Genomic DNA, 57671 nt, shown 5'->3' with positions numbered 1-57671 from the left:
CAAACATCAGCTTGAGTTTGGGGGATTCGGGCGTTAACCAAGTCGCCGCTTGGGTGCGCATAATCGCCACTTTTTGACCCTCGGCATTGGTGCCCGTTAGCACGCCACTCAAACCAAAGCGTCCGGCTTCGGCGATATCTAGCTCAAAGTTGACTTGATTTGGTACGCCTTTATCCCAAACGGTTAGCACTTCGGGTTTGATGCTGGCCGAGTTCACATAGGACTTAAACGCGGTTTTCACCGTGCGCTGTACTGGGCGGCCATCGACCTGAGTCTGGACTGTGACTTCGATTTCACTCAGCCCCGCATTGCTGCTGGCAAGCGGTAAGTCGGCGGGCACTAAAGCCTGCCATTCATCCCCCTGTTTCACCATGGCCAGCGCTTGCTCTGTGCCATCGGCTTGCTTGAGTTTGGCCTGAGGCGCAAATTGATTATCGCTTTGGCTTAAGGCGAGTTTTACCCCAACCGTTTGGGCATCGGCCGCAATCGCGCTCGGCGCCTTGATACTCAGTTGATAGGGCGAGCCTTTTTCCTTCACGTTGACCAGATAGTTGGCCTTAGCGACTAAGGGCTGGCTGACTTGCAGGCGATATTCTCCGGCCGTGGCCTTTTCAGACATTTGCAGGGCGCTGGAGTCATCGGCTAAGCCTACGCTCGCTAAGGCGTCGGCGCTCACCAGCGATTTAACTAAAGATTCCGTTGCTTGTGGGCTGGCGTTTTTCCCCTGCGGCGTTTGGCCTATCCGCTGAATTTGCACCCGCTCGGGGGCAACGGCATCGGCATGCATTAAGGCGCCTGTGCTGACATCGCCGCGTGGCGCAATCCGCACTAAGCTGCCCGCTTGGCTCAAATTGAGCTGCACACCAGCATTTAGCTCGGCGCCGGTGACATTGAGCCAATACTCATCACTCTGGCTTGCCTGCTCAAGCACGGGCTGACTGGCTTGGTATTCGCCGTAGAACGGGGTGATAAAGCTGACGTAATCGGTACTGGTATTAATCGGCGCGAGGGTTGGCGAGGCGATATTGGTATCGACAAGATCGCTCTGCGTCGGCGCGGCTAAGGTTAAGCCCTTGGCATACATTGGGCTGGCTTCTTTTTGTGGCTCTGGCGCGGGCGCCTCATCCTGACAGGCACCGAGCAGGCCACCTAAGATAACGAGGCTGACCATTTTGCTTAAGGTGCGGAGTGTAAAAGGTTGCATGTTAGGCTCCTTAAATATGGTTGCGGATCAGCGTGTCTAAGTTAAAGCAGGCACGGCGACTCTGCTGATGGCTTAACGGTTCTTGGCCTCGGGTCTTTTGTTTATCGGTAAACCAGACTGTGCCTGCGGCTTTTTGCGAGCTGCAATTTAAGAAGCCGTCGGAGCAGCTATCGAGCCAGTTTTGGGTGGTTTCGAGGGCGACCTGATATTGATAGCCAGCGCAGTAGCTGTCGCTGTCCCAAATGGCGGAATCCACATCCGAGCCGACAACCACCTCGAAGGGTTTACCTAAACTCGGCCGACCCGAGGTGCCATAGAGCCAAGTGTTGTTGTAGTTTGCCATCCAGCCGACTTGCTGTTGTTTGACCGCATTGCTGCCATAACCTAAGAGCCAACCTAGGCTGGTTTCGAACACATTGCCTTGATTGACCGCATCGGCCAGCGGCGTGCCGCCACTCGAGGGGGCGAGGGCGATGACTCTGGAAGTGGCTTTGATCACCGCAGGATAACGGCTGTCCCAGGTGGGGTTGGATAAAATCCAGCGCACCACATTGCCGCCATTGGAGTGGGTGAGCAGGATTAAATCATCAATATTCTTCGCTTGAATAAAGCTATTGAGCTGAGTGGCAAGGCAGCCAGCGGCCGTTTCTTCCCACATATATTGGTCGAAGTCACAGTTGATGACAGTGTAATTATTGGGAACGGGGATCCCTTGGCGCACCGAGTTAACAAACTCCGATGTCCAATAGTCGGCTAACGCATTGGTTTGGTGCCCCGTTCCGTGGACAAAGGCGATACCCGTTGCAGCAAATACCGCGGGGCTGACAGCTAACAGACCCAAGAGCATTAAGGTGTTTTTTATCTTCATGGGTGTTTCTCATCTCTTAGTGATTGAGCACGGCCTTGCAGTCCATTGCTAACGGCCATTGAGTGTCGGGTGAATGGCGTTAAGTCGCAGCGTTCGGCATGGCAAGCGTTTGTCAGGTTTTAATCAATACGGCGAAACCTTGGGAATGGAAGCCTAAAACACATCATTACTAGGCTTTAGCATCGGGGGTTAAACTGGCCCGACGTCCACTCTGGGTTATTAACCTAGTCGCAACATTTTCTGCTGGCAAGCAAAAATTCACCATACAATTTAATGACATAGCGACAATCTTTTGACTGTGTTTTAATAGGGTGGATGGACACGCTAATTACTTGATCAGTAAACGCTAATAAAACGCATGGCGTGTTAAGCTGTTTAAATTTGCCTAAAGCTGTGGGAAATTATTTTTATTAACACTGATAGGCTAATCAGTTTATTGTTCTGTATATCAAGATGTTTACACTTTCAGGAGGCACTTTTGGCTATTACACAACAGGAAATGAGCCGCTGTTTAACCGAGCTGAATTGTCGCAGCAATTTTTCGGTGAAGAGCATTACCGAATACATGTTGCCGGAAACCAAGGAAGCATTTTATCTGCATATGGAGGGCAAAACCGCGCAGCTGATTATTCGCCCAGCCTTTGAGGTGTTTTCAAGCGAACTAGCCACCTTAGCGGGCGTACATGCCAAGTATGACTATTACCACAATGCGGAAATGACGCGATTCCCCAAGAGGTTACATAAGAGCCTTAACGAAACCCACTACGGATTGGCGTTCAGTTTCGATACCCTTGAAGCTGTGCAGCAATTTATCGCACGTTTAAGCGCCATCGTTAAAGGGGCGTAAGCTGTAGCCTAAAATCTCAGCCTTGAACCCTGAGCCTTAAGCTCAACTCCTGCGTTTAAGCCGTTAAGTGAGAGGTAAAAGTGGCTTAAGCGGCTGAAAGCTCTACCTTAAGCCTTTTAGGTTAAATTCCTCAATTTGAATCAAAATGAGGAATTTAACTGCTGCCTTTTCCAGCAGCTTTTCAGTATATTCATCAATAGATGAATTCTGCTGGAGCTGGTTATGTCGCTTATTCCCAGCCGCCCCCGTGGGGTGGTGCCATTTGCTACTCATGCCGACACCTCCCAGGCGGCAGGCCGCCCTAAGGGCAACTCAGATGCACGCCAACGGCTGATCACCGCCGCCGTCAGCCTCTTTAGTGAACGCAGTTATCCCACAGTGTCGACCCGTGAAATTGCCCGAGTGGCCGAGGTGGATGCGGCGCTTATCCGTTATTACTTTGGTTCTAAGGCAGGGCTGTTTGAGCTGATGGTGCGCGAAACCCTCGAGCCTGTGATTACCCGTTTACGAGAAGTGTCCACGGCGCAAGCGCCTAATAATGTGGGCGATTTAATGCAAACCTATTATCGGGTGATGGCGCCCAACCCCGGATTACCGCGATTGATTGTCCGTGTGCTGCAGGAGAGCGATGGCACTGAAGCCTATCGGATCATGCTGTCTGTGTTTGAGCAAATGCTGTCCCTCTCGCGCCAATGGCTCGAAGCCTCATTTGTTAGCGCTGGCATTCTCAAGGAGGGGCTAGATCCGAATTTTGTGCGCCTCAGTTTTGTCAGTTTGATGGTGTTTCCGCTGATCGCGCCTCCGGTATTGATGCGTCAGTTTGGCCTATTTAGTACCAGTGGCACGGATTTACAACGGTTAGCGCTACACAATATGCAGGTATTTACGCAGGGGGTGATGCGTGAACCTAGGAGTGAATTATGATTTTAACCAATAGGTTAACAGTTAGGTCGGTTAAGGCGCGGCAACCTTCTCCCCGAGGATGGGGCAAGCTGGTGGCGAGTTTATTGGGCGCGGCGTTGTTGCTGCAATTGACGGCCTGCGGCGATGAATCGCCCCGCGTGCTGGGCACTGTCGAACGCGACAGGTTAACCCTCACCGCGCCCGTGGGGGAGCTGATCAAGCGGATTAATGTAGTTGAAGGCCAGCAAGTGCAGGCGGGGGAAGTGTTACTCGAGCTGGATAGTACAGCCGCTCAGGCGCGCTTTGGCCAGCGTCAGGCCGAGCTTAAACAGGCGCAGGCCAAACTAGAGGAAGCCGTGACGGGGGCTCGCTCGGAAGACATAGATAAAGCCCGCGCCGTCCTCGATGGCGCCAATGCCAGCGTGAAAGAGGCGCGGCAGAATTTTGAGCGTACGCAACAGTTATTTAAGACTAAGGTGCTCAGTCAAGCGGACTTAGATGCGGCGCGCGCGGCGCGTGATACCAGCCTTGCCAAGCAGGCCGAAGCCGAGCAGAGCCTTAGACTGCTGCAAAACGGCACCCGCAGCGAGCAACTCGAACAAGCCAGAGCCGCAGTCGAGGCGGCCATGGCTGGCGTGGCGCAGGAGCAAAAAGCCCTCAAGGATTTAAGCCTAGTGGCGGCAAGACCCGCAGTGGTGGATACCTTACCTTGGCGGGTGGGGGACAGGGTGGCCGCAGGTAGTCAACTCATTGGTTTATTGGCAATTGAACATCCCTATGTGCGGGTGTATCTGCCTGCAACTTGGCTCGATAGGGTTAAGGCGGGGAGCCAAGTGAAGATCCTTGTCGATGGTCGCACCCAGCCTATTGCAGGCACTGTGCGTAATATTCGCAGTCAACCGGCTTACACTCCTTTTTATGCGTTAAATGAGCGTGATAGGGCACGACTGATGTATCTCACCGATATCGATATTGCGCCAGAGGGAGAGGATTTACCCACGGGAATGGCCCTTGAGGTACTGCTGCCATGAGTGCTCAACAGGCTTCAGCAGGGATATCCGTCGCTGGGACATCAGCGGCAGAAACATCAAACGTGGCTTCTGAGTTTGCTATCGAAACCCGCGGCATGACCCGCGCCTTTGGCGGCATCAATGCGGTCGAAGATCTCGATTTAGCTATCCCTAAGGGCACGATTTATGGATTTTTAGGCCCCAATGGTTGCGGTAAATCGACCTCCATTCGGATGTTGACTGGGCTGCTGAGTCCGACCTCGGGGGATATTCGGGTGCTGGGCGAAACCTTGCCCGGCGCCGAGGAAAAACTGCGCCGCCGCATTGGCTATATGACGCAAAAATTCTCCCTCTACGACAATTTGTCGGTGCGGGAAAACCTTGAGTTTGTGGCACAAATTTATGGGCTGAATCGTCGCCAAACCAAGGCGCGTTTGGCCGAGTTATTAAGCCTTTACGATTTGGCGGGGCGCGAGAAGCAAATGGCGGGCTCCATGAGTGGTGGGCAAAAACAGCGTCTAGCCTTGGCCGCCGCGACCTTACATCACCCCGAACTGTTATTTCTCGATGAGCCGACGTCGGCGGTGGACCCTGAAAATCGCCGCGAGTTTTGGGAACGGCTGTTTGACCTCTGTGCCCAAGGCACCACGATTTTAGTCTCGACCCACTATATGGATGAGGCCGAGCGTTGCCATGGTTTAGCGATTTTAGAGCGCGGGATAAAACGCGCCGACGGCTCGCCGCAACAACTTATGGCGGCCATGGGCGCGCGGGTCATTGAAGTGTCGGGGGAGGATTTACGCAAGCTTAAACAGTCGCTTATCAGCGACGCCAACGTGTTATCTGCGGCGCAGATTGGCAGTCGTTTACGGGTATTGGTGCAAAGTTCGATTGCAGATCCGCTGGCTTGGTTAAGTCCAAGGGTTGCGGGGCGGGCGCTGACCGAGGTGCGTCCAAGCCTTGAGGATGTGTTTGTGACTTGCACGGGCGGACGTGTCCAGCTAATGCCGCCAAACGGCAGTCAGGCCACGACAGTGGAGGCTCAAGATGCTACGTAGAATTTGGGCCGTAGTGGTCAAAGAACTCAGGCAGTTATCGCGGGATCGCATGACCTTCGGCATGATAGTCATGATCCCCTTAGTGCAGTTGATGCTGTTTGGCTATGCCATCAATACCGATGCGCGCCATTTGCCCGCAGGTTTAGTGAATTTAAGCGACTCCGCCTATAGCCGCGCCTTAGTCAAGGCGGTAGAAGCGACCCAAGTGGTTGATTTTAAGCATCGCTATCTGAGCGCCGCCGAGGCGGATGCGGCCATCACTCGGGGCGAAGTGAAAGCCGTGCTGTATTTAGGCGCCGATCTCGACGAGCGTTTAGTGCGACATCCCGCCTTTGCGGGGCAGGCCTATTTTGCCGAGCCCGTGGGGCAATGGTTGGTGGATGGCTCGGATACTGTGGTTGCTTCTACCATTCGCAGTTTAAGGCAAATGCCACTCGATGAAATTGCGGGCAGGGCGGTCAAATCGAATCCCCCCAGTTTTGAGGTGGTGCAGTATTTTAACCCTGAGCAGCGTTCTGTGGTGAATATCGTCCCCGGCCTCTTAGGGGTCATTTTGACTATGACCATGGTGATGTTTACCTCGGCCGCGATTGTGCGCGAGCGAGAGCAGGGCAATATGGAGTTTTTAATCACTACGCCGGTGAGGCCGCTCGAGCTAATGCTCGGGAAAATAACCCCTTATGTATTAGTGGGCTTTGTGCAACTGGCCATTATTCTTACCGCTGGACATTTACTGTTTGCCGTGCCGATCCGCGGTGGTTTGGACTCGATTGCGCTGGCGGCCATGCTGTTTATCTGCGCCAGTTTGACCTTAGGCCTAGTGATTTCGACCATAGCGAAAACCCAGTTACAGTCGATGCAGATGACGGTGTTTATCCTGCTGCCGTCGATTTTGTTGTCGGGTTTTATGTTCCCCTACGAGGCCATGCCCGTGGCGGCGCAGTGGATTGCCGAGGCGTTACCCGCGACTCACTTTATGCGCATGTCCCGCGCGATTGTGCTGAGGGATGCCGAGGTGAGTGACTTGCAATTTGATGCGCTGTGGATGATTGGCTTTACCTGTCTAGGGCTGCTGGTGGCAAGCCTTCGATTCTCTAAACGTTTGGATTAAGGTACGGGTTCTCGCTTTGGTCGCGAGTTTTGACTTAACGCAAAGTATTGGTAAAGAATCGGACTAAGTCGTTGAAATGGATGTTAGTTACTTTAGAACTCGCTTACACTGCTGCTAATAAAATGTTCCTTTGCTGTATTGGCTTTGCGGATCCCTTGGGGGAGCGGAGATGCAAAGCGTGTGGCGCATCCTCGCCTCAAGATGCGCAAAGGGATGGGGATCAGTTTAGCGAAGGAATTCAGTATGCCTGCGATTGTGTGTCAAAGTGCCCTCGAAGCGGTATCGCTTATTCAAAGTGGCGAAACTCTGTGGACCCATTCCATGGGGGCGACCCCCAGAGTCTTATTGGATGCGCTGGCAAAACATGCGCTCACCCTTGAAAATCTCACCTTATTACAGCTACATACCGAAGGCGCTGAGTCCTTAAGTCATCCCGATTTGCGTGGTCATTTGCGCCATCGTTGTTTCTTTGGTGGAGTGCCGACTCGGCCGTTATTACAAAGCGGTGACGCCGACTATGTGCCGATTTTCCTCTCGGAAGTGCCTAAACTGTTCCGCAGCGGCGAGCAAAAAATCGATACCGCGATTATCCAAGTGTCGCCGCCCGACAAACACGGCATGTGTTCCTTAGGGATTTCGGTGGAGGCCACCTTAGCCGCCTGCCAAGTGGCGGGTAAAATCATCGCCCATATCAACCCGCAAATGCCCCGCACCCACGGCGATGGTTTTATTCATATCGACCGTTTCGCCGCCGTGTATGAACAGAGCGCCAGTTTGCCCATCCATGCCTTTGCCACCGGCGATGCCGTGAGTTTGGCGATAGGTAAAAATGTGGCCGAATTAGTGCGTGATGGCGATTGTTTGCAGATGGGTATTGGCGCGATTCCCGATGCTGTGTTGTCTTGCCTGACCGAACACAAAGACTTAGGTGTGCATACTGAGCTATTTTCGGACGGGATTTTGCAACTGGTCGAAAAGGGCGTGATTAACAACAGCAAAAAACGTTTTTACCCCGGAAAACTGGTCACAGGTTTCGCCTTAGGAAGCCAGAAGTTATACGACTATGTGGATGATAATCCTGCGGTCATTTTTATGGATATCGAGCAGGTGAACGATACTGCCATTATTCGTAAAAACCCCAATGTGATGGCTATTAACTCGGCATTGCAGGTCGACCTTTCGGGCCAAGTCTGCGCCGATTCGATAGGCACTAAGATTTATTCGGGTGTTGGCGGGCAGATGGACTTTATTCGCGGCGCAGGGCTGTCCGAAGGTGGCCGCTCAGTGATTGCCTTGCCAAGTACCGCCTCGGGCGGCAAGATTTCCCGCATTGCTCCTATGTTATCGCCCGGTGCTGGGGTAGTGACAACGCGTGCCCATGTGCATTACATAGTGACCGAGTATGGCGCGGCGAACCTGCGTGGCCGCTCCCTGCGCGAGCGGGCGCAGGCGCTGATCAATATCGCGCATCCGGATTTTCGTGAACAGCTTTGCCGCGATGCCTTCGAGGTGTGGGGATTAAGTCTGTAACCCTATCAATCAATTATTCCTGAGTGCCGAGTTTGCGACTGCGCAGGCTCGGTACAGTACTAAGTGCCTGCTTTGATGCCAATTGTGGGATGTTTTGCTCGATTCGACGCCCTCAATGTTTTACCATGCCCACGCGATTTAATCTGGTCAGTGTGAATCGAATGGCTAAAAATTATTTTTAACTCTTTGATAGTAAAGGACTGAACCGCTTAATAACAGGAAGTTTGCCAATGTTGTACACCCTAGAAGCGACAACCCCACTCGAACAAATTTTTGTGAAGGCCCTCCAAGATAATCTGTATGCGGCCGAGTTTTATCAACAACTTAGCCAATCAACCCTGTTTATCTTGAGTGAGAGTAGTACTGAAGCGCCCGAGGCGGGTGAAGGTGCGATGGCTATCGGTATCACCCAGTGGTATGTCCCCCTCGAGGATGGCAGTGATCATCCTTTTACGCCGATTTTCACATCTCAAACCGCCGTCGATAAGGCCATCGAATTGATGAAGAGCGAAGGCACTGCGCACCATGGGGTGATGACGCTCGATGCCGAGACGCTGCTCCAAGTGTTGCTACAATCGGGGAGCGATATGGCGCTGAATCCTAACAGCAATATGTCGAAATCCTTGGATGCACACGAAGTACGCTTGATGCTGTCATCACAGCTTGAGTTGGTGGAGCACAGGGGCGCGCTCTCGTTATTTGGCAATATCGAGCCCCATGAGTATCCGCATTTCGCCCAGCTCAAAGCGTTGCTCGCGAACTATAAAGCCGTCGAGAAGGCCTATCTGTTGGAATCGTCACGCTTGGATTTTATTCGAAGTACGTCGGACCATGCCTTAAGCCTAGTGATCCAATTACCCGCTGAAAACTCAGAGGATATTAATCGTATTCGTGGCGATGTGAAGTTGCTTGAGCGTCAACAGGGGCAGGACAGCTGGCCTATCAAGGTGCATCATTTACATGGCGACAGCGTCGAGCCAATCGCGACATTTTGCCAAGCTAAGAGCGCGCCTTTTTACAGCCGCTCACTGCTGAGCAGTATCAAAGGTTGGTTTAAGTAAACCCAGTCGATAATAAAAAACCAGCACAAGTGCTGGTTTTTTATTGGGATTACCTTGGCTGATTATCTTGGCTAAATACTATTTGCCAGAGCAGCCATAGGTGGTGAGGTAAGCATCGGCCGCTTTCGCGTTGACGATACCATAACCGAAGTAGTTATCCTTACCCACAGTGCCCGCATCCATTGCCGTTGCTTTGAGTGCATTACGGATTTGTGTACCAGTACATTGTGAATGGTTAGACCATACCAGTGCCGCCATACCCGATACTGCTGGTGTCGCCATTGAAGTACCGCTCATAAAGCCGTAGTCAACCGAATCGATTGAAACCGTTGCGTTTTGTGCAGCGATTAGGCTCGCTCTATCTTCAAATGCAGCGCCAACTGCAGGAATGGTGGTGGCGTTGGTATCACCCAAAGTGCCGTAGAGCATGCCCGCGACGTTGTTGATAACAATTGCACCGACACCGCCTGAGTTTTCACAGTTAAGTACTTTATCGTGGAAGGAAATCACGCCGCGATCGATAACACAAATCTTACCGTTTGCGCCAGAATCCACGGCTTGAGCTGTGCCCATAAAGTAGGTATTACCTGTGGCTGAACCTGGATTTTCCATTGCTGATGATGCGACTGTCGCGCCATCGGCGGTTAAGGTTGAGGCCGTTGCCATGCCTGCAGGGTAGGTTGATAGGGTATCGACACCACCTGCGGTAACTTCAACACAGATGCCATCATCGTTGACGGCTTTTTTACCACGACCGCTCACGCAGCTTGGGTATTGGGAGAAGTCGGCAATCTTATTGTTGGCATCGTTAGCACCGATCATCATCACAGATGGATAACCCGCTGGATAAGAGCGTACTGAGTTACCGTCGTTACCCGCTGCCGCGACCACTAAACCACCTGCCGCAGTAAAGGCGTCGAAGGCATTCTTTTCAGTATTGTTAGCTGCGCCGCCACCTAAGCTCATGCTGATGATCTTAGCGCCAGCATTGCTACATTTGTTGGCAGCATAGGCTAAGTCAGAGGAGTAACCCCAGCCCGATGCGTTGAATACTTTTACGATGTGCATAGGTACGCCAGGCGCCATACCGACTACACCGATATTGTTGTCTGCCGCACCAATAGTACCCGCCACGTGAGTGCCGTGTGGGCCACCATTTTGGAACCAGTTACCCGTGCCAGGGTCGTTGTCGCCAGTGATGTTGTTCCAGTTAAAGTCAGGGTTTGAGCTATCTAAACCAGAGTCAATAATACACACCTTCATGCCCGCATTTGGGTTAAAGGTCACTTCGTTGGCATGGGATTGATATACCGCATAGGGCGTGACTTGCTGGGTCATTGGATTGCCCGCATCGTCGTTATACAACGCCATAGGATGGCGGCGAACGTCTTCTTCAATCAGGGTGATATGTGGATTGTTCAGCAGGCCTTTTACTTGGGCGAGATCTTTACCGGTAAAAGTCGCTGCAATAAATTCATCCCCTTCAAGATTGATTTCAGCACCTAATTTTTTAGCCAGTGCCTTCACAATGCCTGCATGACCCGCTTCGACTTGGATGACATAACGATTATCGTCGGCATGGGCTTGGGCAATAACGCCCACAGATAAGGCAATAACGGCACTCGCGATTTTGGTTAATTTCATTGTGCTTGCTCCATTTGTTATCAAGGTTGTAAGACCTAAGCGACACGGAGCATCTACTTGCGCTCCTATGGACAGACGGGCGTCTGCTGACTTAGGCGATTTCAACCTAACACAGGAATTTGTTTTTAACAAATAAATAACAAAAGTAGCAATTTGTAAACATTTTGAGCTGTAAACAAAGAATGACAATCATGGTAGCGTTAACAGCCAAGCCATATTGGGGAGAATAGATTGGCCAACTCACTCTAAGTTAATGAATTATAACTAAGTTTTTATCTATGCTGGCAGAAATCAAAACCAACACTCACTTCGAAGATGAGTATCTGTTTATCGTCCTTAAAAAGGCCGATGAATGGCGTATCAATAGCTATTAGAATCGTCGCTATGGCAATGAGAAATGGAGCGCATAAATCCTGTGATTGGGTGTAAAGCGGTGCGACCTTTCCCAAAGCCTATGCTTAGACGTTGTTGAGTTTATGGCTTTGAAATAAAAGCTATTTCCCCATGCACTCTGCGAGTAATTTAATAAAAAACTCGCTGCCTTTACGCTCACAAAATTGAATATTGCGCTCGGGAATTGATTCGGGGTCGTTGTAGTTAGCAAGGGCTAACTCCATACTGGCCTCGCGAATAATATGCAGGGTTGGGTAGGGGGCGCGGTTGGTAAAATTGGCGGCCGAGTCCAGTGGTTCATCCTCGAAGCAGTAATCGGGATGAAAATGCGCGAGCTGATACACGCCTTCATAGTCGTTGTCGAATAAGGCGTCGTTCGCCATATCGACGAGATCGAGGTAAGTGTAAAAGCCCTCAAAACCCCGCGGCAGAATAAACAGCGTGGTTTCGGCTTCGGGATGCGCATCTAGATATTGGCACTCTTCAATCAAGGCTTTAAGCACTAGCTTGACTTTGGTTTGTTCAACAACGAGATAGCGAATACTGCCGCGCTCGACCTCACGTCTGGCGAAGGGGCAAATATTGTATTTCATGATCACTTTTTTCACCCAGTTATCGGTTTGTTCAATGATCAGATCTATCTCATTCATGCTAGTGCTTAACTCTTACGGCCAAAATTAGGGGGCGATCATAGGGATGATAGACGCCACAAGCAAGATGGCCATAGTGATATTAAAGATCTTCTGCTGGCGCTCGTTTTTCAAAATACGTTTAAGCGCCACACCAAACCCAAGCCACACCACGGCGCAGGGAAAGGCCACACATAAAAACACTGTGGCGATAGTAACTACTTGCGGTGTGAGATCCTGTTGCACCGAGGTAAAAGTAGCAATCGCGCCCACCGCCATAATCCAGCCTTTTGGGTTAACCCATTGAAATGCGGCGGCTTGCAGAAAGCTAAAGGGTTTAGCGATGCTCTTGCCCTCCATCTTGCTACTGCTGTTGGCAATTAGCCAAGACAGGTACAGGAGATACACAATCCCAATCACTTTAATCACTTGGTGGATTATCGGGTAGGCTTGAAATAGGGCGCTTAAGCCTAGGCCAATGGCGAGGATCATAGTGGGAAAGCCTAGGCTAATCCCCATCAGATGCGGAATACTGCGTTTAACGCCAAAGTTGACCCCAGAGGTCATCAGCATAATGTTGTTAGGCCCTGGGGTGATCCCCGATGAGAAGGCAAACAACGCGATAGCGAGTATTAACTCCATAGATCTATTTCACACCTTTTGTTGTCGTTTTTGGCATTGTGATTGTGACTGAATTTGTCGCCTAGTGGCATGAGTGGCACAGACGCTAGGCGAGGCATTCTAGCGGGTAAATTGGGCCGCGCCTATACGCCCTGAGGGCTTTATAAAGTAACAAATCATAACGCATTGGGTAGAGTTGAGTGCCTTGCTGCTATTTTGCCGCAATCCTTGTCGATGACCATGATTTAACACTATGATGCATATCGACTTTCAGTCTGAGAAATAGCAACTATCCTTAAGCTGTAAAAATCGCAATAAAGGAAAGAGCATGTATTTATCACAAACCATTGGGCGTTTATTGACGCTATTAACCATCAGTTTGGCCGCGTTGACGGCCTGTGTGAGTGTGGATGATTCGCAGGCGCTGCGAACCACTATTGTGACTTCGGGGGACTTGAGCCTATTACCGCCGAGCGCCATGACCTACAGTTGGCACCCAACACTCCAGAAAATCTTTGTCGACAGTCGACTCGATAAACAGCAAGTGCAGCAGCATATGCAAGATACGCTGAAAAAAGTGTTGCTGACCAAAGGGTATCGCTGGGTCGAAGATCCGCAGCTTGCTGATTTTCAAGTCGGCTTTGGCGTTGCCATGGGCACACAAATGTCGGACGAGCAGATACTCGCCGCCGCAGGCTTAGTGCCAGGGTTGTCAAACCAAGGTGTTGATCCTAAAAAATACGATAAAGGCTCAGTGCTGATTAGCTTTTTTAAGCCGACGGGAGTCGCAGGCCAACCCACAGAAATGGTCTGGCGAGTCCTTGCCCAAGGCTTTGCCAACATTAAAGATATGGATGAAGTTAAGGCCCGCTTCGATGGTTTAATCGATGAAATGCTGTTATCGCTGCCCGTCACCCATGCGGTGCAATAGTGCGGTTATCCCCGCTCGGTTGCAAACTGACTCATATAAACAGATAGCTAAAAACAGATGGTTATAAACAGATGGCTATAAAAAGAAGGTTATAAACTGACAGAATTAAGGCTGAAAGCTTAAGATCACTGTCATAAGGTATCCTCATAAGGCGAGTAAGATACTCGCCTTATGCTCTTGCGGGAATATAGGCTTAGGATGCCGCAATGATTGGCTAGACTGTTCTCTGAGCTATTTACAGTTACAGGTATTTTTACAGGACAGGATGTGACGTCCGCAGAGGATTTTTAAAGGGAGATTATGATGGCACAGAGTATCTTTGTTAATTTAGCGGTTGAAAGTGTTCAACAATCTCGGGCTTTTTACGCTGGCCTAGGATTTGGTATCAATGAGCAATACAGCAATGAGCAGGCTGCTTGCGTGGTGATTGCCGACAATATTTATGTGATGCTGCTGGCGAAGCCTTTTTTCGCTGGCTTTACCGATAAGGCGATTGCCGATGCCCGCACCACGACAGAAGTGCTCAATTGCCTAGACTGCGACAGTCGAGAGCGTGTCGATCACTTGGTCAAGCTTGCCGAGCAGCATGGCGGCAAAGCCTATCGTCAAGCGCAGGATCAAGGATTTATGTATGGCCATGCTTTTGAAGATCCCGATGGACATATCTGGGAACTTGTTTATATGGTTGCGCAACCAAGTTAGAGCAAAGCCTCTGCTCGATTGATTTAATCTCTTCAAAATCAGGCTTATCCAAGAATGGCGAGCGTTGCGTGGGGCTTATGCTTTACACAACGCCGCTATTCCTAATCAAGCTAGCTTAAGCTGGCTTATTTTCTTGCCTTATTCTCTTGGTTAGCTACATGAGTTTCGAGAAATTCCTTCAGAAAATCAAAATTATCCATATTTATTTCCCTATTCGTGAACGACACTTGGCCGGAAATCTGGACAAAGTTGATCGTCAAGCGGCGTGTGCCTCTATATTTAAAGTATTTTGTGCTGGCAATCTCATCCAATGGGACAAACTGTTGTTTCATATCAAAAAGATGAAACTCGGCATCGTAGAGATTAAATATAAGGCCTTCTTGATAGATATCGATGTAATAACCATCAGGTCCAGCTTCAGCTAATCTAAGCTGTTCATCTTTAGCGGCTTTGCTCAATCTTATCGTTTCAGAAATGATCATGAAGGCGAAGAAAAATGCCACCACAACGGCTAAAACGACAACAATTGTAAATCCTATATCCCATGGTTCTGTCGATAGCGATGCGGTCAGTTCCTTCCAAGGACCGCTTGCTATTATTAGCGGGATTATTAAGAGCAAAAATATTCCAGATTGCTTATTACGTAATTTTTGTTGGAATGCACAGCGACGGATAAAATTTTGAGGTCCTTGTTTCATAAAATATATTCCATATAAAGATTTTTACCTTGGAAAAGGTGAGCGCCATTTTATCCATGTGGGATGCTGGGAGTGGGTGCGGCTGAGTGATTGCAAGATAAGGGGGATCACAATGCTTTAGGTATGAGTATATCGAGGTTCAACCTAAGCGATTTAGACGCTTCACTACTGTCATCTAACGGTTTAGCAATAAGTGTGCTGACTGCCATAGCGGCGCTCAACACACTCATTTGACAGGAATTTTAACTTATATTAGTCAGCTAACGCTATGCTGACTTCATAGGCGGTGAATTTGCGAATATTAATTACGCCCGTATCGAAGATCAGATACTGACCTTTAATCCCCTGTAAAATCCCGCTTATCACCTCATTTTTATCGAAGTTGTGGGAAGTGATTTTCTTCGGAAAGGTGTCGATGGGATAGTGAATCGACTGAATCGTTTCATCTAAACGTTCGATACTGTAATCGCCTTTTTGCATACCGATTTCATGCAACTTAGCCTCAATTTGCGGGATCAGTTCCGCCGCCTTAGCATTTAAATCGATATCGTCGGCGTGGCCCTTAAGCATGGTTTGCCAGTGGGTTTTATCGTTAATGAGTTTGGCTAACTCCACTTCCACTAAACCCGAGATTTGTCGTGTCGACACTTTAAAAATTGGTAAACCTTGGGTCGCGCCCTGATCTATCCAGCGAGTAGGCAATTGTGTGTGGCGAGTGATGCCGACCTTGATGCCTGAAGTATTGGATAGATAAACATAATGCGGCACAAAACAATGGCTTTGCGCCCACTCTGGCTCGCGGCAAGTACCTTGGTCAAAGTGACAGGTTTCGGGTTTCATAATGCACATATCGCAACTGGCGAGCTTTTGCATACACACAAAGCAATGGCCTTGCGAATAGCTCTTTTTGGTCTTTTTGCCGCAGTTACAGCAGAAGATGTTACCCGTGTGGGTCAGGGTCAGCGGCTTGCCAATTAAGGGATTCAGTGGCAGTAACTCGTCGCCAACAACCAGTTGATACTGTACTTGTTGCGCCTCATCTAAGTGTGCGCGCAGCTTTTTTAGCGTTCCTAACATAGGTGTTCCTAGTTTTTTATGGTGTCACTGGGTTTGGTAAGGCATCCAGCGGACTTATGCATTCGTCATTGCGTGATGTGCAGTATACAAGATTATCCCGCCGAGTTTAGATAGGAATTCTCGATTGAGAGCCTGACTGCCATGTGTGGCTAATCTGGGCTTTCTGGTGGCGTAATTATGTTAATAAATTGATTGTCTTGATAAAAACCAGTAACTTAGCTGCCATTATTCAGGGAGGTTAACGATGCGGATGGTATTAGGGCTGATTTTTTTCCTGTCGATGCAGGTGGTGGCGCAGACGGACAAGATGCAGATCCATTCTGAAATATTGAATGATGATATTAACTTGCAAATCAAACTCCCCGATACCTATGGTCATTCCAGCGATTTTCGTTATCCCGTTTTAGTTGTCTTGGATGGCTCGACACAATTTGAGCATATTGCCGCGAATGTCGGCTTTTTAAGTAGCTATGCCATTATCCCTGAGCTGATTGTCGTGGGTGTCAGCTCGAATAATCGCTTAAAGTCGTTTACGCCGACCCAATTAGAACAGTTTAAAGACCGAAGTGGCGGAGCAGAGAATTACAGGCAGTTTTTAGAAACAGAACTACTCAGCTGCTTGGGCCAGAAATATCGCACCGCCGATTACCACGTACTGTCGGGACACTCTATGGCTGGGCTATTCAGCAGCTATGTGGCTCTGACGCCTGACACTCGGTTTAATGCGGCGATATCCATCAGCCCAAGCCTTTGGTGGGACAATAATTGGCTCGTGCGAGAGTCCGCTCAGTTAGCCGTCGCCAAACGGATAAAACCCATGCGCTGGTTTTTGAGTATCGCCAGTGAACCTAATGAGATGGCCAGCGCCTTTGCAACCCAAATAACCCAATTGCAAAATACCTTGGGTAATAGCCCGTCAGTGAAGCCTCCTTCAACCAAAATGTTGCAATGGTTTAATAAACGCTTCCCCGAAGAAACCCATGACAGCACCCCGCTTATTGGCAATGTTGAGGCATTAAAGATGCTGTTTGCGAATTGGAATGCGGTGCCCGAAATCGCGGTGATGCCGCTAAAGGACTTAAAGCAGTTCTATCACCAGCAAACGGCGGTCTTCGGCTATGAGTTTCCGCTCTCTGCCCAGCAGTACAATGTCTATGGTCTCAAGGCCAGCTATGAGCAAAAAACGGCGTGGGGTGTGGAGATTTTACAGGAGGGGACAAAGGTGTTTCCTATGTCTGAGGTGCTCTGGGATAGCTTAGCAACAGCCTATGATCTTGATGGTCAAACCGCACTCGCGATTGATGCTTCCAACAAAGCGGTGCAGTTGGCAAAGCAATCAGACTCTGTGTTTTTAAATGAAATCTTGAGTCAGGCCAAAAGTCTACAAGGCAAGACTCGCCAGTAGCGTGCGGTTTAAACGCTAACAGTATCGCAACATATTTGGACAAGCGCCCAGCATCTGGGTAATCTTGTCATCCTTTTAAATCATTGAGACCGTATCTTGCCTGCCAATTTTTTACTCTTGCTCGCCGCCGCCATTTGGGGCTTTGGTTTTGTCGCCCAAACCTTAGGGATGGAGCATTTATCGCCCTTTGCATTCAACGGGCTACGTTTCTTAATTGGTACAGTGTCACTCGTTCCTCTGGTGTGGTACTTGGCTCGGCAAGGCAAAATTCATCTCGGTACGCCCAAAGACTTTGCCATGGGTTGCGGTGTGGTGGGCGGACTATTATTCGCTGGCGCATCGCTACAACAGGTGGGGCTGCTTTACACTACGGCGGCCAATGCGGGCTTTATCACTGGGCTTTATATCGTGTTAGTACCGATATTGGGCTTAGCGCTGAAACATGCTACCGGCGCAAATACCTGGGTGGGCTGTGGTATCGCCGTGGTAGGGCTGTATTTTTTAAGCATTAAAGAAGGCTTTCACCTCGGCTATGGCGATATGCTGCAATTGATTGGCGCACTGTTTTGGGCGATGCATATTTTGGCGGTGGACCATTTTGCTAAGCGGATTTCGCCAGTGTTACTCGCCATGATGCAATTTTTAGTGTGCGGCGTATTAAGCCTGCTGGTGTCGGCGGCCATTGAGGTGACGACAGTCGATAAGGTGATTGCAGCCTGGGGCTCACTGGCCTACGCGGGGCTCATTTCAGTGGGTATTGCCTACACTTTACAGGTGCTGGCGCAAAAGCATGCACATCCTGCGCACGCGGCGATTATTTTAAGTCTTGAAACCGTGTTTGCGGCCATCGGCGGTATTATGTTCCTTGGAGAGAGCTTAGGGCTGCGGGCCTTGTTGGGTTGCGGTTTGATGCTGCTGGGGATGTTGATTTCCCAAGTGCCGCTGCGCTATTTAATTAAGTCTCGGCACCAGAAAGTCAGCTAGCTCACCATAAAAAACGCCGCAGGGTTTGCCCGCGGCGTTTTTTGTTGAAGGTGTTGAGGGTTAACGGCTGAGTTTATCCAGCACTAAGTCATCACCGAGGGCATAGAGGGATTGCACCAGTTGTTCCTCTTGGGCAAGGTCGGTTAAGCCTAAACCAATGGTGGCGCGAAACAGGGCGATGCCAGTATGGCCTGCGGTCTCAAACTGGCTGCTAAACTGTTCGATATTGATACCTAGTGCGGTGATCCGATTGGAAATATCCAGCACTAATCCGGGTCTATCGTAGGACACTAGGCTGTAGGTGAGCCGCTTAACGGGTTTGAGGGCGACCGAGGTTTTTGAATAGGTGAGGGTGAGGCCGTCGATGCATTCCAAGGCTTCAATTAGCTCGTCCATTTTCAGCGAAGGCACCTCGAGTAACAATATGGCGGCAAAAATCCCGTCGATATGGCGCAGCTCTGAGTCTAACCAGTTGCCGCCATGGCGACTCACGGCGTGGGCGATTTGCTCGACTAATCCTTTTCTATCAGGTGCTTGAAGCGTGATTAAATATCGTAGCATGGCGACTGACTCCTATTTTTTGTAAAAGGCACCTGTTTTAAAATCGGGTGTAACACAACTGTCATCTTTGCGTCATATAATTCAACGCACTTAGAATGAAGGGTGTTGTTATTGCTCAGTTTATGCTCAAACAGTGTAAGCATAGCATTTCGCAATTCCTAGCGAAAAAACTCACAGGCTTTAATAATAGAGGTTCTTAATGGAAAGTCAGGTCATTCAACCTGGTTCTGCGCCGCAAAGTATGCTGAAAGGCGGACGTTCAAGTCGCAGGGCATTTAAGGATAAAGCGGCTCAAATTGGGGTCACGATTGGCGGCACTATGGTGTTTGTTGCCTTATTGTTGATCTTCTTCTATTTGCTGTACGTGATTAAACCCATTTTCGACAGCGCGGATGTGACTCCCGTAAAAAGCGTGAGTTATCAACATGCTGAAGTCGCGACTCTGATGGTCGGTGCCGACGAGCAAAATGAGGTCATGTATCGCGTGGCCGCCGATGGCCAAGTGGATTTCTACACGGTTGCCGATGGCAGCTTACTCTCCAGTTTTACACCGCCATTACCCTCTGGGGTGAGCGTCACCAGCGCCGCGATTGCCGCGCCGAGTGAGCAACGCTTCGCACTGGGGTTAAGTAACGGTCAAGCCTTAATCGTGGGAATCGAATTTGGCTTAAGTTACCCTAACAACAAGCGCCTTATTACCCCAAAACTGCGTTACAGCGCGGGTGAAGCGCCGATCACTATCGATGAATCGGGCAGCGCTATCCATCATTTAGCCTTTAGTTACAGCAACGATAAAATCACGTTCGCCTACCAAGATGACAATGGCGCTTGGCGTTTAAGCCGTCTCGAAGGTCAAGAAAACATGATGACTGAAGAGGTGGAATGGACCACCACGGGCGCACTACTGCCCGATGCACCTAAAAAAGTTGCACACCAATTGATGACGCCGGATCAACGCCAATTGATGCTGCAAATGGGCAACAAGGTGTTTATCTACAATATCCGTGATGTTGAGAGCCTGGATTTAATGCAGGTGATTGATGCGGAAAAGGAAAAGTCTAAGGTTAACAACATTGCCTTACTTGCCGGTGCCAGCTCGATTCTGGTGAGCTACGACTCAGGTGTGGTGACTCAGTACTTCCAAGTGAATGGTCCAAAAGGCCGTTTATACAAAGAGATCCGTGAGTTTACCGACTTAGCGCCAGTGGCCTCGATTGCCTCTGAGTTCTACCGTAAAAGCTTTGCCGTGGTGAGCCCAGAGGGTGAGTTATCACTCCTGTACACCACCAGTGAGCGCGAACTGTTTGATGAAAAGTTTGACCTTAAAAACCCAGGCGTGATGGGCTTTAGCCCACGTTCTAACGGCCTAGTGGTTGAAGCGAACAAGCAACTGAATATCTTCCACGTGGAAAACTCGCACCCAGAAGTGTCTTGGAGCGCGCTGTGGAATAAGGTGTGGTACGAAGGTTATCCAGAGCCTAAGTTTGTGTGGCAATCCACCTCGGGTAGCGATGACTTTGAAGCCAAACTCAGCTTAATGCCATTGGCCTACGGCACCATGAAGGCGGCGTTCTACGCCATGCTGTTTGCCGTGCCATTAGCGATTGCGGGCGCCATCTATACCGCTTATTTTATGTCGCCAAAGGTGCGCGGCATCGTTAAGCCAACGATTGAAATCATGGAAGCCTTACCGACGGTTATCTTAGGTTTCCTCGCCGGACTTTGGTTAGCACCGCTGATTGAAGAGCACTTGCCGGGCATTTTAGTGCTGCTGGTACTGCTGCCGACGGCGATTCTGGTGTCGGCTTACTCTTGGAGCAAATTACCCGGCACTTGGAAACAACGTCTGCCTGAAGTCTATCAGGAGCTGATGCTCATTCCGGTTATCTGCTTTGTGGGTTGGTTCTCCTTTGCCATCAGCCCGATGATCGAAGTGGCGCTGTTTGATGGCAACACTCGTCAATTTATCACTAACGAATTAGGCATCACCTTCGACCAACGTAACGCGCTGGTAGTGGGTATCGCCATGGGCTTTGCGGTTATTCCAACGATTTTCTCGATTGCCGAAGACGCGATTTTCTCTGTGCCACGCCATTTATCCAACGGTAGTTTGGCGCTGGGCGCGACGCCTTGGCAAACCCTGACACGTGTTGTGCTGTTGACCGCAAGCCCAGGGATTTTCTCTGCGGTCATGATGGGTCTTGGCCGCGCTGTGGGTGAAACCATGATCGTACTGATGGCAACGGGTAACACCGCCATCATGGAATGGAGCGTGTTTGAAGGTATGCGTACGCTGGCGGCTAACATCGCGGTGGAAATGCCAGAGTCGGCGATTGGCAGCTCGCACTACCGTGTGCTGTTCCTCGCGGCCTTCGTTCTGTTCGTATTTACCTTCTTCTTTAACACGATTGCCGAAGTGGTAAGACAGCGTCTGCGTGACCGCTATAGCTCGCTGTAATGGAGATAAGATAATGATACTAAATACTATTTCGCCAATGACCTTGAGAGGTTTGTGCAATGGGTAAGTGGGTAAAATCAGGCTCGCCATGGATTTGGATGACAGGTGGCGCGGTGAGCATCAGTTTGATTGCAGTATTAGGCCTGTTACTGCTCATTGCATGGCGCGGATTAAGTTACTTTTGGCCTGCAACGATTTATCAATGGGAACTCGAAGATAACACTGGTGCGCGTTCAACCTTAATCGGTGAGATTTACGATAGGGAAGAAGTGCCAACCGAACGCTTAACCGCCGCGGGCCACGTGTTTAAACAGCCACCCGGTGAGTTTGTGACGCGTTACTTAGTGAAAACCGGTAACCGTGAGTTTGTGGGCTTAGATTTCCGTTGGATTTTAGCAACAGACATTATCAGCCGTAGCGAGCCTGCCGATGTGGCCATGCTCGAGCGTGCTAAAAACGGTAACTTTTATGGCTACCCAGTGGCCGTGATTGAAAACGGTAAACGCTTAGAGCTGAAAAACGATGCGCTTGAGTCCTCCTTAATGGAGCATATCGACCGTGCCGTAGCCCTGTCTGACAAAGCGTTATCACTGCAAAAACAAGATATTGGTGCGATTAACTACAACATCGAGAAACTGCGTTTAAAAGAGCGTCGTTACGAGTTAGATGGTGAGCTGACCGACAGCCGTAAGCTGGAGTTAGCGGCCGCGAAGGAAGCGCTCCAAAAAGAATACCATGTGCTTGAAAAAGAGCTGTTTGCCCTGCGTGATGAAGCGGCTCGTGACTCTGTTATCGTGCGCGATATGCGTGGTGTTGAGGTTGAACTTAAGCTGGATTCGGTTCTCGATGTCACCTACGTCAACCACTTAGGCTTGATGGGTAAAATCGGCCATTGGTTTGTCGGGCTTGGCCGCTTTGTCAGCGATGACCCACGCGAAGCCAACACCGAAGGCGGCGTGTTCCCAGCAATTTTCGGTACCGTGTTTATGGTGCTGTTGATGGCGATTATCGTGACGCCATTTGGGGTGATTGCTGCGATTTACCTGCACGAATATGCCAAAAAAGGTCCTATCACTAAGATGATCCGCATTGCGGTAATCAACTTAGCGGGTGTGCCATCGATTGTGTACGGGGTATTTGGTTTAGGGTTCTTCGTATACATGATGGGTGGCTCGATTGACCAACTGTTTTACGCCGAAGCCTTACCGTCACCGACCTTTGGTTCACCAGGGGTGATTTGGTCGGCGTTAACCTTAGCGATCCTGACCCTGCCAGTGGTGATTGTATCGACCGAAGAAGGCTTAAGCCGTATTCCGAGTGCGGTGCGTCAAGGTAGCTTGGCTCTGGGCGCGACCAAGGCCGAAACCCTGTGGCGGATTGTGATCCCGATGGCAAGCCCTGCGATCATGACGGGGCTGATTTTAGCCGTGGCCCGCGCTGCGGGTGAGGTAGCACCGTTAATGCTGGTGGGTGTAGTGAAATTAGCACCGACATTGCCACTGGACTTAAACTTCCCGTTTGTGCATTTAGAACGTAAATTCATGCACTTAGGGTTCCATATTTATGATGTGGGCTTCCAGAGTCCTAACGTTGAAGCGGCACGTCCTCTGGTATACGCCACCTCCTTCTTGCTGGTAACAGTGATTGTGGCACTGAACTTAACCGCGATTAGTGTGCGTAACCACTTACGTGAAAAATATCGTTCGCTTGAGCATTAATCAGCGATTATCCTGAAAGTATTAGGACTGAATATGATTTCTATAGATTCGACAGCCATGAAAACCAACAACTTTGACTTAGCAAACTTGAGCCAGAACGATACCGCACTGGAGATCCGCAACTTAGACCTGCGCTATGGCGACAAGCAAGCGCTGTTTAATGTGTCGATGAAGATCCCGAAGAAGCAAGTTACGGCGTTTATCGGCCCCAGCGGTTGTGGTAAATCCACCTTATTGCGCTGCATTAACCGCATGAACGATCTGGTCGACAACTGCCATATCGACGGCGAGATTTTACTGCACGGTCAAAATATTTATGACAAAAAAATCGACGTTGCCGCCCTGCGCCGCAACGTAGGTATGGTGTTCCAGCGTCCTAACCCATTCCCTAAGTCGATTTACGAAAACGTGGTTTATGGTCTGCGTCTGCAGGGCATTAACAACCGCCGTGAACTCGACGAGGCGGCCGAGCGTTCGCTACGCGGCGCGGCGATTTGGGATGAAGTGAAAGACCGTCTGCACGATAACGCCTTTGGCTTATCCGGTGGTCAGCAGCAACGTCTGGTGATTGCCCGTGCGATTGCCATCGAGCCAGAAGTATTACTGCTCGACGAACCCACTTCGGCCCTCGACCCGATTTCAACCTTAACCATCGAAGAGCTGATCACTGAGCTTAAGACTAAGTACACAGTGGTTATCGTTACCCATAACATGCAACAGGCGGCGCGGGTGTCGGATCAAACGGCCTTTATGTATATGGGCGAATTGGTGGAATACGCCGATACCAACACCATTTTCACCACACCGAAAAAACGTAAGACCGAAGATTACATTACCGGCCGTTATGGTTAATCACCTTGCCTTTGGCAGTGGTGATGTGAGTGATAAGTGATAAACGAAATAAGCCACCGCCTAGAACAGAGTTAAACATTGCAAACTCCATCTAGGCGTTGATACAGTTGAGTAAAAGGTTGGCCAAATGGAAAATATGAATTTAAACAAACATATCTCTGGGCAATTTAACGCCGAGTTAGATGATATCCGTAACCGTGTACTCGCCATGGGTGGCTTGGTTGAGCGTCAGTTAGAGCAAGCCATCGACGCCTTAAGCACCTTAGATGCCGAATTAGCGCAAAAGGTGATCACCGGCGATCACAAAGTGAATGGCATGGAAGTCTCTATTGACGAAGAATGCACCCGCATTATCGCTAAACGCCAACCGGCGGCGAGCGACTTACGTCTGATCATCGCGATTTCAAAATCGATTGCCGATCTTGAGCGTATCGGTGATGCCTGCGTGCGTATTGCCAAGGCCGCATTAGATAAGCGTTTGAATAATCAGCAACCGCTATTAGTCAGCATTGAAAATATGGGCCGCCATGCGATTCGCATGCTGCACGCGACGCTCGATGCCTTAGCCCGTATGGATGCCGATTCGGCGCTGGAACTTCACAAAGAAGATGCCAAGCTCGACCGTGAATACGAAGGCATTATCCGTCAATTAATGACCTACATGATGGAAGACCCACGTTCAATCCCCGATGTATTAGACGTACTCTGGGCCGCTCGTGCGGTTGAGCGTGTGGGCGATCGTTGTAAAAATATCTGCGAATACATTATTTACTACGTGAAGGGTAAAGACGTTCGCCATACTTCCTACGAAGATATGGAAAAGGATTTAAAGGACTAAACGCCTTTTATCACACGGCTTTATCCACAAACGCTCTGCCTAACCGCAGAGCGTTTTTGTTTTGTGTTTCTTTAGGGGATAAAGTGAACTGTAAGTCAGTCAATAAGTTTGGTTTACGCCTCTGAGGTATAAGAGGTGGTATCAAAAACACGCCAATGTTTTTGATATAAATCGTTGTTTGAAATTTGTTATTTACAATAAATAACCCTTTGTTTAATCTGACACTCGCTATAGGTTAATCTCGGCGTTAACCGACACTCGAGAGTAGAAACAGCACAATGGAATGGGCGCTGTATCGGCGATTACAGGGATAAGTAGATGAGCCAATTGTTGTATTCTTTAAAGCAGGGGTTCGAAGCCCTGAAAAGTATTCGCAATCATATAGTGGAAGCGAATTTACCCGCAGATTTCCCTCGACCCGAATTACCGCCGATATCAGAAGAGGCGAAAGCGGCACTGTTGCAACTACTCGAGCCGCTAGAAGCTTATCGAATTGAAAAACTTGAAACGAAACTTTCTCGGAAGAAATGGGCCAAGCGGTTAGGCTGGCTCCTGTGCTTGCCTGCGCTGGTTGTTGATTTGATGTCGTTAGCCTCAAATAGTGACCCAAGCATTCTGAGCTTGATTGTTCTCGCAGGCATCTTGATGTGGGTTCAGTTGCCTGAAATACAATTTAAGCGCCATTATAAGAATAAAATTTTACCTGTTTTACTCGATAAATTAGGGGATTACCAATATAGCCCCGATTCCTGTGTCAATCTGGATGCCGTGGCTGATTTTGAACTCATGCCCAGTTTTAGCAAGAAAGAAGCTGAAGACCATATTCGCGGCAAGGTAGAAGATGTTAGCTTCGAGTTTTGCGAGTTAACCTTAAAATCCCGTGGAAGCAAGTCGGATAAAATTCAATTTAAGGGTGGGGTGGTGATTATCTCTATGCCCTTTCATTTTGAATCTCACACCATTGTTAGCCAAGACTATGGTTCCCTGGGGAATGCCATTTCAGGCATCAAGCAACCCAGAGTTAAACTTGAAAGTGTCACCTTTGAGGCCATGTTTGAAGTGTATTCACACGATCAACATTATGCGCGATATTTATTGTCACCCGCAGTGATGGAACGATTGGTTGAGTTGGAGCAATTATTCCGGAAAACTGCACGAGGTTCAGGGATAAGCATCGAGTTTAAAAACAATACAGTGCTTATTATGGCGAGCTATTTTGGTAATTTATTTGATAATGTGGACATCAACTTGCCCACACAGGATATGTCAAAGATCCCATTATTACAGCAGGAGCTGGTCCTCATCACTAGCATTATCAAGCAGCTAAAACTTGATTATCTCGCGGCACAAAATGTAGCAGCACAAAAAATGCATGCGAGGATGGAGACATTAGCGAGTTAACAATAATAGTGTGCTGAGCGGTTATCTATTCGCATAGTTTTATACAGAGGATGAAACAGCAAGCATTGTTTCTTTATCACGCCGATGATTATTTGAGTCATTGGACAGAAGATTCGCCAGCGCAATGCTAGTCATCACTTGAGCCTCATCGCTAGGTTAACCATCGGATATAACGTGAGCTGTTCAAAACTTATCAGAGGGCGATGAGCGCGCGGCATATAAACCTCCTTGTTATTAACGCTGGGTGTCCAGTTTTATAATTTAATCAAAAGTTTCTTTTATCAGGTATTCTGGTAACCACATCTGACCAATCCAAATTGGGATATTTTTTCATAAGCATAGGAATATCTCTATTTTTGTTTTCAAAAATTTTCCAGTCATAATTTTCTGTGGCAGCGAATTCACCTATATAGTTTATTGAGTTTTCTTTTACTGAAAAAGTAATCGACAAATTATCTTCTGGACTCCAATGTCGATAGAATTCGCCTCGCGTCTGAAATAGCGTGTAGTTGTAGATTTCATACGTCCCCGCAGGAACAAGATAGGCGAATATATTTCCAGAATATTTACTCTCTCGATAGTCGAAATCATACGCTATAAACGGTGCTGTAGTAGACGCTTTACCTTCAATATTAAATTCAAAAAAATTTTCAGAATCCACTTTTCTAATGTTTATTCCCCAACGATCATATATAGCCGCTGCATTACGCCTAGACAACGAACCCACAATCAGAGCATACCCATCTCTATTTAAATCATTTGAAGATATATCTACCGGAAGATTAGGTCTTCCGGTCATTGCGCAGCCGCAAATAAATAAAGAGATTAGAATTGAAAATATTATTCTTAAGTTCATAAGCACTCTTGAGGTGTAGTGTTAACATTTTACTAGTGTGTATGTGCGTTAATCACGTTAGAATTGTGAAAATATGCACAATTAACTATTTGTATGCAAAGAACTTATCAGCTTTTCATTAAATGTACCATATTGAAAAAAGAACATGTGTGTTTATCAGAACGATTAATATGCCATTTTTTGTGTAATTCATTGAATTTAATATACTTTGCTTTATTTGTGCGGAGTTAATGTGCATTGTTCAACCTTAAAATCACCTATAACAGTGAAAAACCATAGTCATACATGGTTAGCCGCATACAAGGTAAGATTAAAACAGGATTATCATTGAGAATTTCTAGGGTAATTTGAGTGGACTCATTTGAATAAAATCGCTAGTTGAAACTCTTTTTTTTGGGGAGCAAAACAGTCCCAATAACTGAAATGACTTATCCGAAGTGTTAATGCCAACAATAAAGGCGAGAACTTCCCGCCTTGATTATGTTATTTGAGGATTGGCTAGGATTCAGGGCACACTTTGGGCTCGCGCTTAAACCGTAAAATTCGTGGCAGTAGTAAACCTGCAATAACCACGATAATCCCTAACAGTTGAAACTCGGTCACGGCTTGGCCGAGCATAAACGAGGTTAATACGGAGAAGATGGGGACAAAGTTGAAAAACAGTGCTGCGTTGGCTGAGCCTAACTGGCGCACGCCGTTTAACCACAACAAATAGCCTGCAACCGTACCAAATACGCCGATATAGACCACTTCAGCCATGCCTAACGCCGAACTATTTACTAACTCTGCGATGGGATGCACCTCTGGCGATGCCAAACATAAAGCGCCAATCACGGCAGCGCCACTCAACATGCCGATAAAGGTATAGGGGATGACTGGCATCCAGCGGCTGATACCTTGACTGAAATAGGTGTAAAAACTCCAGGCTAGCATGCCGCCGAATATTAATTTATCTCCATGGTTTATCTGCATCGAGAAGAGGGTTTCAAGGTGCCCATTGGTGATCACCATCAGCACACCGGTGAGACTCACCAGCAGACTAAAACACTGGGCAAACGATGGCAGCGTTCGCAGGGCAACACAGGCAATTAGTGACGTGATGAGCGGGCTAAGAGCCATGATTAATGAGCCGTTCGTCGCATTAGTTGACGCCAATCCCGTAAACAGACCTAGGTTTAGCCCGCCTATACCTACCGCGCTGACCAGAATAATCCACAGCCATTGATTGATGCTTAAGTGCAATTTCGGCATGCGGACGAGCTTGAGGTAGATTGCGAGACAGGCCGCGGCAATCACAAAGCGCCAGAACACTAAGGTCAAGGCATGTACTTCGCTTAATACTTGTTTACCAATGGGAAAGCAACTCCCCCAAAAGAAGGTACAGATAATCAGCAGGATTACTGCTTTCATCGTTGGATCAGATTTCATTGCCACTCCGGATGACTTGTCAAATTCTGAGTCTTAGTGTATTGATTTCAATAATTGGATAAACAAGCAAAAGTAAGACGGTAAATGCCAATAATGAAACCTAATTATTCGTTGGACGATCTGCGCTGTTTTTGTGCTGTGGCACGCTCAGGGAGCTTTAAGGAGGCCGCCCAATCCTTAGGTATGCCGCTCTCCACCTTGAGTCGCCGTATCCGCCAGCTAGAGACAGATTTGCAACTGAGATTGCTTAATCGAGATGCTCACCGCGTTATCTTAACCAGCATCGGTGAGCAGTATTTTGAGCGCTCTGTAGCCCTGTTTGATGAACTCAATAATATTGACGAAGATTTGCATCGGGATAAGTACCAGCCACAGGGGAAAATCCGCATTTCCGCGCCCATCAACTCTGGCACTCATTTTCTGCGGTCGATTTTTTATGATTTTCTGTTGCAATATCCCGATATTCAGTTGGATTTGAGCTTTTCAAACTCGCTTATCGATATTGAAGCGGAAGGCATGGATGTGGCGTTTAGAGTGGGCAATCCAGTGGTTGAAAATTGGATTGCCAGACCGTTAAAGCATATTCACTTTATTTTGTGCTCTCACCCTGACTACGACATTTCGAGTATTACTACGCCAGACAAGTTATGCGGTCATCCAACCATTATTTGCCGCCCTATGATACCTTGGCAATTGGTGCATAAAACGACTGGCGAAGAGTTTGATTATCACCCGAATAAGGGCGTCAGGTTGGAGGTGGATGAACTGATGCTACTGACCCACGCCATCAAAACAGGGATAGGTATCGGATACGTGCCGGATTATTTTGCGCTACCTATGATAGCGCGGGGGGAGGTGAATCATGTTCTCCCTGACTGGAGTAGCAAAGCCCGCACCTTATCCATGTTATATCGGGACCGCGACCATCTCCCCATGCGGGTGCGGCTGTTTATCGAGTTTGTAAAATTGCACTTTAACTAGGGCTCGCGTTATCCCGCCTGCCAAGATACCGACATTTGAGCGCGTTGGGTTTATAGCGCGCAGGCGGGCAAATATTCGGATAATTCCAATAGATTCAAATCGGGATCGCGGATATAGACGGAGTTGATGCGGCCTGTGGCACCGGTGCGCAGTACTGGGCCTTCAATAATTGCAACTTCAAGGCTGTTTAAGTGGTTAATCACTTCTTCGATATTGTGGCTGACCACAAAGCAGAGATCGGCGCTGCCGGGCGTGGCAAGGTTTGCCTTCGGTTCAAATTCGGCGCCCGCTTGGTGGAGATTGATTTTTTGATCGCCAAAGCTTAAGGCGATACGGCCTTGACCAAAGATGGACTTTTTCATCCCTAACACGCGTTGATAAAAGTCGACGCTGGCCTCGATATCTTTCACGGTTAACACTAAATGGTCTAGGCGGGTCACGCGCATTTTCTTTCCCTCGATGCCGTAGCGGTTTGTTATTAGGGCGTGTTGACGTTTGATGGTTATTTTTGCAGTAATTTGGCTGGCTTTTATGCAAGGCAAAGTCCGTGCTGTGTAGTTATTCTACATAAACGGACGATAACGCAGCAGAAACGTCAGCCAAATGCTGCCCGAAGGGTTCGTCTGGCAAGCCCTTGCTCTTTGTCACTCGTCATTTGAGTAGAATAACTACACTTCATTCCTCGTTTCGCGAGCATGTGCTTGCCAGAACGAACAAAATCTAATCTCGAAACGTCAACACGCCCTAATGTTCTGCGCCATACCTTACATCAAGTGCTGGTGCAAAAGTGACTCTGTGGTAGCATTTAACGCGCTTTTTAGCGTAAATAATTTATGCCTTTTTTTATCCCATTGGATTTGATGAGATTGTAATGAAGAAAACCTTAGCCCGTGGCTTGATGAACCTGCTGCCGATGGCTTTAAGCCTGTGGTTGTTTTGGTCATTGTTTGTATCGTTAGATGGTTTAGGGATTTTTATTTTAGAGTTGGTAGGGATTAACCAGCATTTTGTCGGCGCGGGCTTTATCTTAGTCGTGGCCATAGTGTTTGCGGTAGGCCTGTTGTTTTCGGTGAGTCCTATTGTGTGGCTCTATGGCTGGATTGAACGTCAGCTGATGCGTTTTCCGTTGTTTAAATCTGTCTATGGCAGTATTCGTGATATCGCTTCCTTAATGAACCGTGAGGGTAAACCCAATACACAGCAAACTGTGTTGGTTAAACAGGCTAATGGCGGGTTTGTGGTGGGCTTTATTATGACGGATACGCCGCCACAGCCATTGCTCGATGCCTTACCGGAAGGGGATTGGGTGCCTGTGTTATTCCAACTCAGTTATCAAATGGCGGGGGTGACGAGTCTCGTCAAACGTGAAGATTTGATTTTAGTGGATTGGTCTTTTGAAGAGGCGATGCGCTTCAATTTAACGGCGGGGATTTCGCAAACGCCGGGCGCGGCAACGGTAAAAACTAAAGCCGAATAAGTTCATTTTGGTTTTTTGCGTCAAATAGATACATTTTTGTGATATAATCCGGTGGCGACTTAATAGGTCGCCATTTTTTATGCTAATTCAGTGGATACTGTTTAGCATTATCTGTGTCTCTATTGAGTCAGTTCTCGACAGCATGTGGTTTCTGTTCGAAGGCGCCTCAGTAGGGCTTAAGCAAGGCCGAGTCGTTATTTATTACTGGTTATTTGCTACTGGTTAACCGTTAGTAGCTAATCGCGCTTTGCATTCCTCATCCTCGATATCACGGATATCGAACCGCTTACATGTATTATGTCGCTATAGAGATTGAACCCTGCGATTCGGTCGCATGGTGTCTATGCTCGCTGTCTTTGAGAGGACGGTAGGTTCTGAAAGCGCATTGTACAACAGAGGTTTAGCTGTTTATCTAGTCAATGGTTACTGACTTTGCTATTGCGTAAAAGCGCCGCGCAAACAGGTTAAGGTGAGGAAGCGTTTCAACATGAGTATGACATCACAAGGCATTGCCGACCGCGAGTCCTTGTCATGGATTATTTGTGCATATTTCATCCTGATCACATACTGCTGAGGCAAGAGTTATCTATTATTGTGCTATCTCTTCAAAATTGAAGGGATTTCAATAGGAATTGCCTGATACAAGGGAGTTTTATGTCTATTAAGTCGAGTATAAATCCACCGGTTTTTTATTCGTCGGTCTTTTTTATCACCTTCATGGTGATGATCTGCGCCATTTGGCCGACCGAGGCCAATCACTTTTTCAAATCCATGCAGTCGTGGCTAGAAGCCAAAGCTGGCTGGTTATATATCCTTGGTGTGGCGATTTTTCTGATTTTTATCATCTTTGTCATGGTCAGTCGCTTTGGTGACATTAAGCTCGGCCCCGACCATGCTGTGCCCGATTATAGCTATAAGAGCTGGATTGCTATGCTGTTTTCGGCGGGGATGGGGATTGGATTGATGTTCTTCGGCGTCGCGGAACCCGTGATGCATTACTTAGCGCCGCCCGATGCAAACCCTGAAACCTTGGCCGCCGCCAAAGAAGCCATGAAGATCACATTCTTCCATTGGGGCATACATGCGTGGGCGATTTACGGGGTGGTTGCCCTGAGTTTGGCCTATTTTGCCTATCGGCATAAGTTGCCCTTGTTACCCCGCAGCGCACTCTATCCCTTAATCGGTGAGCGTATCCACGGCCCGATTGGCCACTGCGTCGATACCTTTGCGGTATTGGGGACAATGTTTGGGGTAGCGACTTCCCTAGGCTTTGGGGTATTGCAGGTTAACTCGGGCCTAAGCTATTTATTCGAGCAATTGCCTAATAACACCACAGTGCAAGTGTCGCTGATTATTGGCATTACCTTACTCGCCACTCTGTCGGTATTTTCGGGGCTCGACAAAGGGGTGAAGCGCTTAAGTGAGCTTAACTTAGGCTTGGCCCTTATCCTGTTGCTGATTGTGTTAATTCTTGGCCCAACCGTGATGTTGCTGCAGGCCTTTGTGCAAAATACCGGTAGTTATCTCAGTGATATCGTTAATAAAACCTTTAATCTGTATGCCTATCAGCATAAGGAAGATTGGCTTGGCGGTTGGACGCTACTCTACTGGGGCTGGTGGATTTCGTGGTCACCTTTTGTCGGCACCTTTATTGCGCGGGTGAGTCGCGGCCGTACTATACGTGAGTTTTTAGTCGGCATTTTATTTGTGCCTTCGGCGCTGACCTTTTTGTGGATGACGGTATTTGGTAACTCGGCCATCGACGCGATTATGAATCAAGGCGCGACCTATCTAAGCGAAGCGGTGAATACCAATGTGCCCGTAGCTTTGTTTGTGTTTTTTGAACATATGCCTTTCCCGCATCTCCTGTCGGGCATAGGGATTTGTTTAGTGGTGACCTTTTTTGTGACCTCATCTGACTCGGGATCCTTAGTAATCGACAACCTGACCTCGGGAGGCGATAACAATGCGCCTGTCTGGCAACGGGTGTTTTGGGCATTGCTGCAGGGCGTGGTGGCCTCGGTTCTGCTCATCGCGGGCGGTTTACAGGCACTGCAAACCGCCGCTATTGCCAGTGCGATGCCATTTTTATGCGTGATGCTGCTGATGTGTTTGGGGCTGTATAAGGCGCTGAAAGACGATTGGCTTAAGATCAACAGCGTGCAGCTCCACACCACCAGTGTCCAATACGCTAAGACCAATATCAGCTGGGAGGATCGTATTGAAGTTTTAGTGTCGCATCCCACCGAAGATGAGGCGCGTATCTTCCTCAATAATGTGGCGACACCGGCGTTATCTAAGGTGTGTCAGCAATTTATGAGCAAGGGCCTGACGGCGGATCTTGAGTATCTCGACGGCAAAGTGCGATTGGTGATCAGCAATGAAGCCTATCAACCCTTCGTATATGGTGTGCGGATGCGCTGCTTTGAAATCGTCAATCCCGTCGGTGAAGAGTTAGAGCAGGGCAATAATTGGTATTATCGCGCCGAAGTGTACTTAGAGCAGGGCGGCCAACACTATGATGTGATGGGTTATACCGAAGAGCAGCTATTGGCGGATGTGGTCACCCAATACGAGAAATATCTGCATTATTTGCACTTGTCCAATGCCGACCAAGGACATGTCGCCTAAACGCTTTGCGTGTTAGAAATATTGCCCCAAGGAATAACTCGGATTATCCTTGGGGCACTTTTTTAGGGGTCATCAGTTAGGTGTGAGCATGTCTGCAAATCCAGGCCAGAGTAAGTTAGATCAAGTCTTAGCCCAAGAGCGGGAATACCGTGCGAAACGTGAGGGCGGTTACCGCGAGCAAGCGCTCAAATTGTATCCTTGGATCTGTGGCCGCTGTACCCGCGAATTTACCTCAAAAAACTTAAGCGAGTTGACGGTTCACCACAGAGATCACAACCACGATAACAACCCATCCGATGGTTCTAATTGGGAATTATTGTGCCTCTACTGCCACGATAATGAACATTCACGCTTCGAAGAACTGATCCGCTACGGTAGCACCACCGAAACCAAGCAAGCGGCGGCGACCTATAATCCCTTTGCCGATTTAAAGGCGATGATGAAAAAGTAGCGATAAAAGTAAAAAGCCTGAAATTTTCAGGCTTTTTTTGCAAGTCGTGCCTCGGCTTCCAGCCATTTAGCGCGGCTTAGCACCTGTTGATTTTCGTCGCCTTCGAAATGGGCTTTGCGGGCGGGAAGTTGCGCGATAATCGCGGCATGTTCTGCATCGCTGGCATCGCGCCAAGCGACAATCTCATCGATATGGCGAAAACAGCCCATGCAATAATCTTCATCATTTAAGCCGCAGCGGGCAACGCAGGGGGAGAGCATACTTTTCCTCTTAACAGGTTTTCGTCATCGGGTTCAATGGGTGAGGCCGCTGCGTTAACTGTTGCTGCGTGAAGGCGTATCTCCCATGCATGCCAGCGAGTAAAGCAGGCTGACAAAGATTGTGGCGATACTAGCAGTTTTAGCCGCCATTTGGGCAGCGATATTAAGTAAAATGCACCTTGATATTCGTAAAGGCTTAATGACGGCACTGTTTTAAAACTGACGGTAAAGCCGAATAAAATAGTCAAATGGAACACATCGGAGTAAAGCAAATTCAGCATGGCAATTAAGCTCGATAATCATAAGCAGGCAAGGGATATATCCGACAGTCAGGACAGGCTCAAGGCGCACTTTATCCAGTTGGATAAGCTACTTGAGCAGAGCCGCGCCCTGTGGCAAGTGCGCGCCTTTGAGGCAAAAGCACTGCCTTGGGCGGCGCAATTCTCAAGGCTTGCAACCACCCTTTGGGCGCTTGATGATGCCGTGCTCGATACTTTGGATGCCGAGCAATCGGCGTTAGTCGATGCCTTATCTCCTGCACTCAAGCAGGATCTTGCCGCGTTAGGCTTAGACTGGGATCTGTCTTTACTTCTATCCTCCTTTGCCGAACTTTCGCAGGGCTCAGATATTGATTCAGATATAGGCTTTGATATTAGCTCTGACGATATTGAAACAGCTACTTCACCTTGTATTGATCTTACCGAGATTGCTCACTTTAGCGCCCATATAAAAGGCCGTAAGTGGGAGCAGATCACTGCCTTTGTGCAGCATTTGCCCGATGCGGGATTACCCGTGCTCGAGTGGTGTGCGGGCAAAGGGCACTTGGGCCGTTTGATTGCCAAGGCTCGTGGTGTGGATGTGTTAAGCCTAGAGTGGCAGGCGATGCTCTGTGAAGAGGGCCAAGCCTTTGCCGATAAATGGCATTTATCACAGCGCTTTATTTGCGCCGATGCTTTCGCTATCAACGATAAAACGAGCGACAATTCCGCTCATCAAACCAATCCTTTTTGCGCTCAGCAACAGGCGGTGGCGCTGCATGCCTGTGGCGATTTGCATGTGCGTTTACTGCAATTGGCCGCAGCGGCGGGCACACAGGCACTGGCGATTTCACCTTGTTGCTACCATTTAATTCAAGCTAATCAATATCAAGGCTTATCGACACTCGCCAAAGACAGCGCGCTGCGTTTAAGTCGCCATGACTTGCAATTGCCTCTACAACAGAGCGTGATCGCAAATCCCAAGCAGCAGGCGTTGCGACATCAGGAAATTGCTTGGCGGCTGGGGTTTGATGCGCTGCAGCGAAGTTGCCGTGGCATAGATGCTTATTTACCTTTGCCCGCCATAAAGCAAAGCCAGCTGAGCGGCGAGTTTGCTGAATTTTGCCATTGGGCGGCGGCACAAAAGGCGGTTACCTTAGCCGCAGATTGTGATGTTGACGCTTGGCTTGAGATAGGCAAACAGCGACAAAGGTTAACCCGGCGCATCGATTTGGCCGCGCATTTATTCCGCCGTGCGCTGGAGCTGTGGTTAATTCTCGATCGTTGCTGTTTTTTGCAGGAAAGTGGCTATCGGGTAAGCCTGAGGGAATTTTGTGCAACTAGCGTGACGCCTCGAAATGCGCTGATTTTGGCGCAAAAATCGAGCGATTGAAAAATAATCTGAATAATGAGGCCATACTTGCCTGTTTTTTATGAAGTATTTCTTTATTAGTTCATTTTGAATTAACGGATAGGCGGCATGATCTGCACAAGGGCTGATAAGCTCTGTGAGACAAGTCTAAGACGAAAGATGGTTTTTTATTGAATCATCGGGCTTTTCTTGTTCAAATGTCGCCTTAATGACAAATAACAACTAAAAACTGACCTAAAAGATCAGTGATCTTAGTGAGCGAATAAAACAGTTTCATGAAATATTCCCGCGTATTTATTAATAGCCTTGCCTATGAACTGGCACCTGTGGTGGTTTCCAGTAGCGAGCTAGAATCTCGCCTCGCGCCTCTATATCAAAAATTTCGCATTCCTATGGGGCAACTTGCGGCGTTAACGGGCATTACCGAACGCCGTTGGTGGCCTAAAGGGCATCAATTATCCGATGGAGCGATTAAAGCGGCGCACAAGGCAATTGCAGAAACGGGAATAGAAGTCGCCGAACTGGGCGCTGTGGTGTATACCGGCGTTTGCCGTGACCAACACGAACCCGCCACTGCCTGCCGGATTGCTGCGGCATTAGGTGTGTCGAAGGACACGGCGATTTACGATATCAGCAATGCCTGTCTTGGGGTGTTATCGGGTATTTTAGACATTGCTAACCGTATCGAGCTTGGCCAAATTAAGGCGGGCATGGTGGTGTCCTGCGAGTCGGCGCGGGATATTGTCGATGTGACCATTGATAATATGCTGGCCGATCCGACCATGCAGAATTTTGCTCAGTCGCTGGCGACCTTAACCGGCGGCTCTGGCGCGGTGGCGGTGATCCTGACCGATGGCAGTTTGCCGCTGACGAATGTGCGTAAGCATCAGCTGCTTGGTGCCTCCCATTTATCTGCGCCGCAGCACCATCAACTGTGTCAGTGGGGCTTGCAGGAAGTGGGGCACAATATTTACCGTGAGTTTATGCGTACCGATGCGGTGACCTTGCTCAAAGAAGGGGTCGAGCTGGCAAAACACACGTGGGAGCATTTCCTCTCGCAGCGGAATTGGTTGGTTGAACAGGTCGATAAAGTGATCTGTCATCAGGTCGGCGCTTCAAACCGTAAACAGGTCTTGAGTGCGTTAAATATTCCGCCTGAAAAAGAATTCCCAACATATCAACTACTTGGCAATATGGGCACAGTTTCTTTACCCGTAACTGCGGCCATGGCACACGATCAAGGCTTTTTACGCCCAGGGGATCAGGTGAGCTTTTTAGGTATCGGCAGTGGTTTGAACTGCATGATGCTGGGCATTAAGTGGTAGTTTTCCAAGATTGTTATCTGCCTTAGCCGACGCTTGAGCGCAAGGTTTGCTAGGGCATTTTTATGCTTATTGGTTTAGCGATGGGCATTAGCAATGAGCAGAGGTAAAGGCGAATTTACCTGCACAGGCTACCAATACAAAAACAATTAGAACAAAAGATAGGAAGCGTCATGTTAGACACTCTGTTGCCGTTTAAACGTCATTTTCTTAGCCGTAATGGCAACAAGCTGCATTACATCAATGAAGGCCAAGGTGAACCTGTGGTCATGGTGCACGGTAATCCTAGTTGGAGTTTTTATTACCGTAATCTCGTGAGTGCCCTTAAGGATACTCACCAGTGTATCGTGCCCGACCATATTGGTTGTGGCCTGTCGGATAAGCCGGATGACAGCGGTTACAACTACACCCTTAAGAATCGCATTGATGATTTAGAGGCGCTGCTCGATAGCCTAAAGGTAAACGAAAACATTACCTTAGTCGTCCACGACTGGGGCGGCATGATTGGCATGGGCTACGCGGCGCGTTACCCTGAGCGAATTAAACGTCTGGTGATTTTAAATACTGGCGCCTTCCATTTACCCGAGACTAAGCCTTTACCGCTGGCGTTGTGGATCTGCCGTAATACGCTGCTCGGCACAGTGTTAGTGCGTGGTTTTAATGCCTTTTCATCTATTGCCTCCTATGTCGGGGTAAAGCGTCAGCCGATGTCCAAGTACATCCGCGAGGCCTATGTTGCGCCGTTTAACTCATGGGCAAATCGGATTTCTACCCTGCGCTTTGTGCAGGATATTCCGTTAAAACCGGGTGACAGAAACTATCAACTGGTGTCGGATATCGCCGCCAGTCTGCCAAAGTTTGCCAAGGTGCCGACACTGATTTGCTGGGGTTTACAGGACTTTGTGTTCGATAAGCACTTTTTAGCCAAATGGCGCGAACATATGCCCCATGCTAAGGTGCATGAATTTGCCGATTGTGGTCACTATATCCTCGAAGATGCGAGCGATGAAGTGATTACCCATATCAAACACTTTATGGCGGAGGCGCAAACGCAAGAGCCTGAAGTGCAGTCCGTTGAAATGGGACAGGTCACAGAGTCTGAGACTGAGACTCAAGCGCCACAGGCCGCACATTAATGGTTAGGGTGGAGGATGCGCAGCTCGGCCGTGGGACATCTAGCGTCGAGCAAGCAAGCGATGCCAATATCTGTCGGCATTTAAAGCAGGCCGCCCATCACATTCCCCATCATCTCGCGGTTGCGGTGCAACAGGGCAAGGGTAAATCCCTTGCCAATCTGACTTACCAAGAACTCGACTTTATTAGCCTCGATAAACAAAGCGATGCCATCGCCTTCGCGCTCAATGCCCATGGACTGACGCGGGGGATGAAGGCAGTGCTGATGGTCACCCCGAGTCTGGATTTTTTTGCGTTAACTTTCGCTTTGTTCAAGGCTGGGATTATTCCCGTGCTGGTTGACCCTGGCATGGGGATTAAAAACCTTAAGCAATGTTTTATTGAAGCTGCGCCCGATGCCTTTATCGGTATTCCTAAAGCCCATATCGCCAGACGCTTATTAGGCTGGGGTAAGGGCAGCGTGCAGCATCTTATCAATGTGGATGGCAATCCCAGCGGGCTTGCTGGCACGCTATCGCGCTTACTCACGGGCGCGCCAAGTTTAGCGTCGATACTCTTATCAACAGCTAAGCCGTCTACAGCTAAGTCATCTGTGGCTAAATTGCCGGAACAGGCTGAGTATCCGATGGCGCTGTTAGAGCATGATGAGATGGCGGCGATTCTGTTTACCAGTGGCAGCACGGGGACGCCAAAAGGCGTTGTCTATAGTCACGGCATGTTTGAGGCGCAAATTCAGGCGCTAAAGCAGGATTATGGCATTGCACACGGCGAGCGTGATTTGGCGACATTCCCGCTATTTTCCCTCTTTGGTCCAGCGCTCGGTATGGCATCGATTGTACCTGAGATGGATGCCAGCAAACCAATTACGGCCAATCCTGAATTTTTATTTGCCGCTATTGAGAAATATCAATGCAGCAATATCTTTGTTAATCCGGCCTTGCTTGAGCGTTTAGGCCGCGCTGGTGAGCAAACCGAATCGAAAAAGCAGCACAAACTCAGCAGTGTGAAACGCGTGATTTCCGCTGGCGCGCCCGCGACCATTGCCTCGATTGCCCGTTTTAGCAAAATGCTCTGTGACGGCGTGCCCGTACTCAATTCCTACGGCGCCACCGAATCCTTACCCATCAGCATGATCGCCAGCGATGAGCTATTTACCACGACTCAAACCACGGACAATGGCGGTGGGATTTGTGTCGGCCGCGCCATCGATGGCGTGAGTATCGAGATTATCGCCATCACTGAAGCTGATATTCCTGAGTGGGATAATGGCCTGCGTCTTAACCCGGGGGAAATTGGCGAAATAGTGGTAACAGGCCCTATGGTGAGCCAGTCCTATTATCGCCGCGAAACGGCAACGACGGCGGCCAAAATCTGGGACCGCGAGCTGCAAACCTTCAGGCATCGCATGGGCGACCTTGGCTATCTGGACGACAGTGGCCGGTTGTGGATGTGTGGCCGCAAAGCCCATAGAGTGGATGCCACCCAAGGCGGGCGGTGTATTAAACGTTACTATTCCATTCCGAGTGAGCGTATTTTTAATACCCATCCGAATGTGAAACGTTCGGCATTAGTGGGGATCAAAGTGAAGGGGCAAGGTGGCGTGAGTGAGATTGAACCACTCATCTGCATCGAGCTTGACCAATCCTTGGTGTGCAATAAGAGCGCGCAGCTGTATCAAGAGTTGATGGCGATTGCCGAGCAGTATAGCCAAACTCAGGGGATTAGACGTTTTCTCATTCATCCCGATTTCCCCGTGGATGTGCGCCACAATGCCAAAATATTTAGAGAAAAATTAGCCGTTTGGGCGCAATCGCAAACCAAAGGCTGATTTCAATTTAGCTCATTTTTAACTTAAATAGGGTCGAACTTTCGACCGTTTGTTCGTGGTACGTTTTGCCGCGAGTTGTGCCTTGTTCACTTAATCACTGAATTGAATACTAAGATGACACTCACTGTCACGGAATGCGATATGACTGACAATCCTGCTGTTCTTCAAGCCGATGCGACACAAACTGGCCGTGGTGATAACCTCGCTCAAGCAGGCTTTGACCCGCGTGAGCAAGCCGCGCTTCATGCCTTGGCGGCTAAGGTCAGCCATGCCTTTGTGACTGGTGCGGGTGGTTTTTTGGGTAAGGCCATTTGCCTACGTTTGGTCGCGGCTGGGATTAAGGTGACTGGTTTTGCCCGTGGCCATTACCCTGAGCTTGATGCCTTTGGTGTGACTATGGTGCAGGGGGATTTAGCCAATCCTGAGCAAGTCAAACAGGCGATGCAGGGCTGCGATATCGTGTTCCATGTGGCCTCAAAAGCGGGTGTTTGGGGCGACAGAGACAGTTATTTTTGCCCCAATGTGAAGGGCGCCGCTAATGTGATTGCTGCTTGTAAAGCGCTTAAAATCAGTAAATTAGTCTATACCAGCACCCCTAGCGTGACCTTTGCGGGCGAGGATGAATCCGGTATCGATGAATCGACGCCCTACGCCAGCCGCTTTTTAAATTATTATGCCCATTCCAAGGCGATTGCCGAGAAGATGATGCTCGATGCCAATCAAGCATCGATAACCGCATCAGCATATGCCTTAAAGACAGTCGCCCTGCGGCCGCATTTGATTTGGGGACCCAATGATCCGCACCTGGTGCCTCGGGTGCTCGCCCGTGGTCGTTTAGGTAAGCTCAAGCTGGTGGGGCGCGAGGATAAACTGGTCGATACCATATATATCGATAACGCTGCCTATGCTCATATTCTGGCGGCCGTGGAGCTTTGCCAAGTCTCCCCTAAATGCCAAGGGAAAGCCTATTTTGTCAGTAACGACGAGCCTGTGACTATGGCCAAGATGCTGAACCTCATCCTAGCCTGTGATGGGCTGCCGCCTGTGACCGCGCGGGTGCCACAGACCCTAGCCTATGTGGTGGGCGCTGTGTTAGAAACGGCGTATCGACTGCTGAATAAGCAAGAAGAGCCGATCATGACGCGCTTTGTCGCTAAACAGCTTTCCTGTAGCCATTATTTCGATATCAGCGCGGCAAAACGAGATTTAGGTTATCGTACACTGGTGACAATAGACCAAGGTATATGTCGATTAAAAGCTTCGTTATAGATGTTTGATTATTAAATAGAAATGTAAAAATGAATGCGTTTAAATTTGATTGGTTAAACGCATTCCATTTACTGACTAAGAGTATTTTCTTATCGCAATGTCACACAGTTTGTTATATATTTTTTCAATTTGTAATTGACTATTCATGTTTGTATGGAAATGAGAGGAGAATAAATTAGTTTCAGATTGTAAGAAATTATCATTCTGTAGTTCAAGTGCATACTGCATATATTCTTTCCAATTGCTAAATCTACGTTCCTCTGGGACTATGTTACTTATATGCCCATAGTTTAATGTCACTACGGGTAAGCCATTTATTATTGCTGTTTGAGAGCTTGTGCCTCCACCAATTCTTTTAGGATTCAAATAAACATCAGCCATCAAACAAACAGATGCTAAGTCATCTTGAAATCCAATGTTTATCACTTTTTTTCTATCAATTAATTCAGCGTCAAAATTACTTGAAAGACTAAAACTGTCTGTACCAGAGAAAATAATATGTGCATTTTCGTTGCTTTTAATAAGACCGTTGCAAATTTCGATAAACTCAGGGGTTACTTCTCTATCCATCCTAGTGCTTACTACTAAATAAATGAAAGAATTATTATCCAGACCCAATTTTTCTTTTGAGGCGGGAATGTCAGCCTTTCCCTCTGGAGTGACCAACATATTCTCGAGCATAAAGTCATTATGTTCATATTTAGATGCTAGCTCTCTATGGTTATCATCGAAAAGGCTCCCAGGAACAAAATAGCTATCGCAGTGTGCAAATGGGACTACACCACCAGTGGTTGCAAATATCGATGGGTAAATTCCAAATATAGCCTCCTGAACTAAAAGATTTTCACCATGTGAAATAACTGCATCTGTATCTAATGATTTAAGAGTGTCTAAAATATCTAATACCTTTCTTGATGACATCATCTGTTTCTCAATAGATATTATTTTAATTTTCTTATCTTTAAATTGCATATAGTTAATATTTAGCTCTGATGTTCCATTTAAATCTTTATTGACATTAAATCCTGTGGGGTTTATTAATCCAAGAGTATTGTGATAGTTGAATCCATTTGAATTAATGATTGTTACATTACAATTATGATAAGTTTCTAAGTGGCATGCAATGTTGAAAGATTCTCTGGTTGGGGAATGTCTCATTCCAAGAATTTGTGGACTTAATATGACAATGTTTTTAACCTGATTAACATTTTTTTTGTTTTTATATTTATATAGTTTTAACCAATTATTCATGTCATTAGATAAATTTTTAAAGATATTTCTTAATGATGTTGTATTAACCGGGGTTGAGTTTGTAAATAAACGATTTCCAATATTCCAATATATCTCGTAAAAGCTTTGAGGTGACATGTTTGGTGGGCATGAATTGATAATTTTTTCTAAAAATCTAGAGTTTTTTGTTAAGTCAAATAAAAAGAAGTACAAGGCATTTAAGTTGTCTATCGGTGGTTGATTTGTAAGATAGTGTTGTATCACTTGTTCTTTATTGTACTCATCAATCTGTTCATAAGCCGATTTTAACGTGCTCAAGTATGAAAAAGATTCGTTATCTAATTTAGCTTCGATAAATATTAAATCTATAGTAAGAATTATGTCATTTGAAAAATTCATTAAGTTTCCCTATTTTAGTGATTTTTGTAAGGTAGGCATATTTCCGTCATTCCGCACCTAATTTTCGATTTAAAAAAACTTGACGGCGATCGGCCATTCTGATCTATTACTACTTTTTGCAGGTAGATCATTATGGCCACTCCCGCTATCGCTATTCGTAACCTCGACCACCTTGGTTTGGTCGCTGCACTCTGCCAAGAACTCGGCATTGCTCGCATGATTGATGCGGTGCTCCCCAAAACGCCGCCCTACAAAGTTTCACATGGTGAAGCCTTGGTGGCGATGATTCTGAATGGTCTTGGCTTTCATAGCTCCACCTTGCACATGTTCCCGCAATTCTTTGCCAACAAGCCTGTAGAGCGTCTGATTGGCCCTGGGATCTGTGCCGATGACCTAAATGATGACGTGCTCGGCCGCTGCCTTGATGCCCTCTTTGAGGCCGATGTCAGCACGCTTTATCAGGTGATGGCGGAACAGGTCGTCGAGCGATTGGAGCTCAAAAGTACCGCAGTACACCTCGATATCACCAGTTTCCACGTCGATGGTGCCTATGACCAAGTCGATGGCGAACAGCTCGGTAAGTTGCAATTGGTACGGGGCTACAGCCGCGACCACCGGCCAGAGCTAAACCAGGTTATCCTGGAACTTATCTGCGAAAATCAAGCCGGCCTGCCCATTTATATGCAAGCCTTGAGTGGCAATAGTAATGATACCAAGGCCTTTGCCCAGACCGTACGGCGCCACTTGAGCAGTCTCAAGGCCGCGCAGGAGAGTCGTTATCTGGTCGGCGATGCGGCGCTGTATTGCACCGACACCTTGCAACTACTGGCACAACAGCAACAGTTGTTCGTGACTCGTGTGCCTGTCACCCTCAATGAGGCCAAGCGAGCCGTGGCAACCATTGGCACCCAGTCGCTGGTTGCGCTGGGCAATGGCTATCATGGCTGTTGGCAAAGCGCCAATTATGCCGACGTCGCGCAGCGTTGGTTGCTGGTGCGCAGCGAACAGGCTAGCCACCGTGAGCAGCAAACATTAGCCAAAAACCTACTGAAAGACAGCACGCGTGAGCTGAAAGCCTTTGGCAAATTATGTGCTCAGCGTTTTGCCTGCGAGGCCGATGCGCAGGCTGAATTAGCCCGTTTTGCAGCCAACTTAAATCTGCTGCAACTGGAAGCAGAGGTCGTGAGTGAACCTCTCTATGCTGGGCGCGGAAGGCCGCAAAAGGGTGAAGTGCCGGTGAGCTACCAATTTCACATCAAGGGGTTAGCCGCAAGTAGCTTGGCGCGGGTAGCAGAGGCACGCAACCAGACTGGGGTGTTCATCCTCGCGACCAATGATCACAGTGAAACGCTCACCATGGCTGAGCTGTTGGCAATCTATAAAGCCCAGCAGAACGTCGAGCGTGGGTTTCGCTTTCTGAAAAGTCCCGAATTTTTAACCTCGTCGTTGTATCTTAAAAAACCAGAACGTATCGAAGCATTACTGATGGTGATGACCTGTAGCCTGATGATTTATGCGGCGCTGGAGCACCGTATCCGGCAGGGCTTAGTAGAGCAGAATCGCAGTGTGGCGGACATGAAAAAGAAACCCACGCAAAAACCAACTGCGCGCTGGATCTTTTTACGCTTTGGCGGGGTACACGAGTACCAGTTAGGAGAGGCGCCACCTCAGGTCACGGGGCTAACGGCCGACCAGCAGATCATTCTCGACGTGTTAGGTGAACGCTATCGGCAAATTTATTCCTAAATCAGGTGCGGAATGTCGGATATTTGATAAATTTTTATACTATTTTTCTGCTTAATTGTACATAGTTTTATGTTTTGTTGGGAAAATTTTGGTATGGTTCAGTGTTAGAAAAGTTAAACTCAGAATTCAGATAATAACTGATCCTAATTGTGCGATATATCATGCCGAAAATCTTGCAGTGTCAAGCGTTACCACAATTTGGTGGCAGAGTCAGACGTGGCAAGGCTCAGACTAGGATGTGAACTCAATACTACTCTTAGAAACAGCACGAGTGCAGCAAACGATTATTCTAAACATATATGGTCAGTTATTTAGTGTCGTTTGATTATTAATCAATGACTATTTACCTCTTTCAAAATATTTCTACTGTATCATTGTTTGAGATGATACATGCATTGTGTATTTGATAAGTGTTTTGTGTATATTTACTTTTTCAGTTGCATTACAGGAATTCACTCTATAGTTAGGGAATATTATGAGTTGTGGTGAATGTAAAACGTCAATTTTTAGGCAAAAAATAGGTCGCTGTAAACGCTGCATGTGGCAGTTGACGCTGCTATCGCTTATCGGTTGGCCTTTGTGGTGGTATCTCTACAGTGACGCTCCTCGAGAGGTCAACTCCATCGCCTTACTGTTTTTCTGCTTAGCCTTTAGTGGCCTGTTGTTACTGCATCTTGTGGTATTAGTCGCGCGCCGTCTGCTCGGGCGTGAGTAGTTTTTCACTTCCCATCGAATCTCCTTTTTATCCTTTGTGGTGAGCGGTCACACTCGCCATTTACACTATTTCAAACGGCCATGCTTGCCCGCGAACTTTTTCATTTTCGCTTAATGCTCAAGTGTTACACAGTGCGCTGAAACAGCTCGCTTTTTATCGTCTTAGCGAAAAATACTGTCGATTGGTGCTGAGGCGTGATGAGTGATGAGCTCACGCGATTATTTTACTCCGTGATCCCGTGAGTGTTAGGGCTAGGCTTAAATCTGAACTGAGTACCATAAATACTCTGATGATAAGGGTTCGTGTAACGAGTTTTTTTGGCTGATAAGTATGGATTTAAACAAATTTTAATCTGACATTTTAAGGTTTTTACCCTGTTTCACTGTTTTTGGTATCGCCAAGTACTAAGATCGAATATGGCGATGGAGCCGAGAAAACTCGGTATTTTTTTAGGTTTTAGGGAGTGTTATGGAGTTTTTAACCACGCTATTTGTGGGTTACCCGATATGGGTTTGGTTAATGTTTTTTGGCTTTGTGTTGGCATTGTTAGCCTTCGACTTAGGTGTGCTACACAAAGAGCAGCACGAAATTACCGTGGCAGAGAGCCTTAAATTATCGGCCTTTTATATTTGTATGGGTCTGTTGTTCGGCGCTTGGTTATGGTGGTATAAGGGCTCGACTGCGGGGATGGAATACCTCACGGGTTACCTTATCGAAAAATCCTTATCTATGGATAACGTCTTCGTTATCGCGCTTATTTTCAGTAGCTTAGGCATTCCCCGTTTGTATCAACACCGAGTGTTATTCTGGGGGATCATGGGCGTTATCGTGCTACGTGCCATTATGATTGGTCTAGGCGCGGCGCTGGTAGCGCAATACCAAGGCGTGTTGGTGTTATTCGGCCTGTTCTTGATTTTCACTGGTATTAAGATGCTCTTTTCCGATGATGAGCATGGAGATATCCAAGATAATAAGTTTTACAAATGGTTACGCTCCAAAATGCGTTTTACGCCAAGCCTTCATCAAGAGAAGTTTTGGGTAAGGGGAGAGGAGCATCAACTCAGCAAAGGCTGGTGGGCAACGCCTCTATTCTTGGCGTTGATATTAGTCGAAACCGCGGATCTGGTGTTTGCGGTGGACAGTATCCCGGCAATTTTTGCGATTACCCAAGATCCCTTTATCGTCTATACCTCTAATATCTTTGCTATTTTAGGTCTGCGGGCATTGTATTTCGCCCTCGCGGCTATGGTGCATCGTTTCGAGTACCTCAAGTATGCGTTGTCGGTGGTGTTGGTATTTATCGGCGTAAAAGTCGGACTGGTATACTTTAATCACGAAGGCATTGTGGACTTTAAAATCCCAACAGCCTTATCCCTTGGCGTCACCTTCGGCCTCTTGCTGGCGGGGGTATTATTCTCCCTGTGGAAGACGCGCGAGCAGAAGTAAGTTAATGTTTTTCTATCTAAAACTGGCGCCATAGTGCGCCAGTTTTTATTCGGTCATCCCAAAGATGGATTGTGAATTGCCTAGGTTATTGGCCGATGAAATAATTTCTATTTGCGGTTTTTAGGTTTGGTAAAAGTGCGCAAACTGTTCTATTTTTCGTATAGACAGACGTTTGGCTCGGGCTTTCTTTCTACCTGAGTAATCGTTCGCCTAACAGCGCACTGAGCCAAATATAAAGAGTCTGTTTTCATCAATTTTGCACTAATAACAATAAATTATTAGCACCATCAACTTTGTGGCTTAGCTCATTATCTGCCGGAATGGGGCGACAGTTTGGCTCATTCTGAGATGTTGACCATTACGCCACGCCATCATTACAAATAATCGAACAAATGACAGCGAGCCAGGCCGTTAATGCCGAGGTTCGTACGAGGAGAAAGATCATGTCTATGGTGAGTGCGAAGGAATTTGCTCATTGGCTAAAGAAACGCTTCGAGGGTGTTGAAAAGGGCGTGAGTTTAACTCGAGAAGATATTAATCAGCTGACCGGACGCCAAAATTTTTCATTGGTGTTTGTCCATGATATTCACTACGAGTTGATGCGTTTTGGCATTGCCTTTGTGACAGACACGGGGCGCGATACTTATTATCTTGTGCGGGTTTTCGATAAACCTTGGCGCAATCAATTGGAGCAGGACTCTGAAAAGGAGCTGTTCTCTAACGTAGTGTCGATTAATTTACTGCGTTAAGACGGCAATTCGTGGCATTTATCAGTGCAATTTTGCTTGAGGTGGTGAGTGCTTTCGACGCACCACAGCGCGCTGCTGCGCAACCTCGACAGCCCCTGTTGCATAAGGATTAACAGGGTTAATAAATCGCATCTTTGCGTGACTTCCTGTCTACTAAGTTCGTTACACTCTCCCTCTTTACACTTAAATCCGCCGTGAAAAGTGCAAATTCGCTTGTTCTTCGGCATGGATTTTCCTAAGGTGATTGAAAATGATTTTCACTGAGGCCCCCTATGAATACCCATTTGCAATTACAGGTTAAGCATTGGCTCGAAAATGACCCAGATCCCCGCACTCAGGCACAACTGCAAGCCTTAATCGACGCCGGAAATGACGCCGAACTCGAGGCACGTTTTGCGGGACGTTTAGAATTTGGAACCGCCGGATTACGCGGTGTGGTGGGCGCAGGTCCTATGGGCATGAATCGCTTGGTTATCCGCCAAACATCAGCAGGACTTGGTGCCTATTTGCTCGAACAAATTAAAGATGCCGCCGAGCGCGGGGTCGTAATTGGTTACGATGGCCGCCATGATTCACGCACTTTCGCCCATGATACCGCCAGTGTGCTCACCGCGATGGGCATTAAAGTGCGCCTCACTGCCAAAGTGGCGCCAACGCCGCTGGTGGCCTTTGGGGTTAAGCATTTTAATGCCGCCGCCGGTATTGTGGTGACCGCCAGCCATAACCCGCCACAATACAACGGCTACAAAGTGTATTGGGAAAACGGCGCGCAGATTATCCCGCCCCATGACTCAGGTATCGCCGCTCAAATTGAGCTGGCGGCAACCCAAGCAATTCCGTTTATGGATCAGGTGGAGGCAACCAAACAAGGCAAGCTTATCTGGTTGCAGGACGATTATTACGAAACCTATCGCCGCGGCGTGATGCACGCCAATGTGCTGCAAAATAACACCGCGCCCGAAAAAGTCAGTCTTGCCTATACCGCGATGCACGGTGTGGGTGCTGAAATGGCGGAAACCGTGCTCCAAGACGCAGGTTTTACCCAAGTGTATTCGGTGGCGGCGCAGCGCGAACCTGATGGGGATTTCCCAACGGTTAATTTCCCGAATCCGGAAGAAAAGGGTGCGATGGACTTAGTCATCGCCGAAGCGAAAAAGCATGGTGCCATGCTAGCTTGTGCCAATGACCCCGATGCCGACAGATTCGCTGTTGCAGTACGTAAAGGTGATGGCGAGTATCAAATGCTAACGGGCGACCAAGTGGGCGTGCTCTTTGGCCATTATCTGTTAAGCCATGCGAGTAAGGAGCAACGTCTGGTGGGCACCACTATTGTGTCCTCCAGTTTGTTATCTAAAATCGCCAAAGGCTTTGGCGTTGAAAGTTATACCACGCTCACTGGTTTTAAATGGCTGATGAATGTGGGGATTGCGCAGAGTCAGCCTGATAATCAATTCCTGTTTGCCTACGAAGAGGCGCTGGGTTACACCGTCGGTAACATGGTGTGGGATAAAGACGGCCTGTCGGCCCTAGTCGCCTTCGCCCAATTAACGGCCGAGCTTGCCGCAAAAGGGCAAACCATTTGGGATAGGCTCGAGCAGATATACCGCGAGCAGGGTTTCCATCTCAATGCTCAAGTTAGCATTGCCTTAAAACCCGACACGCCCAATATCGGCGCCTATCTGCGTGAACATCCGCCGCTGGCAATTGGTGAACATGCCGTGGTGTCGACCGATGATCTCAAGGCGTTAGAGCGCCGCTTTGCCGATGGCAAGGTTGAGAAAATCAAGCTGCCCGCCAGTGATGTATTAACCTACCGCTTAGCCAATGGCGCGCGGGTGATAGTACGGCCGTCGGGCACTGAGCCTAAAATCAAGTGCTATTACGAGGTGGTCGAGCCAATGACGGCGCAAGACACCTTGGCCTGCGCCCAAGCGCGGGCAACTCAGGCGATGGAGGCGTTTATTTCAGCCCATCAGGCGAGCCTACCTAAATAAGCGCTTTTAGCGCACTCAATAAAATCAGCTTCACTCAAAGGCTACTGACATGATGTTGTCAGTAGCCTTGTTTTATTCTTGTTGTCGTCCGCTGGTGAATAACATTTATAACATGATGAATCATCGGCATTTTTCAACAAGGAGAAAGTGAAAATGTTATCAATTGCACCGTTAGTCTGGGGTGAAATTCCTGTCAGTGATATGGATCGTGCCATCGCTTTTTATCAACAACATTTCGGCGTTGAATTTAAACGTGACGATATGGAAGACATGCAATACGCGACGCTGGTAACAGAGGAGGAAGGCGCCGCCAGCATTGGCCTCGTTAAATACAGCATGAGTAAACCGTCGATGGAAGGTAGCACTGTATATCTGCATTTTAGTGCACAATTGCAACCTTTAGTGGATAAACTCGTGGCCGCCAATGTGACTATGCTATTGCCTGTAACACCTATCAAAGACGGCGGTTGTGGCTACATCGCCCTGTTCGTGGATAGCGAAGGCAACAAGGTCGGCCTCTGGTCGCAAAATCAGTAATGTAAACTCTGCAGAGTCGTGCCTTGGCACGGCTCTCGGTACTGATGTTTAGTACTGATGTTTACGCCGATCTTTAATTCGAGTGGATACTGTCAGTTCTGCGGATAAGAGCGATATGCAGTAAGGTCTCGCGATAGCCTTAAACAAGCAACAGCAAATTTCAGTGATGAAGGTAAAGGATAATGGAACAGGTTTTTATGGCGGCTCAACCTATGCTTGGGCTGAGTACGCGCACCAACAATAGCACCGAAATGGCGGGTGAAGGCGGCAAGATTGCAGCGCTTTGGCAGACATTCTTTGAATCATCACAACTCACGGCGATGCTCGACTCTCCCATGTATGGGGTTTACTACGACTATGAATCCGATATGACGGGAGACTATTCGGTTTTAGTGGGGAAAAGCGTTGAGTCTGTCAGCGAGACCGGCCCTTTTACGGCGTTGCAGCTACGAGAAGGAAAATACCTTAAGTTCAGTGCACAAGGGGAAATGCCCCACTGTGTGGTTGATCTTTGGGGACAGATTTGGCGCTACTTTAGTGCACCTGATTGTCCGCATCAGCGTGATTATCAAACGGACTTTGAGGTCTATCGAAGCGCCGATAAGGTCGAGATTTATATCGGGATCGTGTAGGCCGAATCCATAACGCTTTGCCTGTACAGTATCGCTTGGGCGGGTAAGCTTTAGCGGTTAAGATCCCTAAACTTTCGCTGCAAAGCCAATTTGAGGTGTGATTACTGTCCATGCGCCGTGCCGACCGCCTATTCCAAATAGTGCAAATTCTTAAACATCGACGATTAACGACCGCCCAAGAGCTGGCGGATCGTTTAGAAGTCTCGACCCGCACCGTATACCGCGATGTGCAGGATTTGTGTTTGAGCGGCATTCCCATTGAAGGGGAGGCGGGCGTGGGCTATCTATTGCGCCACGAAGTGAATGTGCCACCACTGATGTTTAACGAGGCCGAATTAGAGGCGATTCAAGTCGGCATGCGTATGGTGCAAACATGGGGCGGCAAAGAGCTTGGCAGTGCGGCGCGTCAGGCGATGATAAAAGTGGAAGCCGTACTCCCTAAGCGCTTGCAAGCCTATCAATCCTTGATGTTTTCGCCGGATTTTTATTTAGATTCCAACGAGTTTCAGTTTCTCGACCCGCTGCGTAATGCGGCCCAGCGCCGTGAGTACGTCAAACTCTTCTATCAAGATGTGAATAAAGCCCTGACCGAGCGCGAAGTGCGGCCGCTCGCCATCTATTTTTGGCGAGGCACTTGGACCTTGCTGACCTGGTGCGAATTACGCCAAGATTTTCGCAACTTTCGGGTCGATCGTATTACAGGATTGTTAAGGCTTAACCGCCATTTTGAACCGACGCCGGGGCAGGAATTAGAGGATTATATTTGCTTGATGGACGCCCAGATGCGCGAGCGTGAAGCCGAAAAATAAAGCCACTCATTGAGTGGCTTTATTTTGATTACTTTATGAATCTTGCTTAGAAACTGCCGCGGATCCCGAGGGCGATTTGGGTGCCAAAACGCTCTAGGTAATTCACTTGGTCCTCATACTTCACATAACCCGAATAGCGGTTATTGGTCAGGTTCGAAGCCTCGGCGAAAATCGACACATTTTCGAAAATATCATAACTCGCGCTAGCATCGAGCTGACCGTAGTCTTGGATCCAAGCTGGACCACCCCAAGCTTCGGGATCGACCAGGAACTTACTGCGCCAGTTATAGGCAACCCTGGCCTGCAGACCGTATTGCTCATAGTAAAGGACGGCGTTGTAAGAGTTTTTCGACATGCCCTTGAAGGGTAAGCCTTTCGCATCGATTTCGGGATCATCATAGCTGCTGTCCACATAGGTGTAGTTCAGCTGGAAACCTAAACCATTAAAGGGCTCTGGCAGGTATTCGTCGAGGGATTGCTGCCATGCGGCTTCCACCCCTTGCACTTTGGCGCCGTACTTACCCGATACGGGTTGAGTGACATAATATTCAGTCCCCTCAACCATTTGAGGCCCTTTGTCGTCGGTGATAAAGGATTCAATGTCCTTGATAAAAATGGCACCGCTCAGTGAGCTACTCTCGTGGAAATACCATTCGAGGGAGATATCCCCTTGGCGCGCCTTTTCAGGGGCGACGCTTGGGTTACCGCGTGTCAGTGTCGGTAAGCCATTCTCACGGGTCGTGAAACTCGGTGCAGCCCACACTCGCAGCGCATAGAGTGATGGGCGGCTTAACACTTCGGCGGCGGAGACACGTAGCAGCAAGTCATCCTGCAGATTGAGCTTAAAGTTCATGCTCGGTAACACATTGGTATAGCTATCGTCGTAACTGGTTTGAACAACGTTTTTCCAATCATTGTTGGTGGGTTGGCCGGCACTGTCTAATTCAACCTTAGCCAAATCGTAGGCATAACCGTCGGAGGTGACTTTAGTCTGGCTCGCTCTGAGGCCTAAGTTCAACATATACGGCAGATCGAAAATTTCCTCTTCAATATTCACCTGCACATAGGCGGAGGTCACCGCTTCTGTGACTTCATAGCTGCCAGCCTTATTGAGGCTAGCGACAATGCTCTTATCCGCCGCTTCTTGGTTAATGCTGCGGTAGTATTCAAGCAGTTTGTCGTAGTCGAAGCTTGGCCATGGCTCTGGGGAGATGCTGTTTTCACCATCGAGGAAGTTATCGAAGTTGGCGGGCACAAATACGCTCGAAGGAATTTGGAACAGTTCAAATTCGCCTTGAGTAAAGACAGTGCTGTTATCGAAGGTATAACCGTCGCGGGTGAGGTAATAACCACCACGGCTGAATTGGCTGGAGTTAGCGGAGGCAAATTCGGTCTGCTTCTTCACTTGCTTGACATAATTGACGCCAAAATCGACCTTGCTGATGATGCCTTCATCGGGAATGTATTGGCTGATAAGTTTGATGTCAGTAATTTTATCGTCGACATCGACGCCACTGTTACGGCTATAGTGGGCGCCGTATTTTTGATCGGCGCTCAGACCTGGGCTGATCACCACATCGGGCAGCATATTGCCACGGGTGTAATCGATGTCGATACCATCGACAAAGCCACGGGCAACCACGAAGCGGTTATCGCCATTATTGGCATTTTGCGCGGCGGAGTAGGCGACATCGGCGGTAATCGACCAATTGGGCATAACATACCAGTCGGCCTTAAGGCCCATTTGGTAGGTATCGGTTTTTCTTGGGGTACTGAGGTTGAGCAATTCAACCATAGTGTTGTCACCCGTTTGGTTCATGCTCACCACACGGCCCTGATCGTCAAATATGGCGTCGGTAAATAGCGGTGTGCCCGGCGTCCATTCTTCGTCGTAGTTCACGAAGCCGATTTGGTATTTATGGCCATCGGTGTTGTAGCGTGAATAGAGACCGTCGAAGTTAATGTCGAGATTATCCAGTGGGCGCCATTGCAGGGCGAGCGTGCCACCTACGCGTTCACGCACGTCTTGGGCGTTCGCAAAATACATATAGCTTGGGATCTTAGAGGCATAAATCTCACCTGGGTCGATCACGCCGTTATTGTTGGTATCGACCGGCACCCCGGCACTGTCGACGCCCCAGCCTTCATCTTCATCGAAGAAGCCTTCGGCCGAATAGGTGTCAGCCCGCAGTGTCTTACGGGAATATACCGCCGAGACCAGCGCACCAAAACTATCGTCATCCGTCTTATCACCGATGATCAGCGAGGCGTGGGGGTGAATATCCTCAGTACGGGACTCGTAAATCCCCTTGGCGGAGGCTTGAATGGTACGGCCTTCTAAATCCAGCGGTTTACGGGTTTGGATATCGACGATAGCGCCAATGCCACCTTCGGTCAGTCTGGCTTCGGGTGACTTATACACCGCCAGCACGTTTACCAGCTCCGAGGCGATGGTGTCGAAGTTAAAGTCTCGGCCCGCATTTTCTGAGGCCAATTTACGGCCATTGAGGGTGGTGACGTTATAACCATCGCCAAGGCCGCGAACCAGAATATTTTGCCCTTCGCCGCCGTTACGGGTAATGGTCACCCCGGGAATACGCTGTAGCGCCTCGGCTAAGTTTTCATCTGGAAATTTACCAATGTCATCGGCGACTACAAGGTCGACCACGCTCACGGCATTCTGTTTTAGGAACATCCCTTCCTTAATACTGTTTCTGATCCCTGTTACCTGAATGCGTTCGACTTCGGCATCCTGGGCTTGCGCAGTGTCCTTCGCTTGAACTTGCTCTTTCGTTTCGGTTTGTTGCTCTGCTGGTATTTCATTGGCAGCGCTGTGAGTTGCTGTCAGAGCCGCTGCGATGGCTAGGGCAATCGCGGCAGGCTTGGTGGTTAAGAGTTTCATAGTATCCCCGCATGAGTGTGATGCACGGTCGTTGCCGTGTCTTTTAATACAATTTCGAAAGCGAAAGAAACTGCGAAAACCTTTCGAAGTCTTATTTATAGCGTTAAATTCTGTAATCGATCAATAAAAAAATGTAAAAATACTTTCAAAAAGTTTCACATTCATGCATGATGAAAATCAACTTATGGTAAAAACTTGAGCTAAAGCTTCGTAAGTTATTGTTAATTTAGTTATTTGTTTTTTCGATGGTGAAAAGTAATTTCGAAAGTGTTTGAAAGTTTTTCTTGGCGTGTTACCTTTCAATCGATAGATAATCGAAAGAATGGAGAAGCTTGTGAGTACTTTGAACACGATAGAAAGGCAGCAGGAAATTGTGCGAATGACACAGTTACAGGGAAAGGTCTCTGTTGCCGAACTCGCAGAACACTTTGGGGTATCTGAAGTCACGATCCGTAGCGATTTAGCCATGTTGGATCAAAAGCAGTTACTGGTGCGCTCCCGGGGCGGCGCTATGGTCAACAGCGAGTTGATCCGGGAGTTATCACTGAAGGAGAAGGGCAGTTGCCATTCGGCCTTAAAGCAAGAGTTAGGTAAGGCCGCGGCAGCCTTGGTGCAAAACGGTGATCGCTTATTGCTCGACTCGGGGACGACCACCCAACAGGTGGCGGCGAACCTGATGGAGCATAAGGATCTGATCGTGATGACCAATGGCCTGAATATCGCCACCGAGTTGGCTAAGGCTGACGAAGTGGAGGTGATGTTAACCGGCGGACTGTTACGTAAAAAATCCCTGTCGTTCTACGGCAATATCGCCGAGAACAGCCTGCGGGATTACAACTTTAACAAGTTGATTTTAGGGGTAGATGGTTTCGATTTGCGGGTGGGATTAACCACTCACTTTGAAAAAGAGGCCAGCCTCAACCGAATGATGTGTGAGATAGCGAGTGAAATTATCGTTGTGACTGACTCATCAAAGTTTGATCAACAAGCATTCCACGTTATTTGCAGCAGTCGCCGTATTACGCGCCTAGTGACAGATACCGGGATCCCAGAGCGCTATGTTGATGAATTAACTAAACAAGGTGTGCAATTACACCTCATTGAGAAAGCTAATTTATAACGGGGAATTACTATGTCGGGTTTTGATCGTCGTTCGTTTTTAAAGGCTTCTATGGTAACCGCTGCGGCAACGGCCCTTGCGGCCTGTGCCAGCAGTGAACGTGCTACAGGCACAACACCTAAGGCTGCGGGTAAATCTGTGATGGGGCTGGTCGTGCCCAAGATGGATGAGGTTAGAGTAGGGTTAATCGGGGTGGGTGAGCGCGGCATTGGGTTTGTGCATCATTTCAGCCGTATCGAAGGCGCCCGCATTACCGCCATCTGTGATACCGATACCTTAGTGCTGGCCCGCGCTGAAAAAGCCATTAACGAATATGGACGTGATAAACCTGCCTATTTTAGCAAGGGAGACCATGCGTACCGCGATCTGTTAAACCGTGATGATGTGGATATCGTCGTGATTGCCACACCATGGGCGTGGCATCACCCCATGGCGAAAGAAGCCATGTTAGCGGGCAAACATGCCTTCGTCGAAGTCCCGATGGCGGGCACGATTGAAGAGCTGTGGGATCTGGTGGATACCGCCGAACTGACCCAGCGTAACTGTATGATGATGGAAAACGTCTGTTACGGCCGTGATGAGTTGATGGTGCTCAACATGGTGCGCCAAGGCCTGTTTGGTGAACTGCTCCACGGTGAGGCCGCCTACATCCACGAACTGCGCTGGCAGATGAAGGAAATCGACCGTAAAACAGGCTCTTGGCGTACGGCTTACCATGCCAAATACAACGGTAACCTCTATCCCACCCATGGTTTAGGCCCTGTCGCCCAGTATATGAATATCAACCGCGGCGACCGTTTAGACTATTTAACCTCTGTGAGCTCTCCTTCCTTAGGCCGCGCCGCCTATGCCAAACGTGAGTTCCCAGCGGATCATCAGCGTAACCAACTCAAGTACATTTGTGGCGACATGAACACCAGTCTGATTAAGACGGTAAAAGGTCGCAGCATCATGGTGCAGCATGATACGACCACGCCTCGTCCTTACAGCCGTCATAACCTGATCCAAGGGACAAACGGCGTGTTTGCCGGCTTCCCTAATCGTATCGCGCTGGAAAACGGTGGCTCTGGCAGTTATCACGAGTGGGATGAAAACATGGATTCATGGTACGCCAAATATGACCACCCTCTGTGGACCCGTATGGGCAAAGAGGCGGAGGAGAATGGCGGCCACGGTGGCATGGACTTCTTGATGTGTTGGCGGATGATTTACTGCCTACGTAATGGCGAGGCACTGGATCAGGATGTGTACGACGGCGCGGCATGGTCGGCGGTATTCCCCTTGTCGGTGGCCTCAGTCGGTGACCGTGGTAACTCCAAGGACTTCCCAGACTTTACCCGTGGTGTCTGGCAAACCGCGAAACCCCTCGGCATTGTGGGGTAAGCGCTATGTCAGTGATTCAAACTATCATTGACGCCAATAAAGCAGGTCAGCAGGCGGGCATTTTTGCCGTCTGCTCGGCCCAGCCCTTGGTGTTACAGGCGGCGCTATTGCAGGCAAAGGCGAATGGCACGCCCTTACTTATCGAGGCGACCGCCAACCAAGTGAATCAGTTTGGCGGTTATACCGGGATGAAACCACAGGATTTCATCGACTTCGTCACTCAAATGGCCATTGAACTT

The 57671-nt window shown here is 48.4% G+C and carries 50 protein-coding genes (2 of these 50 running past the window's edge); 36 read left to right on the top strand and 14 right to left on the bottom strand.

The annotated features are described in order from the left end of the window. Positions 1-1204 carry the 5' portion of a DUF4785 domain-containing protein gene (locus N5E87_RS14035; RefSeq protein ID WP_086902417.1) on the bottom strand. It extends 125 nt beyond the left edge of the window, so 1204 of the gene's 1329 nt are visible here — the first part of the coding sequence; it begins with the start codon at positions 1202-1204; the stop codon falls past the left edge of the window. A gap of 10 nt (positions 1205-1214) precedes the next feature. Next, the gene (locus tag N5E87_RS14030) at positions 1215-2072 is read right to left on the bottom strand and encodes a hypothetical protein (RefSeq protein ID WP_011623330.1); all 858 of its coding nucleotides are present in this window, start codon (positions 2070-2072) and stop codon (positions 1215-1217) included. Between the two features lie 499 nt (positions 2073-2571). Here N5E87_RS14030 and N5E87_RS14025 point away from each other — a divergent pair, with 499 nt between their 5' ends. The 7 genes from N5E87_RS14025 to N5E87_RS13995 all read left to right on the top strand — a co-directional run bounded on the left by N5E87_RS14025 (position 2572) and on the right by N5E87_RS13995 (position 9592). After that, positions 2572-2919: a hypothetical protein gene (locus N5E87_RS14025; RefSeq protein WP_011623329.1), complete on the top strand. Its 348-nt coding sequence runs from the start codon at positions 2572-2574 to the stop codon at positions 2917-2919. A gap of 222 nt (positions 2920-3141) precedes the next feature. Then, complete coding sequence (locus tag N5E87_RS14020; RefSeq protein ID WP_086902418.1) at positions 3142-3843, top strand: TetR/AcrR family transcriptional regulator; 702 nt, start codon at positions 3142-3144, stop codon at positions 3841-3843. Next, positions 3840-4853, top strand: a complete 1014-nt coding sequence (locus N5E87_RS14015; RefSeq protein WP_086902419.1) for an HlyD family efflux transporter periplasmic adaptor subunit — start codon at positions 3840-3842, stop codon at positions 4851-4853. Before N5E87_RS14020 ends, N5E87_RS14015 begins: the two co-directional genes overlap by 4 nt. 95 nt (positions 4854-4948) lie before the next feature. Continuing rightward, positions 4949-5890 (top strand): ABC transporter ATP-binding protein, encoded by a 942-nt coding sequence (locus N5E87_RS14010; RefSeq protein WP_176370285.1) that lies wholly within the window; start codon positions 4949-4951, stop codon positions 5888-5890. After that, positions 5880-7001, top strand: a complete 1122-nt coding sequence (locus tag N5E87_RS14005) for an ABC transporter permease (protein ID WP_011626661.1) — start codon at positions 5880-5882, stop codon at positions 6999-7001. The genes N5E87_RS14010 and N5E87_RS14005 overlap by 11 nt, the downstream gene beginning before the upstream one ends. 243 nt (positions 7002-7244) lie before the next feature. Then, a complete protein-coding gene (locus N5E87_RS14000) occupies positions 7245-8531 on the top strand; it encodes an acetyl-CoA hydrolase/transferase C-terminal domain-containing protein (protein WP_086902420.1) in 1287 nt (428 codons plus the stop codon). Positions 8532-8761: 230 nt separating this feature from the next. Next, complete coding sequence (locus N5E87_RS13995) at positions 8762-9592, top strand: SseB family protein (RefSeq protein WP_279775365.1); 831 nt, start codon at positions 8762-8764, stop codon at positions 9590-9592. Between the two features lie 78 nt (positions 9593-9670). Here the strand turns inward: N5E87_RS13995 and N5E87_RS13990 are convergent, their stop codons facing one another. The 3 genes from N5E87_RS13990 to N5E87_RS13980 form a co-directional block, all read right to left on the bottom strand. Continuing rightward, positions 9671-11236, bottom strand: coding sequence for a S8 family serine peptidase (locus N5E87_RS13990; RefSeq protein WP_279775364.1), 1566 nt, complete (start codon positions 11234-11236; stop codon positions 9671-9673). A gap of 494 nt (positions 11237-11730) precedes the next feature. After that, complete coding sequence (locus N5E87_RS13985; RefSeq protein ID WP_086904551.1) at positions 11731-12279, bottom strand: DUF1415 domain-containing protein; 549 nt, start codon at positions 12277-12279, stop codon at positions 11731-11733. A 27-nt stretch (positions 12280-12306) separates the two neighbouring features. Beyond that, the gene (locus N5E87_RS13980; RefSeq protein WP_011623319.1) at positions 12307-12900 is read right to left on the bottom strand and encodes a LysE family translocator; all 594 of its coding nucleotides are present in this window, start codon (positions 12898-12900) and stop codon (positions 12307-12309) included. Positions 12901-13207: 307 nt separating this feature from the next. On the opposite strand from N5E87_RS13980, the gene N5E87_RS13975 reads away from it, so the two are divergent. After that, entirely contained in the window at positions 13208-13810 is a 603-nt protein-coding gene (locus N5E87_RS13975; RefSeq protein WP_086904550.1) for a DUF4136 domain-containing protein, read from the top strand. Between the two features lie 303 nt (positions 13811-14113). Beyond that, entirely contained in the window at positions 14114-14512 is a 399-nt protein-coding gene (locus N5E87_RS13970; protein ID WP_039978306.1) for a VOC family protein, read from the top strand. 125 nt (positions 14513-14637) lie between these two features. On the opposite strand, the gene N5E87_RS13965 is transcribed toward N5E87_RS13970, so the two are convergent. Together N5E87_RS13965 and N5E87_RS13960 are read right to left on the bottom strand one after the other, a co-directional pair. After that, positions 14638-15210, bottom strand: coding sequence for a hypothetical protein (locus tag N5E87_RS13965; protein ID WP_086904549.1), 573 nt, complete (start codon positions 15208-15210; stop codon positions 14638-14640). 252 nt (positions 15211-15462) lie between these two features. Continuing rightward, positions 15463-16287: a DUF2797 domain-containing protein gene (locus tag N5E87_RS13960; RefSeq protein ID WP_086904548.1), complete on the bottom strand. Its 825-nt coding sequence runs from the start codon at positions 16285-16287 to the stop codon at positions 15463-15465. Between the two features lie 244 nt (positions 16288-16531). On the opposite strand from N5E87_RS13960, the gene N5E87_RS13955 reads away from it, so the two are divergent. Beyond that, a complete protein-coding gene (locus N5E87_RS13955) occupies positions 16532-17692 on the top strand; it encodes an alpha/beta hydrolase-fold protein (protein WP_086904547.1) in 1161 nt (386 codons plus the stop codon). A 96-nt stretch (positions 17693-17788) separates the two neighbouring features. After that, on the top strand, positions 17789-18676 hold the full coding sequence (locus tag N5E87_RS13950) for a DMT family transporter (RefSeq protein ID WP_086904546.1): 888 nt from the start codon (positions 17789-17791) through the stop codon (positions 18674-18676). Between the two features lie 60 nt (positions 18677-18736). Here the strand turns inward: N5E87_RS13950 and N5E87_RS13945 are convergent, their stop codons facing one another. Next, a complete protein-coding gene (locus tag N5E87_RS13945) occupies positions 18737-19237 on the bottom strand; it encodes an ACT domain-containing protein (RefSeq protein ID WP_011717616.1) in 501 nt (166 codons plus the stop codon). A gap of 199 nt (positions 19238-19436) precedes the next feature. On the opposite strand from N5E87_RS13945, the gene N5E87_RS13940 reads away from it, so the two are divergent. From N5E87_RS13940 to N5E87_RS13920, 5 genes are all read left to right on the top strand, one after another. Next, complete coding sequence (locus N5E87_RS13940; RefSeq protein WP_086904545.1) at positions 19437-21695, top strand: ABC transporter permease subunit; 2259 nt, start codon at positions 19437-19439, stop codon at positions 21693-21695. 59 nt (positions 21696-21754) lie between these two features. Beyond that, on the top strand, positions 21755-23413 hold the full coding sequence (pstA, locus tag N5E87_RS13935) for a phosphate ABC transporter permease PstA (RefSeq protein ID WP_086904544.1): 1659 nt from the start codon (positions 21755-21757) through the stop codon (positions 23411-23413). Between the two features lie 33 nt (positions 23414-23446). Then, positions 23447-24265, top strand: coding sequence for a phosphate ABC transporter ATP-binding protein PstB (pstB, locus tag N5E87_RS13930; protein WP_011623310.1), 819 nt, complete (start codon positions 23447-23449; stop codon positions 24263-24265). A 127-nt stretch (positions 24266-24392) separates the two neighbouring features. After that, entirely contained in the window at positions 24393-25103 is a 711-nt protein-coding gene (gene phoU / locus N5E87_RS13925; RefSeq protein WP_011623309.1) for a phosphate signaling complex protein PhoU, read from the top strand. A gap of 318 nt (positions 25104-25421) precedes the next feature. Beyond that, on the top strand, positions 25422-26504 hold the full coding sequence (locus N5E87_RS13920) for a DUF3137 domain-containing protein (protein ID WP_086904543.1): 1083 nt from the start codon (positions 25422-25424) through the stop codon (positions 26502-26504). A gap of 265 nt (positions 26505-26769) precedes the next feature. On the opposite strand, the gene N5E87_RS13915 is transcribed toward N5E87_RS13920, so the two are convergent. Together N5E87_RS13915 and N5E87_RS13910 are read right to left on the bottom strand one after the other, a co-directional pair. Further along, positions 26770-27360, bottom strand: a complete 591-nt coding sequence (locus N5E87_RS13915; protein ID WP_086904542.1) for a hypothetical protein — start codon at positions 27358-27360, stop codon at positions 26770-26772. Between the two features lie 498 nt (positions 27361-27858). Next, positions 27859-28788, bottom strand: coding sequence for a DMT family transporter (locus N5E87_RS13910; RefSeq protein WP_086904541.1), 930 nt, complete (start codon positions 28786-28788; stop codon positions 27859-27861). Between the two features lie 93 nt (positions 28789-28881). Here N5E87_RS13910 and N5E87_RS13905 point away from each other — a divergent pair, with 93 nt between their 5' ends. Further along, positions 28882-29769 (top strand): LysR family transcriptional regulator, encoded by an 888-nt coding sequence (locus tag N5E87_RS13905; RefSeq protein WP_086904540.1) that lies wholly within the window; start codon positions 28882-28884, stop codon positions 29767-29769. Between the two features lie 50 nt (positions 29770-29819). Here the strand turns inward: N5E87_RS13905 and N5E87_RS13900 are convergent, their stop codons facing one another. Continuing rightward, positions 29820-30215, bottom strand: coding sequence for a VOC family protein (locus tag N5E87_RS13900; RefSeq protein WP_086904539.1), 396 nt, complete (start codon positions 30213-30215; stop codon positions 29820-29822). A gap of 425 nt (positions 30216-30640) precedes the next feature. Between N5E87_RS13900 and N5E87_RS13895 the strand changes: the two genes are divergently transcribed. The 3 genes from N5E87_RS13895 to N5E87_RS13885 all read left to right on the top strand — a co-directional run bounded on the left by N5E87_RS13895 (position 30641) and on the right by N5E87_RS13885 (position 34328). Continuing rightward, entirely contained in the window at positions 30641-31246 is a 606-nt protein-coding gene (locus tag N5E87_RS13895) for a DUF502 domain-containing protein (protein ID WP_011717603.1), read from the top strand. Between the two features lie 654 nt (positions 31247-31900). Further along, positions 31901-33877, top strand: a complete 1977-nt coding sequence (locus tag N5E87_RS13890; RefSeq protein ID WP_086904747.1) for a BCCT family transporter — start codon at positions 31901-31903, stop codon at positions 33875-33877. Between the two features lie 88 nt (positions 33878-33965). Further along, positions 33966-34328 carry a YajD family HNH nuclease gene (locus N5E87_RS13885; RefSeq protein WP_011717601.1) on the top strand — a complete coding sequence of 121 codons (363 nt, stop codon included), beginning with the start codon at positions 33966-33968 and terminating at the stop codon, positions 34326-34328. A 26-nt stretch (positions 34329-34354) separates the two neighbouring features. On the opposite strand, the gene N5E87_RS13880 is transcribed toward N5E87_RS13885, so the two are convergent. After that, positions 34355-34588 carry a DUF1289 domain-containing protein gene (locus N5E87_RS13880; protein ID WP_011717600.1) on the bottom strand — a complete coding sequence of 78 codons (234 nt, stop codon included), beginning with the start codon at positions 34586-34588 and terminating at the stop codon, positions 34355-34357. Between the two features lie 279 nt (positions 34589-34867). On the opposite strand from N5E87_RS13880, the gene N5E87_RS13875 reads away from it, so the two are divergent. From N5E87_RS13875 to oleD, 5 genes are all read left to right on the top strand, one after another. After that, complete coding sequence (locus N5E87_RS13875; protein ID WP_086904746.1) at positions 34868-36238, top strand: methyltransferase; 1371 nt, start codon at positions 34868-34870, stop codon at positions 36236-36238. Positions 36239-36492: 254 nt separating this feature from the next. Continuing rightward, positions 36493-37542: a 3-oxoacyl-ACP synthase III gene (locus N5E87_RS13870; protein ID WP_086904745.1), complete on the top strand. Its 1050-nt coding sequence runs from the start codon at positions 36493-36495 to the stop codon at positions 37540-37542. 170 nt (positions 37543-37712) lie between these two features. Next, positions 37713-38675, top strand: a complete 963-nt coding sequence (locus tag N5E87_RS13865) for an alpha/beta fold hydrolase (protein WP_069454653.1) — start codon at positions 37713-37715, stop codon at positions 38673-38675. Then, positions 38675-40501 (top strand): olefin beta-lactone synthetase, encoded by a 1827-nt coding sequence (gene oleC, locus N5E87_RS13860; protein WP_086904744.1) that lies wholly within the window; start codon positions 38675-38677, stop codon positions 40499-40501. Before N5E87_RS13865 ends, oleC begins: the two co-directional genes overlap by 1 nt. 141 nt (positions 40502-40642) lie before the next feature. Continuing rightward, positions 40643-41770, top strand: a complete 1128-nt coding sequence (oleD, locus tag N5E87_RS13855; protein ID WP_069454655.1) for a 2-alkyl-3-oxoalkanoate reductase — start codon at positions 40643-40645, stop codon at positions 41768-41770. Positions 41771-41845: 75 nt separating this feature from the next. On the opposite strand, the gene N5E87_RS13850 is transcribed toward oleD, so the two are convergent. After that, positions 41846-43399 carry a hypothetical protein gene (locus tag N5E87_RS13850; protein ID WP_249555828.1) on the bottom strand — a complete coding sequence of 518 codons (1554 nt, stop codon included), beginning with the start codon at positions 43397-43399 and terminating at the stop codon, positions 41846-41848. A 132-nt stretch (positions 43400-43531) separates the two neighbouring features. Here N5E87_RS13850 and N5E87_RS13845 point away from each other — a divergent pair, with 132 nt between their 5' ends. From N5E87_RS13845 to N5E87_RS13810, 8 genes are all read left to right on the top strand, one after another. Further along, positions 43532-45145 (top strand): IS1634 family transposase, encoded by a 1614-nt coding sequence (locus N5E87_RS13845; protein WP_218558478.1) that lies wholly within the window; start codon positions 43532-43534, stop codon positions 45143-45145. Positions 45146-45620: 475 nt separating this feature from the next. Next, positions 45621-45860: a DUF3624 domain-containing protein gene (locus N5E87_RS13840; protein WP_069454657.1), complete on the top strand. Its 240-nt coding sequence runs from the start codon at positions 45621-45623 to the stop codon at positions 45858-45860. Positions 45861-46328: 468 nt separating this feature from the next. Continuing rightward, on the top strand, positions 46329-47306 hold the full coding sequence (locus tag N5E87_RS13835) for a TerC family protein (RefSeq protein WP_011717593.1): 978 nt from the start codon (positions 46329-46331) through the stop codon (positions 47304-47306). 443 nt (positions 47307-47749) lie between these two features. Then, positions 47750-48055: a hypothetical protein gene (locus tag N5E87_RS13830; protein ID WP_055646780.1), complete on the top strand. Its 306-nt coding sequence runs from the start codon at positions 47750-47752 to the stop codon at positions 48053-48055. A gap of 272 nt (positions 48056-48327) precedes the next feature. Next, positions 48328-50049 carry a phospho-sugar mutase gene (locus N5E87_RS13825; RefSeq protein ID WP_086902524.1) on the top strand — a complete coding sequence of 574 codons (1722 nt, stop codon included), beginning with the start codon at positions 48328-48330 and terminating at the stop codon, positions 50047-50049. A gap of 153 nt (positions 50050-50202) precedes the next feature. After that, a complete protein-coding gene (locus N5E87_RS13820; protein ID WP_086902525.1) occupies positions 50203-50586 on the top strand; it encodes a VOC family protein in 384 nt (127 codons plus the stop codon). 182 nt (positions 50587-50768) lie between these two features. Further along, a complete protein-coding gene (locus N5E87_RS13815; protein WP_086902526.1) occupies positions 50769-51218 on the top strand; it encodes a GyrI-like domain-containing protein in 450 nt (149 codons plus the stop codon). 110 nt (positions 51219-51328) lie between these two features. Continuing rightward, positions 51329-52027, top strand: coding sequence for a YafY family protein (locus tag N5E87_RS13810; RefSeq protein ID WP_011623290.1), 699 nt, complete (start codon positions 51329-51331; stop codon positions 52025-52027). Positions 52028-52073: 46 nt separating this feature from the next. Here N5E87_RS13810 and N5E87_RS13805 read toward each other — a convergent pair whose 3' ends face one another. Continuing rightward, complete coding sequence (locus N5E87_RS13805; RefSeq protein ID WP_086902527.1) at positions 52074-54929, bottom strand: TonB-dependent receptor; 2856 nt, start codon at positions 54927-54929, stop codon at positions 52074-52076. A 334-nt stretch (positions 54930-55263) separates the two neighbouring features. On the opposite strand from N5E87_RS13805, the gene agaR reads away from it, so the two are divergent. The 3 genes in view from agaR to N5E87_RS13790 are tightly spaced (at most 12 nt apart) and all read left to right on the top strand, a layout consistent with a single transcriptional unit that may run on beyond the window. Continuing rightward, complete coding sequence (gene agaR, locus N5E87_RS13800) at positions 55264-56049, top strand: transcriptional repressor AgaR (RefSeq protein WP_011623288.1); 786 nt, start codon at positions 55264-55266, stop codon at positions 56047-56049. Between the two features lie 12 nt (positions 56050-56061). Further along, a complete protein-coding gene (locus N5E87_RS13795) occupies positions 56062-57432 on the top strand; it encodes a Gfo/Idh/MocA family oxidoreductase (RefSeq protein WP_086902528.1) in 1371 nt (456 codons plus the stop codon). 5 nt (positions 57433-57437) lie between these two features. Then, a protein-coding gene (locus N5E87_RS13790; RefSeq protein ID WP_086902529.1) for a class II D-tagatose-bisphosphate aldolase, non-catalytic subunit crosses the window boundary here: on the top strand, positions 57438-57671 show its start. 1053 nt of this gene lie beyond the right edge of the window; the window shows 234 of its 1287 coding nt (coding positions 1-234); its start codon is at positions 57438-57440; its stop codon lies beyond the right edge, outside the window.

Source organism: Shewanella sp. GD03713 (assembly GCF_029843705.1).
Classification (GTDB): domain Bacteria; phylum Pseudomonadota; class Gammaproteobacteria; order Enterobacterales; family Shewanellaceae; genus Shewanella.
This window is presented reverse-complemented; position numbering and strand designations above follow the sequence as displayed.

Excerpts from the sequence above, each read along its gene's own strand:
- N5E87_RS13980 (WP_011623319.1), bottom strand. The coding sequence starts at position 12,900 with ATGGAGTTAATACTCGCTATCGCGTTGTTTGCCTTCTCATCGGGGATC.
- N5E87_RS13805 (WP_086902527.1), bottom strand. The coding sequence starts at position 54,929 with ATGAAACTCTTAACCACCAAGCCTGCCGCGATTGCCCTAGCCATCGCA.
- N5E87_RS13835 (WP_011717593.1), top strand. The coding sequence starts at position 46,329 with ATGGAGTTTTTAACCACGCTATTTGTGGGTTACCCGATATGGGTTTGG.
- N5E87_RS13915 (WP_086904542.1), bottom strand. The coding sequence starts at position 27,360 with ATGAACTTAAGAATAATATTTTCAATTCTAATCTCTTTATTTATTTGC.
- N5E87_RS14025 (WP_011623329.1), top strand. The coding sequence starts at position 2,572 with ATGAGCCGCTGTTTAACCGAGCTGAATTGTCGCAGCAATTTTTCGGTG.
- N5E87_RS13825 (WP_086902524.1), top strand. The coding sequence starts at position 48,328 with ATGAATACCCATTTGCAATTACAGGTTAAGCATTGGCTCGAAAATGAC.
- N5E87_RS13890 (WP_086904747.1), top strand. The coding sequence starts at position 31,901 with ATGTCTATTAAGTCGAGTATAAATCCACCGGTTTTTTATTCGTCGGTC.
- oleD (WP_069454655.1), top strand. The coding sequence starts at position 40,643 with ATGACTGACAATCCTGCTGTTCTTCAAGCCGATGCGACACAAACTGGC.
- N5E87_RS13885 (WP_011717601.1), top strand. The coding sequence starts at position 33,966 with ATGTCTGCAAATCCAGGCCAGAGTAAGTTAGATCAAGTCTTAGCCCAA.
- N5E87_RS13945 (WP_011717616.1), bottom strand. The coding sequence starts at position 19,237 with ATGCTACGATATTTAATCACGCTTCAAGCACCTGATAGAAAAGGATTA.
- N5E87_RS14010 (WP_176370285.1), top strand. The coding sequence starts at position 4,949 with ATGACCCGCGCCTTTGGCGGCATCAATGCGGTCGAAGATCTCGATTTA.
- N5E87_RS13850 (WP_249555828.1), bottom strand. The coding sequence starts at position 43,399 with ATGAATTTTTCAAATGACATAATTCTTACTATAGATTTAATATTTATC.
- N5E87_RS13865 (WP_069454653.1), top strand. The coding sequence starts at position 37,713 with ATGTTAGACACTCTGTTGCCGTTTAAACGTCATTTTCTTAGCCGTAAT.
- N5E87_RS13970 (WP_039978306.1), top strand. The coding sequence starts at position 14,114 with ATGGCACAGAGTATCTTTGTTAATTTAGCGGTTGAAAGTGTTCAACAA.
- N5E87_RS13955 (WP_086904547.1), top strand. The coding sequence starts at position 16,532 with ATGCGGATGGTATTAGGGCTGATTTTTTTCCTGTCGATGCAGGTGGTG.
- N5E87_RS13810 (WP_011623290.1), top strand. The coding sequence starts at position 51,329 with ATGCGCCGTGCCGACCGCCTATTCCAAATAGTGCAAATTCTTAAACAT.
- N5E87_RS14020 (WP_086902418.1), top strand. The coding sequence starts at position 3,142 with ATGTCGCTTATTCCCAGCCGCCCCCGTGGGGTGGTGCCATTTGCTACT.
- N5E87_RS13795 (WP_086902528.1), top strand. The coding sequence starts at position 56,062 with ATGTCGGGTTTTGATCGTCGTTCGTTTTTAAAGGCTTCTATGGTAACC.
- N5E87_RS13900 (WP_086904539.1), bottom strand. The coding sequence starts at position 30,215 with ATGCGCGTGACCCGCCTAGACCATTTAGTGTTAACCGTGAAAGATATC.
- N5E87_RS13870 (WP_086904745.1), top strand. The coding sequence starts at position 36,493 with ATGAAATATTCCCGCGTATTTATTAATAGCCTTGCCTATGAACTGGCA.
- N5E87_RS13830 (WP_055646780.1), top strand. The coding sequence starts at position 47,750 with ATGTCTATGGTGAGTGCGAAGGAATTTGCTCATTGGCTAAAGAAACGC.
- N5E87_RS13820 (WP_086902525.1), top strand. The coding sequence starts at position 50,203 with ATGTTATCAATTGCACCGTTAGTCTGGGGTGAAATTCCTGTCAGTGAT.
- pstA (WP_086904544.1), top strand. The coding sequence starts at position 21,755 with ATGGGTAAGTGGGTAAAATCAGGCTCGCCATGGATTTGGATGACAGGT.
- N5E87_RS13910 (WP_086904541.1), bottom strand. The coding sequence starts at position 28,788 with ATGAAATCTGATCCAACGATGAAAGCAGTAATCCTGCTGATTATCTGT.
- N5E87_RS14015 (WP_086902419.1), top strand. The coding sequence starts at position 3,840 with ATGATTTTAACCAATAGGTTAACAGTTAGGTCGGTTAAGGCGCGGCAA.
- N5E87_RS13895 (WP_011717603.1), top strand. The coding sequence starts at position 30,641 with ATGAAGAAAACCTTAGCCCGTGGCTTGATGAACCTGCTGCCGATGGCT.
- N5E87_RS14000 (WP_086902420.1), top strand. The coding sequence starts at position 7,245 with ATGCCTGCGATTGTGTGTCAAAGTGCCCTCGAAGCGGTATCGCTTATT.
- N5E87_RS13990 (WP_279775364.1), bottom strand. The coding sequence starts at position 11,236 with ATGAAATTAACCAAAATCGCGAGTGCCGTTATTGCCTTATCTGTGGGC.
- N5E87_RS13875 (WP_086904746.1), top strand. The coding sequence starts at position 34,868 with ATGGCAATTAAGCTCGATAATCATAAGCAGGCAAGGGATATATCCGAC.
- pstB (WP_011623310.1), top strand. The coding sequence starts at position 23,447 with ATGATTTCTATAGATTCGACAGCCATGAAAACCAACAACTTTGACTTA.
- N5E87_RS13815 (WP_086902526.1), top strand. The coding sequence starts at position 50,769 with ATGGAACAGGTTTTTATGGCGGCTCAACCTATGCTTGGGCTGAGTACG.
- N5E87_RS14030 (WP_011623330.1), bottom strand. The coding sequence starts at position 2,072 with ATGAAGATAAAAAACACCTTAATGCTCTTGGGTCTGTTAGCTGTCAGC.
- N5E87_RS13920 (WP_086904543.1), top strand. The coding sequence starts at position 25,422 with ATGAGCCAATTGTTGTATTCTTTAAAGCAGGGGTTCGAAGCCCTGAAA.
- N5E87_RS13995 (WP_279775365.1), top strand. The coding sequence starts at position 8,762 with ATGTTGTACACCCTAGAAGCGACAACCCCACTCGAACAAATTTTTGTG.
- N5E87_RS13845 (WP_218558478.1), top strand. The coding sequence starts at position 43,532 with ATGGCCACTCCCGCTATCGCTATTCGTAACCTCGACCACCTTGGTTTG.
- N5E87_RS13880 (WP_011717600.1), bottom strand. The coding sequence starts at position 34,588 with ATGCTCTCCCCCTGCGTTGCCCGCTGCGGCTTAAATGATGAAGATTAT.
- phoU (WP_011623309.1), top strand. The coding sequence starts at position 24,393 with ATGGAAAATATGAATTTAAACAAACATATCTCTGGGCAATTTAACGCC.
- N5E87_RS13940 (WP_086904545.1), top strand. The coding sequence starts at position 19,437 with ATGGAAAGTCAGGTCATTCAACCTGGTTCTGCGCCGCAAAGTATGCTG.
- oleC (WP_086904744.1), top strand. The coding sequence starts at position 38,675 with ATGGTTAGGGTGGAGGATGCGCAGCTCGGCCGTGGGACATCTAGCGTC.
- N5E87_RS13905 (WP_086904540.1), top strand. The coding sequence starts at position 28,882 with ATGAAACCTAATTATTCGTTGGACGATCTGCGCTGTTTTTGTGCTGTG.
- N5E87_RS13965 (WP_086904549.1), bottom strand. The coding sequence starts at position 15,210 with ATGAAACAAGGACCTCAAAATTTTATCCGTCGCTGTGCATTCCAACAA.
- N5E87_RS13960 (WP_086904548.1), bottom strand. The coding sequence starts at position 16,287 with ATGTTAGGAACGCTAAAAAAGCTGCGCGCACACTTAGATGAGGCGCAA.
- N5E87_RS13840 (WP_069454657.1), top strand. The coding sequence starts at position 45,621 with ATGAGTTGTGGTGAATGTAAAACGTCAATTTTTAGGCAAAAAATAGGT.
- N5E87_RS13985 (WP_086904551.1), bottom strand. The coding sequence starts at position 12,279 with ATGAATGAGATAGATCTGATCATTGAACAAACCGATAACTGGGTGAAA.
- N5E87_RS13975 (WP_086904550.1), top strand. The coding sequence starts at position 13,208 with ATGTATTTATCACAAACCATTGGGCGTTTATTGACGCTATTAACCATC.
- N5E87_RS14005 (WP_011626661.1), top strand. The coding sequence starts at position 5,880 with ATGCTACGTAGAATTTGGGCCGTAGTGGTCAAAGAACTCAGGCAGTTA.